Origin of the sequence: Acetobacter sp. P1H12_c, from assembly GCF_018811975.1 — a bacterium.
GTDB lineage: Bacteria > Pseudomonadota > Alphaproteobacteria > Acetobacterales > Acetobacteraceae > Acetobacter > Acetobacter persici.
This window is the reverse complement of sequence record NZ_JACRVR010000028.1, coordinates 1-40463: the sequence shown is the minus strand read 5'-3', so window position 1 is coordinate 40463 and position 40463 is coordinate 1. Positions and strand designations below refer to the sequence as shown.

Here is a 40463-nt window from a genome sequence, read left to right as displayed (position 1 = left end):
TACCGATCCATCAAGTTTCTCAATCGTATTCGTGTTATAATTAAATACGACTTGCGCTTCCTGGTAACTGGTAAAATGCGCGCCGGTTTCTTGGATAATTCCAGGCACACTGCGCAGTGTTGTGCTGGACGTTCCGTCGAAGCTGCTTATTTCCCAAAACGTCAGTCCTCTTGTAGCACCCCAAGGCAGCTGTGGACCGTAGCCTATTGCGCCATGCTCGTATGACGCTCCACCACCGGCGTCTGGACCACGGAACGTAATTGCCGCGTAACCGTTGGGGGCAAGATTTTCAAAAGCCAAAATGTTGCCGCCCGGCGTTGTTACCCGGAACGTCAACTCACGGTAATTGGCATAATAACCAACTTGGAAAGGCCCAATGGCCGGGTCTTCCCGCATCGGGATGGCAAATCCATTCTTCGTAAACTGGCCTACGTTTGATTCGTCTAGGGGCACAAAGCCGCCCGGCTGACCGGCAGAGATTTTTTGCAAGGCACCTGCTGCTGCGACTGCAATATCCCCAATTTTCTGCGCATCCTGCCCGGAACCGACTAGGCTCTCTGGGTGCAAACTGTCAGTCCGCAGTTCCTCAAGATACGGCTTGCCAAACGGGCTTGCAGGCATCTGATTATTTGACATCTCTTTATCCTCTTCAGCCTGCAGCCGTGGTCTGCATAACCACGCCGCCGTTGCTCACATATCCATCGGGTAAGGGGGTGGGGCCTGCCATGATGAGGCCCCCGTTGTTGGTGACGTCCACCGGCAGGCCGCTCTTGCCGAGCGCAGCGAGTGCCACATCAGACATCTTGTATTGACCAATCGTCGCATGGCTCAGGTCGATTTCAGGCAGTCCACCCGACCCAAGTTTTTCCAGCGCGCCTTTGGTCGCGATGTCAGACAGCGCCGTGGCATCCACCGTGCGCGTGGTCCCGTCCGTCATCGTGACAATTGCTTGTCCCGCACTGCCGAGGGCAATAGTGTCAATCCCCAGACCCGTATCGCCCTTGGTTCCCGGCGCGCTGCCCGCAATCAGCACATTAACCGGCCCGTTACTCTGTGCCGGATCAATCCCCACACTCATTGTGTCACCCTATCCACGATCGCAATCGTGACCGTGCCTGTTTGTATGATTGTGCCGTCCAGACGGCTGATACGGACGTCCGTGCGCAGCAGCCCCAGCGGCCAGCCCGACGTGTCACCCGGATAACTCAGCGTGTAGGTGCCAGGCTGATCCGCCACCGGAGCAGGCACCAGCGGGGCAATCAGCGCGTTCTGGCTGTCCCGCAGTTCCGCCGCGATCACAGCCCCGCCGAGATCTTCCGGCGCGCCAGATGCATCCTGATTGATGCAGGTTACGAGGAACGTGGTCCCGCGCTTGAAAACAAAATCAGCCATCAGACTGCAGGCTCCGCAGGCAGTGTAGCGCTGGCCGTGTCTGTCCCATCCGCAATGGCCTTCAGTGCGGTCTGATATGCGATCCATGTCTGCGGCACAGAAACACCCATGGAGCCGTAATGTGCCCAGGTCGCAGAGGCCGCTGCTGTGAGCGCGTTTGCTGCCTGTGTAGCAAGCGGCACGGGGGGTGCGGGCGGCGTGTAATCAATAATCTTGCCATCCTGCACCCCCCGTCCGGTCGGCAGACGGAAGGCTTTTGTATCCGCCCAGTCCTGACTGGAGACAGAAATCAGCGCACTGGTGGCCGGAACGCTGGTAACGCTGGACAGTGTCCATGTGTCATACCATCCCGTCACGCTTGTGGGCTGCGCCGCCGTTGTGTCGTAGGCAGCATAATACCGGGCCGGATAGAGCAGAGCGCCACCCTGCACCCAGATAGCCTGAGCCCCATGCGTCAGTGCCCACTGGTCTTCAGTAAGCGCGATCATCGTTGCCGCTGCAGGAAGATTTTGCACTACAGTCTGGACTGACTGGACGTCATACAGCGCTGTTACCTTTGTGACGCCCGTCGCTGTCATATCATAAGCGGCGTAATATCGCGCAGGCCATGCCGCAGCGATCACCGCTGCACCAGTAAGAGATGCTGTCGTCATTATTTGGGTCCGATCGCAATAACGGTAAGTGTCGCGGCATCAGTGCTGCCAGCGGTTGAATTGCCGTGCACGGAGACAGCAATGTCAAAACCCGTAGCGTCCGGCGTCGTATTGTTGGAAAGTGAGAAAGACCGGCTCTGGCTGTTATCATTGCCATTGAATACCGGCACTGCTGCCCCGGAAAACGCCTCAGGGTAAGTGATCCTGTGTGAATTCGTGCCGTTTGTCGGCACAGACACAACAAAACGCTGGATCTTGTTCCCATACGCCAGATTGATCACCTGACTATCAGATGTGGAAAAATCTGAAGCATAGGTGGACGATGGCACGTAGCTGGACAGGTCGGACTCGAAAGCAACAAGGCCTTTGGAGGTCTTGATGTTGCCGTTCCACGCAAAATTCCAGTCATACCGGGTCCCGGCGTAATCGTACCCGAACATATTGATGCCAGAGTAATTATCACCGGGGCTGCCTAATAAGTCGGTAATTTGGAATGCGCCCATGTATGTGTTTGTCGCACCATCTGGCGCTCCAAACACCAGATGCCCATTTGACCAGCGTCCCTGTCCATTCGACGTTCCTCCAGACCATCCCGTCCCTACACCTACAGAGACGCTTCCTTTGACGACCTGGTCCCCAGAAAGCGTATTGCCTCCTCCCAAATTTGCCTTGGAACTTTGCAGGTTGCTCTCAACGGTCGTGGCGCGGGAGATTTCAGCCTGCAATCCCGAATAGGATGCGACCTGAGTCCATGTCCCGGATCCATCCTGAAAGGACGGTGTTTTTGTGCCACCATCTATTGTCGCACTGACAATCCCGCCGTTCGTTCCACCGCTGTTTGCGATGAACTTTCCATTCGCCCACGTCTGAGTAGCAAGCACCCCATAATAGTTGCCTGCAATATAAGCTGCGAGGCCGTTGGTGCTGTTGCCGATATTCACTTTGTCGGCGGTCAGGCCAGTAATGCCGCCCTGTTCTACAGGCGTGAAGCCAACAGCCGCTTCTGACGCGCCCGCAGCAACCAGTTTCTGCACGGCTGCATAGACCTGCGTCAGATCATCGTTGCTCGGCGTCAGTCCAGACTGGGAAACCAGATAGACCAGCTCATTGCGGACCTCATTATGGTCCGTGGCATCAATCTCGGTGCCCTTAATAAGGGCTGCATCATCCCGGTTGGCATACTGTCTACGCCCTTTCGCATCAGTCACAAAACCGTCTGAATTCGTGTAGTCAACCATCAGCTCGCAGCCTCGGAATATTTAAAAACCAGCGTCGTGTGCGCAGGTGCCAGCCGCTGCATCGGGCATTCCAGTCGGGTGTTTTTGTTGGGAAGGGTCACGATCCAGAGGAAACGCAGATCGGACGTGCCATACCGGGCCGTGCCACAGCGTGTGCGTCCATGCACAGGCGTGTCCGGCTCCTCAATCGTGATGGTAAAACCAGCAGCTTCTGCCATCGCGATGAAGAAAGCAGGCGTCACACCAGCCCCCGCCACCCAGCGCTGGCACGCCAGCGCCTGCCGCTGCGCAAGGGTCAGGTCGCCCTGATCGCGCCCACACGGATCCGGCCCCAGAACCGCTTCATAGTCCGCCAGAAGGCCAACAGCCGTGCCAGGGGAAATCTCCTGGGCCAGCCCGTCAATATCGCTTTCCAGTGTGGCGAACGGTCCGGCAAAGGCCTGCAGAAATTTGGCCAGATTGCCATCCGGGCTGCGCTCAAGCGCACCGGGCGGCATCAGGTCATGCAGCCATTCATTGCGGATCTGTTCTGGCGTGCGGCTCATGACGCACTCCGCCAGTCAATGGTGCCCAGCACAGCCATGGCATTATCGGCCAGCTGGTCGTCCGCCGTAGGGGAAACCAGATCATTGCTGGTGCCGTTGATGGTCGTCAGCACCGCGACGATTTCTGAGACGTAGAGCTTCCCACCAATTCCCTTGGACGGATAGTAGGCCGTCAGCTCCGCCGTAATCTGCTGGCGGGCGGCAACTGTATCCGGGTTCAGCACAATAGCTGGGTTTTTCTGCACCAGCTGTGCCGCCACAACCGTGACTTTTGCCGTTACGGGCCGCCGCGCATCAAGATAAGCCTGCACGGCAGCCACCTGTGCATCTGTCGGCACAGTCGGACCAGGCATGGCAATAACAACACCCACAGTGCCACGCCCGTAAGCTTCCGGCAGCACGTTGACATAAGTGGCCCCGGCGTCCTTGGCCCACCCTTCATAATCCGTGGTTGTGCCACCCGCGACCGGGTTACGGATCTTGGCAATAATCCGCGCACGCCAGCTTTCGACAGATTCAATGTCCGCGCCACCGGCCAGCCCCTGTGAGTCCACCACCAGAGACGTAACGCCCGCCACGGGGGAGACCAGCGTCAGTTCAGTTCCTCCTGCCAGATTGCCAATGGCTCCTGCGACGTTGGCCTGCACAGGCACGGGGGCTGTGGTTCCTGCCGGGATTGTGGTGGCCGTCGTCACCAGCCATTGCACACTGCCGTCAGACACAATCGCCGTGCCAATAGGCAACGTCACGCCCGCACTGACAGAGGTCAGCACGTTGCCAATCGCCCCCGTCGCCGGGTTGCGCGGCACGCCCCACATCTCGGCATGCTGCGGCAACAGGCCGTCCGCCGTGGCGGTGGTCACCATCATCTCAAGCAGCTGATCGCGGATCGCGCTGTAAACTTCGGACAACGCCAGCGTCCACACGACACCCAGCACCTGTTCGAGGGTCTGTGGCGCATTTGGGTCCAAACGCACCACTGTGCCATCTGCCGCCACAAACTGCTGCGCCAGCATAGATGCCGCAAGTCTCTGCGCCAGCGTGCGCGTTGTAGGAATAGGCCAGCTCATGCTGCGGCACTCACTGTGCGGGAGACAGAAACAGCACCAATCTGACAGGCAATTTGCAGGACACTCCGGCCAGACAGCGACGCCATGGCTGTAGCCGTAACACCCCACCAGGCACGGATACTGACCAGACACTCGTCTGCGTAGGCAGCGCCCAGCAGGCGGTCTGTCTCGTCGTATTTCCCGCGCGCCAGCAGCCAGAGCCGGGAGCCGAACCGGGTGTCCAGCAGGATATCGCCAACCCAGCCGCGCCGGGCCAGCAGGCCGCCAGACTGAGCAGGCAGCAGGGCAATCTCATTGGGGAGGGTATCGTCAGGATCGGCACGCCGGTCACACTGCAGCGCCAGCAGGCCAGATGTCGCCAGCGTCGTGTCCACCGCCAGCGTGCCACGCCCACCAGCTCCCGCCTGGACCACAAGGTCCAGCCTTCCGGTTGCGTTTGAGCGCATCATGAGCGTGGTGGGCATATCCATGCCCATCTGATGCGGGATTTAACGGGATGGCAGCAGGGCGGAAAGGTTCGCCCCCGGCAACGCAGGGCCGGTGGGACTACAGCGGGGCGCTGGTCGGAGACCCTTCCTTACCACTGGTATGGGCATGCCCCTTCAGGCTTTTCCCACCCCCAACAACATCCTGCTGGCCAGTCACGGTGCCGGAGGCTGTCATGTCACCCTGAGCAATGATGTCTTTGCTGACCCGCAGCGTGCCCGTCAGACTGGCACCGTCCTTGTCTACCGTCAGGATACTCTGTCCTGCAACACGCACATCCAGCTGCTGCACAACATCCACCCTGATCACTTTGCCGCCAACCAGATAGATTTTCTGGCCCACAGCGTCATAGAGTACCGTCTCGCCTTCCGGGAGATTGCCCATCCTTGCAGCAGAGGGGTTACTAGGTGGGAGCGCAATCGGGTCCGCATGATCGCCCCCGGCAGCCACAACCGCCGTCACCGCCCCATCATGCGGCGCGTGGCTGCTAAACCCAAATGGGAAATGCACCGGCACCTTGCCGCGTGTTCGCCCGTAATGGGTGTCCAGCGTCACCGTCTGGTTGCTCCCGGTATCGTCAATATCCCGCACCACAGCCCGGCTGACCAGCCCGCGCAGCGACATATACAGATCCCGCACAGACCGGCTCATCCGGCTTTCCCGTTAATCAGCCCACTGCGGCGCGTGCCCTTCTTGACGCGGTCATTGTCGCCGGTGAGGTCATAGGTATCCGGGGGCACCACGCTGATGCGGGTCTTATAACCGCCCTCATCGTCCACATAGGTCACGGCCCCAATCAGCATGTCCTGATCCAGCCCGCTGTAGGGGTCATGGACATAGACCAGCGCATTCGGCTTCCACAGGTCTCCATTCCGGGCAGACAGTCCGGCCACCGTGTAGATCCGCATCGTGCCGTGCGCCCGCGTGGTACGCATCCGCCAGTCGGCCTGATCCTGCAGCGTCCACGGGCTGGCATCTGTTCTGGGCTTGCTGGCCTTGCGGGACGCGCGACGTGTGCCCGCGTGATAGGCCATCGGGGCAGGCCCGGCATCCGCACTCAACCCCTGCGCGGTGCTGTCCAGTGGCACATCCGTTGCCGTCTGGGTGGCTTCTGAACCACCAGACTGCGTGGCCGCCAGATACACCGCAGGCCGATACCGCCGCACGGACGGATCAACAGAATGCCCATACCGGACCACGGCCGCACTTTCCGTTTTGCTATGCGAGGGGGCAGCCGGAGCGTTGCCCGGCTTATCCGTAAGGGGTGCTGCAGATGCATCAAGAGCCGCTTTTTTGGGCCTTAAAACGCTCTTAAAAGCCCCTTTGACCCAGATATCCGAGTAATGCTCGCGCACATCAATCTGCGCATCCACCTCAAGGATATTCTCACCCATGCGCAGATCTTCCGGCGCACGGGTTGTCCCGGCTTTGGTCAGGCGCAGGCCACCAATACCGTCCGAGACCACCAGCACACCACGCTGGCGGGACAACTTCTCCACCGTCTGCATGGTGCGCTCCCCCGGATCCACGGCCACCAGGGTAAACGGTGCGCCGGGGTCAATTTCGCTCTGCACAGCAATCCCGTATGGGCTGGCCAGCTTGCCCACTACGGACACCAGATCAATCTGCCGATACTCGCCGGGGCCAGTCGGGTTGGAGCAGCAATCCACCATGTCGCCGGTCATATCCCGCCCGGAAATAATGGCCTCCAGCTGGCTGTCCGCCATGCGGAGCTGGATATTGTCCACGTAGCCCTTCAGGATCACCTCACCACGGAGCTTGATCGTCACCGGGTCATGCTCACGCACCCGCGCAAACTCCGGCGCATCGCCACCCAGAGCCTCAAATGCCCGCGTCGTGTCCAGATAGGTAATCCGGAACGCCCCCGCGATATCCGCCAGATCCCGCCCGACCTCACAGGCACTCCACGTCTTGAGCGTCTGGCCGTTGATCTGCACCGTCATCAGCCGGTCCCGGACGGTTGTGATGCTCTCGCTCATGCTGCATCCTCTGGTTTCAGGACGCGCACTGTGCCGGGTCCGGACACAGCAGGCAGACGCAGCCCGTTGCGCTGCACCATATCCGTCCACACAGCCTCAACATTGGCCGGGACATCACCGGCCACGGCGTAAGCCACCAGCCATGCGCTCATCTGGCGTGGCACTGGCACCGCAATCACCGCAGGCAGACGCCCCAGACGCTCGGAGATATCCGCCGTGATGGCCGCCTTGCTGTCCCGCAACGCCCCCAGCATCCCGCTGATCGGCACAGCAGCTCCATTGGTTCCGGCCAGTGTCTCAATGTCGTCAATCAGATCATCCAGCATGGCCAGCAGGCGGTCACGCCAGCTGAGCGCATCGTCCTGGCTGGCATAGGTCAGAGAGGATGCCGCAGCGACGGCCTGCGCCGCCGTCAACAGCGTGGCCCCCAGCATCAGCCCGCGCACAGATGCCGGATCTGCCGCCTGTTCCGCTGCCGTCTGCCCGGCAGTGCGCAGAGACTGCACCGCGGTAATCAGCAGCGTCGTGGCCACAGCCGGATCAATGTCATCCTCATCCACGCCACTCACGGCATCTGCCGGGGCAATCGCTGCGGATGCGGTAGGAGAGACCGATTGCGCCACAGCAGCAGGCACGCCCGCCAGAAGGGTCGCAACGCTGTCCGCATAGGTCGTGTCGCTATTGGTCGCCGGCACGCTCACCCCGCCAGCAAGAGCCGCCAGCGGAGCAGACGCTGCAGTCCGCACCGGCAGGGCAGCCGTTGACCCTGTCACTGCATCCCATACGCCATGTGCTACGGAGACAACATTGGACACAGCACTGACCAAAGCCAGAGGCAGGGTGAGAACAGACAACACAGACCGCATCGCCATAACGGCAGAATCAACCAGCGCATCAGCCTGCGTCAGCACACTGGTCAGGGTGTCGGCAATCCGTGCAAACAGCCCCTTGCTTGTCGGGTCAGGCGGCACACGCACAAAGGTGGCCTGAAACCGCGCCAGGCGGATCTCGCCATCCGAAAACGAAATACTGCCAGACTGGACCAGCCGGCACTTTATCGCGCCCCACCACGGGTGGACCAGCGTGCCATTGCCAGCCTGCATCAGCGCCGTGCGCATGCGCTTTGCCCGGATCACATAGTCATCGCCAATAATCAGACCGGAGACGCGGATCGGGCCGTCCTGCGCCCCAAAATCCTGCGTCCGGAAATCATCGCGGCCCGGAAACCAGATCTGCAGCATGCGGCGTCCGGCCTCGTCCTGAGACGACGGCATCCAGAAGGTAACGCCCCGCCATGCCGCAACGGACATGGCTCCCCCAACGGCACCTCCCAGCAGGCCACCCAGCGCACCTGTCTGGCTCCCCAGAGACCCGGCGCCAAGGCCGGAAAGAGAGGTCAATCCGGAAAGTGCGCCGCTCATGGCACCGCCACCATGCGCCCACGGTCAGGCGTGATACTGACCAGACCCGGATTTCCGGACGTCCGCCGCACGGTGAGGGCCGGGTCATGCGAGACATGCAGCCCAAACTTCCCGCCATGCGCATCAGCTGCCCCCGGAGCAGCCGGAACCGCCGCAGGCACAGCCGGATGCGCCAGCCATTTGTCCATGGCCTGCCCAATGGATGAATGGTCAATCCACTGATCCAGTGCATGCAGCGGAGCCATGATGTAGCCGCCGATGGTCTTCGCCCATCCGCTGATCCAGCTTCCGAGACTACTCAGCATCGGCTTGATTTTGTCCCAGTTGCGCCACGCCAGATACCCGGCTGTGACTGCTGCTGTGATCCCGATAAGGGCAAGTGAGACTGGGTTCAGCAGCGCGGGAAGAGAGGCCAGAGAACCGAAGGACAGCAAGCTGCGGATCAACACCAGCCCGGCCCGGAGAGGGATCAGAACAGCCCCCAGCGCACCAAGGGCCGCCGTGATCGCCAGCACACTGCCCACGCCTGCTGTCAGGCCAGAGGCAAGACCGAAAGCATTTTTGTCCACCCAGTCAAAAGCGATGGTCAAACCATGGAGCGCCATGGTCGCCACATTCAAAACCGGCACAAACGCCGTCCCAATCCGGCGTTCCGTCTGACTCAGCGCGTCCTCAAACGCATGCAGCCGGATCAGAGTGGATTGCAGCCCTGTTTCAAAATCTTTGTTGATAACTTCCGGCGTTGCGGAAGAGACACGCGCCTTGATCTGCTGATACTGGTCCATGTGCATCAGGATCGCCTGTGTGAAGGCGCGGTCCTGCTCATTGTTGAACAGTTCCCCCAGGGCCTTCCGGTCCTGACCGCCGTGGGTAATGCGATTGACCTGCTGCATCACGGCCTCAATCGGATCCAGACCGCCTTTGCGGGCATTTTCTTCTGTGCCGAACAGATCCACACCGAATTGCGCAAACCGCTTCGCCGTGTGCGGAGAGGTAATCGCCTGAATAAAGGCCCGCGTGTCTGTTGCCGCTTCACCTTCCGTGCCTGTGCTTTTGCGCACCACGGCCATGGCGGCAGCCAGATCATTCACGCCGCTTCGCCCGGTTACCCCCAACTGGCCAGCCGCAGCCGCAACCTGCGGGAAGAGCGGGGCCAGTTTTTCAAATGGCAGGTCAGCGCTTTTCCCGGCCAGCGCAATCGCCGCCAGAGCGCCAGACGTATCGGTGTCTTTGATCCCGAGGTTTTCCTGCAGGGCGAAAGTGGTTTTCGCCACTGCATCAGGGGCCGCATTATAGGCCGTGGCAATACGCGCAACCTGCGGCAGAACGGCATCCAGACGGGTGCTGGAATAGCCCTCACGATTAAAGAAGCCAGCCGCAGCAGCAAGCTCCGGACTGGTCTGCCCGGTATCCCGTGCCAGAGCATCCAGCCTTCGGCCATAAGCGGCCATAAACTGCTGATTTGCCGCCCCGTGCAGATCCAGACCGATACCAATATGCGCCAGATCGTTGTCATATTCAGCTGCCGCATGGATCGGGGCCAGCACACCAAATCCGGCAGCCGCAGCCCCGAAGGCGCTCCCCATGCCACTCTGCACGGCATCATGGAAACCACGCCCGGCAGCCCCAACGCGGGCAAAATATCCTGGACCGCCTGCGCCAGCCCCTCCCTCGGTATTGGATGCAAAACCTGCAGCCCGATAAGCCGCCTGTGCCCGCTCCATGGCGGTTGATACACGGGTGGCTGCTTCTTCCGCCTCAATCCCCATGCGGCCAAGCCCGGTCGCGGCCTGAGTTGCCCCTTCACCGATTTCGTTGAGTGCGCCGCCAAGGGCAGTCACGCCTTCAGCTGCAGCTTCTGTTGCGGTGGTTGTGCGGGTGACGGCTTCATTCAGCCGTGTCGTGGCCTGCGTTGCACGCGCCACCGGTTCAGTCAGCTCTGCAAACGGATTGGTCGCCTGACGCAGCTTTTCCAGACTCTGATCAATGCGTTCCAGAATTTCCCGGACGGCAGTCAGAGGCTCTGACGAACCAACGGCAAAATCCAGTTCAAATTTTGCTCTTAGTTCGTCAGCCATTTTGCGCCTGCTTTATTGCGTCTGCGCGGCGCTCAGCCAGCTTGCCAAGCGCCACAGCCCAGAACGCAACCCGTCTGGGCGTCATGTCCAGAAGCTCCGCCTCTGAAAACCCCATCTCACTGCCAATAGCCGCGAGAGTTACTGGCCAGTCGTCTGGCCACTCGCCAAAAAAGTGCTGGCTACACCGACCAAGAAGAGGAAGTCGGGAGCATCCACATTCTCCATGAACGCATCACCCTTCGGCCCCACGAGATCCACAGACGCCAGAAGCAGCCTTTCCAGACGCGCACCTTCTCCTGCGGCATCAAGCATGGATACCATAGAGCGCCCCTTGAGCCGCCCCAATGTGACGGACGTCAGTGGCGGTTCATCTTTGATCAGCTGCACTGGTTGCATCAGCTGCACAGTGTATGATCCGTCATCATTTTTCGTGACGCGGGGATCAGCCAACGGGTCATTTTTGGTCAGTTTGGAAGTATCGCTCATCAGCTCACAATTTCCTGAAACAGGCCCGCATTCCAGGTCACCGGCGCTTTGCCGCCCTGGTCGGACAGTGTGGGGTTATCGAGAATAAATGCGTCCGGCAGCACAAAGGCCTGCCCGGTATCGCATTTGACCTGCAATTCGCCTTCATCGTCTGCGCTAAAGGCGCTCAGCTTCATGCCGGTTTTGAGAACAGGCGTGGCCTTAACCTCGCCAGCCGCAAAGCTCTGGTAACGCTGCACAGTGCTGCCAGTGACCTGCGTGTTGTTTTTATAACCGGGCAGTTTGATGGTGCTGCCGGTCACGCATTCATACTGAACGCCTTTCCACCAGATCTCTATGATGCCAACCGTCTGGGCCATATTACACCTGCATTTCGAGGGAGTTGGCCACCACCATCAGGCTCCCCATACGTTGGATAATCAGAGTGGAATTCACGCGATTACGGTCGGTGGTATCCCGCTCAAACACGGCCTGCGGGCTCAGCGTGGCTGTGCCGTCAATCCAGCCGGCATTTGCATACAGGGTGGACTGCCCAACCCATGACAACGCCAGAGTATCCGGCGTCACGACGCCAGCAGCACTGACTTTGGCCAGAGGAGACCCATTGTCTGCCAGCTTTGCGCGCGGATACGTGGACCGGATGTATGCGTTGAATTCATACCGCACCCGTGTGGCCACCTTGGGGGACATGATGTCCGTCCAGATGTTATCTGCCACACCGCTGTCATCCACCAGATTGGTGGTCACAACCCGCTCCAGCTCCACGGTTCCGCCCTGCAGCACGTTGAACGTGCTCATGCCGTTGTTGAGCAGCACGTTGCGGCTGGCATCGTCATAATCGTCCGCATCATCCGGGCCACGCCCGGCCAACGCCGTCAGCGCCAGCGTGTGCAACTGGCGGGCCGGGTCGGTGTTAAGCGATGCGGACGCTACGGCACACAGAGACCCGGCAGCTTCCCACGGCGCAAACCGCGCCCGGTTAGCCGGCAGAATGCTCACGAATTTGGAATTCTGGGTTTCAGAAAGCGCCAGTGCCTGACCATAAGTGCCGCGCAGGCCCAGATAAACATGCGTATCCAGCTTGACCATAGCGTTGAACCGGCGTGCCGCTTCCGTGGCAAACACAGCAAGATTGGGCTGGTCAGCCGTAATCCACGCCATATCCGTATACCAGGTGCGGCTCACAGCCGTCAGCGCGGGTGTCACGTCAGGCACACCGGCACCTTGCGTTGTCTGCGCGATCGTCAGAGACGCCCCGGAAACCCCATCGCCGTAACGGGTGCTTTCCCGCACGTCGATATCGTTGGTCCATGCCCCCTTGTCCGTGGCCGTCAGCGTCAGAACACCTGTGGTGGCATCAGCCTTGACCGTGCAACCGGATGAAATTGACAGCGCGGTCGTCCATGCGTCAGCCAGTGCAGCACCAATCTGCGCAGCCGTCATCCCGGTGGTAACCGCCGCAGGCACACGGTAACCATTCACCTCCAGCGCCACGGTGCCTGATGCTGTGGCAGGGGCTGCCGGTGTAATCGTCCAGACGGCAGCCGCTGCATCACTGGCAGCCGCAACCATAATCAGATCCACCTGCGTGTAAGGCGCATCCGTGAGGAATGCCGAAACCATCTGGCTGGTTGCTGTCCCAGCTCCCGCCAGAACGGCAGCGCGGGAGGCGGTGATATTCGGATACACAGTCAGCGCCGTGCCTGTCCCGCTCGCCCCCAGCACACCAACAAGCAGCACCCGCAAGGGCATGCCCGCCAGTGTCGCTGCATTATTGACGCCAACAACCTGCGTATAGCTGCCCGGCACTTTCCAGTTGGCAGGCACCTGATCAACAGTAATGGTCATTTCGTGGCCACCTTATTGCTGGCATCCGGCAGCACTACCGCTGCGCCAGACGTCTTCGGCTTCACCAGTTCCAGATCGCCACTGCGCAAACAGCGCGCCCAGAAAAAGTCCTTTTCATCGACGGAAAATTCCCCGTCCGGGCATTTCCGGCCACGCGGGTCACGCACAACGCGCCCCTCGGCCACCGTCACACGCACGCTCATGCGTCATCCCTCACATTTAGAGTTGCCTGTGGCTGGGCATCCCCATCCACATTCCAGATTTCAGATAGCCGCAGGAAATCAGGCAGCTGGTCGGTAAAGACGTCCGTATCCAGCGCCACGCCCTCAATCTGGATTTCCAGTTCCGCGAGTGCTGATTTCTCGTCCAGCCAGTCAATCCCGGCAGGGCACAACTGGCGCGTCACCCGCATGGTCGCATCCAGACCGGGAACCTTTGCGCCGTGCAGCCTGCCAACAGCCTGGGCAATCAGACCCAGAGTGCCAAAGCCCCAGCGCTCATTCGTGCCCAGCCACAGATCTTCAATCCTGCGATGTTGGATCAGCAGGAAAACCGGAAAAACCAGTGTCCCGCGAAATGTCTGACTAGTCTTCTGCTCTGGCACCCATCCGCCAAACGTCATGGCCACACAGGACTTGCCCTGCTGGATGCGTTTCCATGTCGACGCTGTTGGAGAGGGAGGCAGCACACAATGTTGATATCCCGCCTCAGGATAGGCATCCGTCAGCGCCTGCATGACGCCCAGAAATGCCGCCTTCAGGACATTCCCATCCAGAAAAGACGGGCACTGATCATCAGAAAACTGACGCTCTACCACAGGCCATTCCCCCGGATGGATGTCGGACGCGCCTGAACGCGGGACCATGTCTCGCTGGTATCTGCAACAGCCGTGGCATCCAGCGTGGCAGCACCAGAGCCGATATCAGAAAGCCATTTCAGGGCATCCTTGCGCGCCGTCTGGATCTGCAGGGCCGGTTCACTATCCGCCAGCTGGCATAGCGCATACCGCGCCAGAGCACAGGTCGCATCCACCACCGGCAGCTGGACGGGGCGCACAGGCACCGCATAGCGCCGCTGCAGGTAGCTATCCACCGTGGCAGAGGCGCGTTCCAGCACCTTGTTGATCCGGATCACGTCCATAACGTCCCGGTCCTGATTGAGGTCGCGCGTCGCATCAATCAACGCACGCTCCCCGAACCGGTCAATCATGTCCTGCACGGTGGCATAAGCCATGGCTCAGCCGACCTCGATAATTTCGAGCTTCGGTTCAGTCCGCAGCGTTTCAAGCTGATGTTTTTTCAGCTCACCGGACTTGTAGACCTTCATCGCCTTATGCTCGATCCCGGCACGCCGGAAGCCGGGGTCACGGCAGATCACAATAATCTCGCCGGGACCCACAACGCAGTTATGCCCGTTGGATGTCACGGCAACAGAGCCCTCAAACGCCTTTTTGGCGTCTTCCAGAGCCGGGTCAATCTCAGGCTTCTTCGGGGGAGTGGCCATATCAGCCTCCTACTTTCTGGCTGAGGCGCGGGGCCACCAGCAGATCACATGCGCCTTTCCAGACGTTCGCACCGGGAACCCACGTTTTCCCGTCCGGCGCTAAAACCGGCACCATGTCGCCGTTCAGCAGCTGGCGACCGGCACTCTCAAGGTTTTGCGGCACAACCATCACATCCGGGCGGATGCCATAGGGCGAGCCATCCTTACGACGCTGGGACGCCATTGCCGCCAGGGCATCAGCAAAAGTATCGCCATTCAGCGGACGCGTGCTGCGGTAGGCGAACTGATACATGCCCAGACCAGCATTGCACCGGCCATCCACGCCCCACAGGAACTCGTTGCCCGAGAACACATTCCCAGCAGTAATCTGGGTTTTTGCAGTCACCACAAACGGGCGACGCGGCTGGTAGATCATCGGCTTCAGCGGGCGACGCGTGCAGAACAGATACCAGGCAGGCCCGGCAGCTTCAGTGGCCTGCGGCACACCAAGGTTGGAATAGACGGTCAGATCGCCATTCTCGGTGTAGGTCTGGTGGTCCGTATCAAAATAATACTGGCCATCCATGCAGGCGGTTTTAACGCCCGTCTCAAGCGCATCATAAACCAGCTTGTCCGGCATTTCCGCTGCATCAGCGGCCAGCTGCTCAATCGCAGGCGTCAGAATGCCGAACTGGTCATCCTCAAGATCCTCACGGCGGATCCCCAGCGTTTCTTCAAACGTCTTGTTACGGATAACAAAGCCGCCCGCTTCAAGCCGATGGATAACCCGCTGGCCAACCCATTCGCGCAGCCCCGGCATTTCTGCCAGACGCGGATAGAAGTTCTCCCCGGCGTTGGACGGAATGGTCATGGTGAAGCGGCCATAGGTCGGCGCAGCCGTTTCAATGTATTTGTTGAACGCCTTGTTGATCGTCGTCGTCAGGGCGTTGATGTTGCCAATATTGATGTCCATGGGAGACCTTACGCAAACAGCACGTAGGCTGTGCCATCGGCTTCAAGGCCGGACAGCGTGCCCACCTGAAGACGGGCAGACCCGCTTGCTGGAGTTTCAGTGAGGGAGACGGTTTCATCGTCCACCGCGTAGACCGGCTTGCCGACGTCAGCCCATGTGGGCGCTGTGTCAAAGGGCATGCCAAAGCAGCTTTTTTCACACCACAGCGGCCCCGGACCGACCTGCGCACTCATCACGGTGCTGGTGCCGGTATTGTCCTGCGCATGCCGCGCAACCCCCGCACTGGCGACGGCAGGTGAAGGCGGAGCCGCCGTGCCAGCAGGCACAACAGATCCGTCCTGGCAGACAACGCAGAGGGAGCCACGGAACACGCGGTATCCGGCGGCAACACTCAGCGGGAATTCCGGGGCGTGAGACACTTTCTTCTCAGGCAGGATGCGGTCTTTTGAAAGCGCCATGATCAGCCTCCCGCCTTGTCAGCAGGGATAAGCGCTGACTCCATGGCAGACACCAGCTTGTCCGGCTTGTCGCCAGACCGGCCAGCCCCCTGAGAATGCAGCGAGAGCCGGGCCAGACTATCGTCAGGAACATCCTGCAGACTGTCCGCCAGATCCTCAGCCGATGCCGCGTCCTGCATATGCAGCGTAACCAGACGCGCTTCAGCTTTGTCGCTCACCACCTTGCGGCGCTTCAGGTCTTTGACCCAGCTTTCCGCAGATGTTTTCGCAAGCTGAGCCTGCAGCGTATCAAATGCCTTCTTCTGCGCCGTCAGCTGGCCCTGCAGACTGGCAATCTCCGTCTGCGCATGCGTGCTGACAACAGCCCCGCGTGCTTCCACGGCTGCCAGAACCGCTGCGTCATCCGCATTGGCATCCAGTCCAACAGCTTTCGCCACAGTGGCATGCAGCGTCACCGCTGCCTTACCGCGTGCAATGGCCGCGTTAATGTCATCTTCCGTCGCCGTCTCGGACAGACCGAGCGTGCGCCGTAGCTGTGCGAGGTCCATCCTCGTCTCCTGATTTTGGGAATGTAAATCCGCCACCCCAAGATTGGGGCGGTTGGTAAGGCTGACAGCCTCAATCCACTCGACCGTGCCATCTGGACGGGAGCCAATGGCCGGGGAGATGCCGCGATAGGCATGGTCCGCCATTAACTGGCGTCCGGTGCCGTTCCACTCAACACGTCCCCAGATGCCATCCTTGCGGGCATTCAGTTCCGTGACCCAGCCAACAGCATCAGACCGTTCCCCGCGCGCTGCGGCAACGTGTGTGCTGTGGTTGATGTCCACCACGATTTTGCCCCGTGCCATATCCATGGAGCGTGTGATGACATCCGCAGGATCTTTGAGCGTGAACGGCCCACGACCATCCTTGCCGCCAAACGTCCCGGCAGGTGTCAGGTGTATCCACTCAGGCGGCGTGTTGTCCGCGCTGTCTGGCAACGCCATGTGGATTGAGGTGACAATGTTCATGCCCCCAGTTGTGAGGCATGCAGACCGCGTCCGTCAGGGCGGAAATGTTCGCCCCGACCCTATGAGCGACATCCCCTTATATTTCGACGAGGAGGCGTCCAAAGCCATTTTACGGGTAATCGGGCCGCATGCACACCCAAACCGCACACAGACCCCTTTTAGACCCTTTTAAAAACCTTTTAAAACCGGATGACCTCTCGCAGGCATCATCCGCGCATCGCACGGGCCAGATAATCCTCCAGTTCCTCAATCAGGAATGTGCGGTCCTGGTCAGTAAAACCAAGATACGGGCGCGCTGGAATTTCCACATTATCCAGATGCCAGAGCCTCCCCCCCATCTCAAACGAAAGCCACCGTTTATTCTTTGGCTGGATGATCCCACCCAACTGATGGATGCGGGAGTAGATTTTATTGGAGCCCCAGACCAGGACATTCCCCTGACTTCTCCAGATCAATGATTGCTGGAGCTGTCTGCTCGCAATCAGAATTCTCGGACCTTTTTTGCTGCTGGCATAGTAGGGGTTGAGCGGAGCATAGCTGTCCCAGCGCACTCCGCGCGGGTCAACCCCGGCATTCATGCGCTGCTCCGTATGTCTGACGATACCCGCGCCCAGGGCGTTCAACACACTGGACGGATCACGCCCAATGTCTGCAATACGCCCCAGAGCATCCCGGATCTGCTGCGTTGACCCGAGAACGGAAACACCACCCATTTTCCTCGCCTCTCAATTTCCACTGTGGTAAAAGTGGAAAAGACGCACGGTGACACGGTGATACTCTACCTGCCGTAACACGTCGCAAGGCCCTCCCGAGCAGGGAGGTAACCTATACGATGGAGTGCTATGTGGGGTTGTGGTAGGCCCCACCCGTGCGTCATTTTCCCTCTTCGTTTTTTGGCTTGTCAGCATCCAATGGCGGCAGATCGCCCCATAGTGCGCTCCGGCTCTTGAGCAGCGCTTCCGCCCGTTCACGAGAGAACTTCAGGAAGGACTCAAGGAAGAGCATCGTGCCGTCTTTCGTGCGCTTGATTGCCATTCTGTAGTGCTGACCTCCCCGATAAGAGACCAGAACAAGGCTCGTGGGCTTCGTGTCCGCAACAATAGCGACAGGATCAGCAATCAGCACGGGCAACCGCAAATAATCCACCGCCTCCAGATCACGGTGTCGGGACAGATTTTTGCTTAATGTGTCACCGGATAGCAGCACGCTGTCAGTTTTAACATCCAGCGCCTCCTGCAACGCCTCAGGAGCCGTCCCAGCCTCGACCGATCCGGACTTCACTTTCAGAATTTCCTGTATCTGCCGCTTCTGGGTTTCCTCGCGGCGCGCAGGTTGTGCGTCTTCGCCTGTGGGTATGACCGGTGTCATACGTGTTGCCGCACGCTCTTTCTCACCCATAGCCCAGTCCCGGCCAGGGTTACTCTGAAAGCCGGGATCAATGCCATCCGGCACCATTACGGTCTTGCCAGTTGCCGGATTACGCCATGGCTTCTCATTGAGTGGCGGCGCATCACTGACCGTCCAGTTGTAGCGTTTCAGATCTCTGCGGGAGACAGGTTCAACCGTGCAATGGCAGCGCCATCCATTGGGTGGATAATGGGTATTCCACCACGGGTCGTCTGCAGGCAGGATCAAGCCATCCCAGGCAACATGCTGTGGACGCGGATGCTGGCAGGCATGATGCCGGTAGCGCCAGTAAGGAAAGATATCCAGAGCCTCAGGCGTGGTCATCTGTTTATAACGGCCAGCCGCATAAGCACTGGTCAGATTGGTTTCATAAATGATGGCAGATCGCCATCCAGGCGAACCATTATAAGACCACCCATGACGCTTCACGATGGTATCAAAATCCTTACGGAATTCTGTAAGCGTTGTGCCGTCAACAAGAGCTTTGTTTAGAGCTACCCGGAAGTCATCCAGAAGGGCTTTAGACGTCGCACCAGCTACAGCAAACTGCGTGCCATGAGCATGCGCTTCAAGCTCACCCCACCGCTTTGATGGCATGTTCAGCTTCTGCCGGAAAAAGCTGATCGCGTCAGAAGGTGCCAGACCGACACCCCGGATGACCTCATCCGCCATCGCGCATCTGTTCCAGAACTTCAGCTTCTCCAGCCAACTCCATAACCAGCACCGCCGAGGTCATCGCATTGGCAAAAGCCACATCGTCCAGATCCAGCCCACTCAGACGGCTTTCAAAATCCTTCAAAGATGATGATGCCTCCAGTTCTTCACGCACCTGATCTTGCATGCGGCGCAAAGTGCTGCTGGCACGGCGGGCCGTGCTTTGCGTCATCATGTCAATCAGCAATGGACCATTGTCCTGCACATGCAGGCTCACCAGCCGACCAATCTGCGCATGCAGCGTGGTTTCCGCCAGCGTCTGCTGCGCCTGATCATCGTCCTGCGGGTCATGCACCGTCGGCACCGGGTCACGGCTCGGCAGCTGCTTAGGCGGCTTCACCTGGGCAGGCTGATCACTGGCAGGCTGCGGCACCTGTGGCTGGGCAATCATGCCCACCACCACATCACCCTCTTCAGGGGGCTTCAGGTTCATCCGGCTATACAGGTCATCTGCCCGCACCTTGAACCCCTGCGGGCCAAGGTTCTGCACCGCGGAAATCACCTCAGCCAGAGGAGCCTCGTCCGGACGGCCAATCTTCACAACAGGATAGGTCCCGTCGCCCGGCACGCCAAAACTCATATCAATCATGGGCTGCACAAGCTGCTCATTGACCGTATGGGCCAGCAGCATCGCGTCGGAGCGCTCTATATCGTCCTGCACCTGCCTGTGCACCGCAGCCGCAGCATGCGTGCCCTGGCGTGCATCCGTGGTCCCTGTCTGCCCCAGCACGGCCTTGCTGGTCTGCTCGTCCAGCCATTTGCACCGGCGCTCATGCACATCATTGGATCCCGCGCCATTCTTGGGCTCTATAAACTCCATCATCATGCTTTCAGGGATCATGATACCCAGCTGCCCCGCACTGCTCACAATGGCCTGCCAGAGTGTTGCACGGTCCTCCGGTGTGCTGTCGCGCCCAAATTTACCCAGACGAATAGGGATGCCGAACGCCTGCACAAACACGCCCCAGTCACGGTTTGAAAACATCTTGAAAAGCGAGTTGAAGGCAATCGCGCGCGTCAGCCCCTGATCAATGGTCAGGCCAGACCAGGAGGGATGCCGGTGAATGACAGCGCTACGATCCGGAATGCTGGAAAACCCCATTTCTGGCACAGCCCCGGCCATATCAGGCGTCACGCCTGAGCCAACATCCTGCCGGAGCATGATGGTCTCCCCATCCTGATAGGAGAGGTCGAACCACCTCTGCGGTCGCCAGATCATCTTCTCCGGCCAGTAATTTCCGGCATCCAGATGCCACCGCAATGCCATCACGGAAAACCCCTTGGCAATGGCATCCAGCATATCAAACAGGCCGCGCTGCAAGATGCCTTTGGCAATCCAGTCACGGACAAATTCCCCGTGCTTTTTCTGCTCCGGGGATGGTCCGGCATCCTCCACAGTAATCGGTAGCTGACTGACGGTACGCTTGCGCGTGCTGAGCACGCCCAGATAGTGCAGATCCTTCTGCTCAATCAGCTCGCAAAATTCCTGCCAGGCCTGACTGTTCCCCTGACTGGCAGAGCGCAGCATCTCCCCGACAGATGCCGGGTCCACCCAGTCCATGGACATGGTGGTGATGGCAGACCGCGACCCTGTCAGGTTCGCACCCCCCACAGGCTGCCGCTGCAGCATCCATGCCGGGAAAGGTTTGTCCGTTGTGGGGTCAATCAGAGGCATGGATTATTTTCCCTCAGCCTGACAGGCGCGCACCTGGTCGCGCAGGCCAGCATAATCGCGCACAACCTGATGCAGCATGGGCGCGTCAGGGGCCGCGACCAGCTCTTCCGCAAGCTGCGTCTGCTGCGTCATGGAATAAGGCACCAGAGTGGGGCACACGGTTTTATAGGTAACAGGACTGCACCCACTCAGGAGCGGTGCCACAAGCGCCAGCGCCGCCAGAGCCAGCAATGCATTTACGGAGGCTGAGGTTTTCATCAGAGTGTTCCCGCCTTCAGGCGCGCCTGCAGCGCTGCATCATCAGCAGGTGCAGCAGCCTGTGCCGATGCCATACGCTGGGTCACATCCACAACCAGATCCTCCGCCGTCTTTTCTGCGGTGCTGTCTGCTTCCGTGTCTTTCTCGCGGCTGGCATGCCAGACCGCCCAGATAATCCAGGCAGACCCGGCAAACACAAACGCCACCAGAATGGTCACACAGATCCACTGAACATCGGTCATAGCCGCACCTTCCCACGCATGCCGGATGCATCCCGCATCCCGGCGCGCTCCATCATCAGTTCACGTTCAATTGGCCAGTCACCGGACCCCGCGCCTTCGGCCCTCATGCGCAAAGGGTTGGGCACCGCGGTAAAACCATATTCCATGGTGTCTGCCCGGCTGGCGGCATTAGCCATGGCCAGAGCAACGGCAGCGTCGCCATGCCGCTTACCTGTCTTGTCAGTCGTGCGGGCATCAGGCACGCGGGCCACACCACGCACGATACGCAGGGCGCGCAGATCATCCTGAATGTCCCGATCAACAGGAATATCAAGAGTGCCGTCTTCAAAAGCTGCTTTAAGAGGCGGCATATTGTCTCGATACCAGCCTTCGGAAAGCATGACGGCTTCAACACGGCTTCCGTATCTCTGCACCGCGACCTCAGCCAGATATTGCCCGTTCCCGCGCGCATCCATCTTGGCTGCCCGGAAGCGTGGCAGTCGGTCGATAATGTAAAACAGGATCTGCCGCTGCTGCTCAAACGGAACATTCCGCAACTCCACCACAAAAGGCGTGGTGCGCTTCAGGCTTTGCAGAATGGCCAGTATCCACAGAACGGTCAGATCCCCACTGCGCCCGAAATCTTCTCCAAGCGCATGGGGAACGCGGACATCAAGTCCGTTCAGAAGCGGCCTGAGTTCCTCCTCGCAAAACGCCTCTACTTCCGCCTCGCGCACATATGGCGGGGCAAGCGCAAACTCGCTGGTGCAGGAATATCTGATAACTTTTGCGTCTGGCGTCTGCCGCGCCTCAATCAGAGACAATGGCAGATAAGCGCCGGTTGTCGGTGAGGGAATGCAGAAAAGTTCTTCATCAGCACCGTCACCATACTGGCGGATGATTTTCTCACGCCATTCGGCTTCCGCTGCCTCTGACCACTCTTTTTTCTGGCGTGCGCAGATGGTTTTATACAGACCCTGCGCCAGAGCATCGTCAAAAGTAATGCGCATCAAGCCGTAATCAGGATGTTTCCCGGCACGGATCTCGGTGACCAACTCGTTAAAAGGATTGGCGTCGCCATTATGACTGGAGACAATCACAATGCGTCCGCCCCAGATCAGCAGGGCGAACGCCGCCTTAAGAACAGCAGCCAGATCATCAATAAAGGCTGCCTCGTCGATAATCACGAGCCCCTGCTTTGAGCGGAAGGCACGTGCGACAGAGGGCAGACCCAGAACCTCATAGTCCGACGCAAAATCAAGCCGGAAAATCTTCAGATCCTTGTCCGGGTTTTCCGGATCGATAAACAGGGTTTCACCAAGCTCTGAAACAGGAATTTCCAGAATTTTCGCATGGTCAGCCGTGTCAGACACAAACTGGCGCGTCATGTCCTTTTCAAAGCCCATGTAAAACACATCCATGCCACCCGCATCACGCGCACAGGACGCCACAAAAGCTGCCAGCCAGCTGATCCCCCAGGACAGACCAATACGGCGCGATTTCTCAATGACCGACACGTCATGCCGCATGATCATTTCATTCGCGTCCCGCTGGTATGGCAGCAGCGGCCATTTATCCTGTTCGTCGTTATGCTCGTTCATGATAGCCCCAGCACCTGCTTCCTGATCTGAGCGGCAACATCCTTGCTCAGACCTTGCTTTTTCATGGCGTCTTTGAGTTTTCCGTCAGTTTCCTTACGGACCCGCGCCTCAACCCGCTCTTCAATGGCCTTCTGATTTTCAATATCGGCCTTGGAACTCTTGGTCAGATGGTCAATGGCCTTGGCCAGCAGCATGATGCCTTCCGGATTACCCTTCAGAGCAGCCAGACCATCTGCATCGGCATCTTCTGATGCCAGGTTCAGATCCAGAATGACGGAATGGAGCAGCTCGATATTCAGCTGCGCGGAACGGGACGCCGGAGCATCCCCCAACTGCCGCACCAGAGCTTCGGCAATATTGCGGGAGTGACGTAGCTTCGCGCCAATCTGCTCCATGTTTTTGACATGCCGACCGAGCGCAGAGCGGCTGATGTCCTCCGCACCCAATTCACGCAGCGCGGCCAGTATTTCGTCAATCGTATGACCGCCGCCACGCAGACGCCCGATCTCTTCGCGGATCTCGGGCTCAAGCTGGTCAATGGATGAGGGCCGCGCCATAGTTCAGGCCGTTGTCCGGCGTGCAACACCCGCCACGATCAGCGTACCCTGAGCTGCACGTAAACCATCATCAGTGAGACGCACACACCAAAGTTCACCGCCAACACGGGGCAGCTTCTCGATTGCCACACAATGCCGTTTCTGCAGGAATGCCAGATCATCCCGCATCGTATCCCGATCCGTATCGCGCCCTGTTTCGCAGACAGCGCGCAAAATCACGTCTTCAGACAGCAAGCCATCCTGCATCTGTGCGAGTGCATCGAGAACTTTCCGCCGCCGATCAGCTTCGATTTCACCTGTAAAATTCATACAAAAACACTCCCTAACCCACTAGCAAAGCGACGAGTGAAAAGCTGAACGGACTGATCCATTTCAACCAGAAGTCTATGGAAATCCTCAATCCTGAAGTCACATCGTGCTCCACGGCCTTTCTTGAACGGTCCGTTAGAACGACGCCTAAATGTCGAACGCTTCTTGCGGTTTTTCATGATCTGTCACCCAAATGCCCACGGATGATCGTGTGCAAAAGTTCGTTGTTATTCTTTCCATCCCGCTGAACCAGTTCAAGCGTATGCCGGACCTGTTCAAGTGTGGCGGACTGCGCCCTGACCTCCGATAAGGAAGCCTCAAGAGCCACAACACGAGCCGTCAGCTTGCTATGGTTTCCCAACAAGGCCGGATAACGACCCAGAAGAAACAGTGCTGCTGCGCCGCCTAAAGCACTGATTACGGTCAGCGCATGCAACACGCTCTCCCAGGTCATCCGTTTAGCCTGCCTGCGTGTCGGTAGATGCCGCAGGCACAGCCTGAGTGCTGGTCACCGGCACAAAAATACCTGCCAGATCCGCAATGGCTGCTTTGACGTGCGTCACCACAACGTCTTCCTTGGGCACAGCAATGCCCAGATCACGCAGCAGGCCAACAGTCCCATCAATGGCTTCCTGCGCCACCGGATTACTGGCTTCCCACTTTGTGAAGGCGGTCTGAAGATGATCAACGCCATCATCAACCTTTGTCACAGCGGCCTTGACCGCAGTCTGGGCTGCCGTGTTGTAAGCCGCCATCTTGTCGCCCAGTGCAGCGGAGCCAACATTGCCCAGCAGACCAAACAGAGACGGCAGCAAGCTTGCAAGTTTCATGCTTATGTTTCCATCAGGGTTTGCAACTCTTACAAACCCAGTCAGCGCTGCGTCTGCGCCATTCAAAATACAAACCAGACGCGCCCGCCCGGCCTGTCAGGATCAAGTGGACAAGCTTGTCCGCTTGATTTCAGGCCACGGCGGCAGGCGCGCTTTGCGCGGCCAGAAGCTGGTGAGCAAAAGCCACACGGGCCTCCAGCCTGTTCAGCCATCCATCACCAAAAACCGGGAATTTTTTAAAACTGCGGTATGCCGCCTCCTGCTGGGAGGCCAGCGCATAAACCAGCATGACATCGTGCGCCTGTTGCGCGGCAGCAGCTGCCAGCGTCAATGGTCCAATATGGCCGTCTGGAGAAACCCCAAGCCATGACTGCAACTGCTCAGCATAATCATGCGATATGAAGGGAGCGATCGTGGCGGGCTGGATATGCTCCACCCTGAACAGGGTATCAGGGCCAATCAGCCCATCCGGGTTTTTGAAATCCACAATGGCCTGCAGATGCCGCACAGCCCGTTCCGGCGTGCTGTTAAAACCAAAATCAAACAGCATCACGTCAATGCCAGCAGGCAGATCGTCACACCGCATCACGCGCCAGAACCGCTCCGTGGCAATGTCTCTGGCCTGAGATACCGTGAGTTTACGCATCATGGATGGGGTCACAGCAGCAACAGACCCAACAACCAGAGCCATCAGAGCGGCTGAGATGCCGTATTTCGTGCCAGCCAGATTGCCACGGCCAACACGGCCACCGCTCCAGTTGCCGTCGTCAGCCTTGTTGCACTGATAGCCACCCTCGGCGGCCAACGTGAAATCCAGCGATTTTGAGAGGTTGTTTCGCATGCCCTCACGATAGGGGGCTGCGTTTTTTCAAAGCAGGGCGGAAATGTTCGTCCCCGGCAGTTCAGAGCCCGAAAATATCAAGCTGCCCGTCTGGCTGTCTTTGCCGCAGCGCGCGGTCCACAGGGGCCTTCTTCAGCAGTTTCTGGACGTTGCGCCACGATGTGCCGAGCCGGCTTGCTATCTCATTATTGCAGCAGCCCCGTTTTGCCAACATATGCGCCCGCCATCCACGCAACAGCGGCACCTGATAATCGTTATTCCCGTAATTTCTGTCTACCAGCGCCTGCGCCAGATCCCGCCCATACAGATCGACAAGATAGCTTCCATCCACCCGGCGCGGCATTTTCAAACGCCTACCAGCATTGCCGTCAATAAACTCCAGAGCCGCATCTTCTCCAACAGCATCCACCAGCCACGAGATTGATGAGGGGGCTTGCACCGGATCACGCCTTTCTGTTTTGGGGTGTTTAAATGCCATTCAAGCGGCTCTTAAAAAACATCAGAACCATTCTGCATAATGCACTGTACCGTTTTTCGTCCCCAGTATCCAGCGCATAAAAAAAGCCACCCCGAAGAGTGGCATATCTTGGATAAATAAATCGCATGAACATCACTCTAAATAGAACGAAATAATTTTCTTGGTATTGAGGTCATACTTGCAAAACATTGTTCTTTTTTCCTTCCCGCCAAACGCATTCGGAATCAGCGCACCTTGCTGAACAAGGGTGATTTGTCCGCTTTTCCACGAACTTTCATCATTCAGATGCGCCCCAAATTTTGGGCCATCAAAAACACTTGGCCACTCAGGAGGTCCATATTTGAGATCGTTATCAGCAGCTACCGTGCAGAGTATCCGTCCATCATTAACAGGAGGATAAAAATCAATCAGCTCTTTTAAATTTCGGCACTGTTTATAATCATTGATACAAGGGTGCTCTTTGAGCGTCTGTTTGTTTTCGTCTGAAACCGTCGCATATAGCCAGATACCGGCAATTCCGAAGATTGCTGGGATCAAAAGTAATAACTTACGCATAGAAATTCCTTTCTGCTGTAACTGTCTGATACTACGTCATCACAAGATATGGGAGTCTAGGGTTTGTCTCATTTCATGAGATAATAAGCAAAAAAAAATGCCACCCGTGTGGATGGCATCTCTTTATCCGGATCAGTCAATAGTCACAGACTTGGCTTCTCATGCGTGATCCGATGACTTTTCGGGATAACCTTCGTCTTAGGAGCACTTTCAACCTCGGCCATTTCCATGCTGTCAGCAAACGCCCTGCGGTCTGCACTCTCAGCATAACGATCATACCTACCCGGAACGCGCTCCACTTTCACGGCACGTTCAGAAATTTGCATAATCATCATCGCGTCCTTCATGGACATTGCATAATGGCCAAAGGCAACGGATACGACCGCTTTGCGTGTCATTGTGAATCCTCCAGTCTTTTTTTCCACGCCTTCAGCCCTTCAATCACGTGCCGGGCTTTTGGCTCGTCCAGAAATTCCGGTGCACTGACTTTCGTCATCCGCAGAACATAGGCCCGCAGCGCCTCACGTGTGCCACCCGTGCGCAGCAGCGGCCCCATTTCGTCCCACAGCGCATAGACCTTGCGGACCCACGGCTTCCCACTGGGGCGAGACGTCTTGAAGCCAACCCGCTTCATCTCCTTCAGGATCAGGTCCAATTCACCTTCTGAACACTGGGTAGAGGATGTCTTACCGGTGACCCGCTGCAAGAGGGCGCGGTAATCCGCGTCCTCCAGCCCCAGCTGCTTCCGCCCAACATGCAACTTGCGGACCATCCCCTCCCGGTTGGTATCCTGCCGCACTGGCCTGCGGGATGTGCGTTTCTGTTTCATGACACTCTCCCAAAAAACACCCGGAGACGAAGAACTGGATACATCACTGCCTGAACGCAGCGTTTGACGACATTCTCAACCTGCATGTCATAGACAATCTGGGTGCAGAGCTCGGCGCATTCATCACAGATAAAGACATCCGGCCCTGCAATCAGTTTCTTAACCTGATGCTGACTCTTTCCGCAGAATGAGCAGTAAAGGATTTTCGGGTCGCTCATCTCACACCTCACAGCGCCGAAAACTGGAGCACTACCGGCACCCAGTCATGATCATCAGACTCACGCTCGTAAAAGCGCAGGTAAGAGCGGCTGGATGCAACCTTGATGCTGTTGGCAATTGCTTCGCAGACATCGGGCCAGCGCGGATGGGACAAGCGCAGACGGCGCACTTTCTGCAACCGGTCTGTGTTAATACGTCCCGTGCGGGCGTCAGGCACAAAAGCATCCGTCAGCAGCAGACGGACATCATCGTTCGATCCCTCGGTAAGATCATCCAGAACCTCAGACATGAGTGCCTGCGCGGCCATGATGTCGGCATTAACGCGGCGGAAGTCAGACACTGACAGTTCAACCTTGAAACGCTCGTCCAAACTGCACGCAGTAAAACGTCCGGGCGTCTTGCGCTTTTTGTTGGCGTTGTAAGCAGCCATGACAGCAACCTCGAACGCTTCTGCCTTGGCAAACATTAGCCGCTTTTGCTCAGCAATCAGTTCTGACAGAGCCTTCGCGTCTGCCACCAGATCAATGGCAATATCGTTTTCCAACAACACGGTCGGCGCAAAACGGTCTCGCGGCCACGGGCCACCGCACGTCATCACCGTTCCTTCACGATTGATTTCAAGAGTCATCGGTTTTTCCTTAGTGTTTCGTGGCTGCATCAGCAGCCTGCATTTCGTTTGCCTGGGCATTGACGTACGCACCCAAGATGATCAGCTGCCAGACAGCCAGTGCGGCCACGGCCTCCGCTTTGGTGTGGATGTCCAGCAAGTCCTTCGGAGTCTCAACAGCCGGCCACGCCGCGCGGATGCCCTGCATTCCGCTTGCCACCATCCTCCCCACTTCAGGGGCGCTCATGCCGTTAATCTCCGCGCCTGAGGCAATGACCAGCTCAACAAGCCGGTCCATAATGCGCTGCACACAGATACCGGGCAGATGGAGGCAATCCTTTTGTGCTGCGCTCATACGTCCCTCCCGTTCATCCCGGAAAAATAGGAGACCAGATCACTGGATTGCCCCACAAGATTGACCCGCAGGCGCTCCATGCATTCAAAAGCCCTCTGGTCACTCATGGCCTCACTCATGCCCGGCACCGCGTAATTCCTGCCGTTCCATGCCCGCTTTTTGAGAGCCGACCGGATAGCCTCCTGCGTTCCACAGCAGAGCGGCAGCGCGCCATCGGGAAACCCCACGCCGGGGCGGAATTCAATCCGCCCACAACGCTCAACCCATGCCGTCATGATGGCTCTGGATGGAATACGGCGACTCATGCCCGCACCTCTGTCGCCGCCACGTCGATCACAACCGGCAGTCCAGTCAGGTCGATACCCGCAAAATGCGCGACAGCTTCAAGCTCGGTCGCAAGCGCATCTAGCCACATAGCCGTCTCAAGACGGTCGCCATTGCTCAGCGTGACCGGCCCATTCCGGTCAGAAAAGCCACGCGCTCCATCCCGCAGAGCCTTTAGGACGGGAGCAAGAGATACATTCGGCATCACACAGTCTCCATAAGGCTCAGGATTTCTCCAGCCGTTGCATTTTCCGGGTAGGCTTCAAAAAACTCCCGGATCACCTGCCTGCGCTTGTCACCGGCAATACGCCCTGCGGCATTCAGAATGGCCGCACAGTGGGCCGCCGTGGCTCCAGCCGGAGCTGTGCGCAAAAACTCCCGGATATCGCGCAGCAGGGCTGTAAATCGCTCATGCTGGGCAAAGATCGTGTCTTCCACAATTTCAGTCAGAACATCGCTGGGGACCGGCATTTCAAGAATACTCATTGCGCACCTGCTTTCACCCTGATCGGTGGGAATTCACCCGTCATATGTTCGCCCCACGCTGCCTTCAGGTCTTCAACCTCAATGGCTTCATGCTTATGCACGCGGGAAATCTTGGTGGCGTTACGCAGCACTTTCGTCATGCTCCGCAGCCCACCTTCACGGCGGCCAATCTCTTTCGCCGCCATCTCAACATCACCGGACTGGATGCCCCATGCTTCCAGCAGCGCGCACATGTCCTTAATGCGCGGTTTGTTGATCTTCTTGCGCAGGCCAATGCGACTAAAGAGCTGGGCAAACTCAGCCGTGCGGCCCAGCCCGTCGAATTTCGCATTAAGAGGGGCGTTCCCGATAAACACGACGCCAACCTTGGCCTGATCGTGAATAGACCTGACCTCTTCAACCGCTTTCACAGACAGGTGCTGAGCCTCATCAATGATCAGCAACGCATCCGTCCCACGCAGGCGGCGCACAATGGCGCGGATACGCCGCACCCCTTTATCGTTACAGCCCAACAGATCAGCCAGTTCATGCAACAGCGCCTGCTGGCTGGCCATGGAGGGGTCCGCTGTCAGCATAAAGACATTGTTCGTCTGCCGCTGATAGGCTTCTGCCGCCATCGTCTTGCCTGTCCCGGCATTCCCGGCAATCACAGCCAGATCAACATCAAACTGGGCACTTTCCATAATGCTCATCAGCGTGCGTGCCGTTTCCGTCATCACGAAATCCGGCACAATCGGACGCATGGTGCGCAGGCGCTCCTTGGCCTGCTGCGCATCCAGCCATGCTTGCAGCTTCCCGGCCAGCTTCTCGTTATCACCAGCATAATTCCCGCTCAGGAAGGAGCTGATGGCCGGACTAGACGCCCCGCAGGCCGACGCAATCTGAGTCAGAGAGAGTTTGTCCAGGTCTTTCCGGTCGCGCACGGCGTCACGCAGGCGTGCGTGGTCAGTCATGATCTGTGTCATGCGTAAAAATTTCCTGTTTATGAGAGCGTTATTGGCTCAGTTCAGTCTTCGTCAGTATCCACAAGCCGCAAGGAGCGTTCTGACGGTCGCACCTGCTCGTTATACTTGCTCAGCCAGTCTTCTTCTTCATCATCATGATGCGCCACCGCAGCATTCCCATTGCTGACATACGGCGCGGGCCGCAGAGGGCGTACCACCTTGGTCTCCACAAGATCTTCCACACCGGAAACCTTGGGCATCAGATCAACCATCTGCTCCAGCGTCATGCTGCGTTGCAGATCAAGAATTTCCTTCGTATTCCGCAGGATTTTCTTCTCTTTCCGCCTTGTTTCCCCAGCTGCATGCATGTCGAAGAAGCCAGTCTTCTCGATAACCGGTGCGTTCCCCAGGAACACTCCCTTCGCGTCATACACATGCAGATCAGCATGCAGGTTTTGCGGGTCGTAACGGACCACCACTTTCTGCCCCAAATGCTCATGCAGGAAGTCTGCAAAATAGCGGTTCCGCATAAACTTGATGGAGCCGTTGTTCTTGTTGACGGTCACATTTTCAGCCGCCATCAGCCACAGATGCCGCTGGGCTTCAGTCGCCTTCCGCACCGGACGAATAGCAAGGCTTTCGGAAAACGCCTGAAAGAAGCTTTTCTTGCCGCCGCAGGTCGGTGTGTTCCGTTTAGGCCGGTTATTATGCTCCTGAATACCCTCTTCAACGACCTTTAAAAACTCAGCCAGCGGGATCGCCTTGCTGCCATAGTTCTCTGGCTTGGCAAGCGGGTTATTGCCGACATAGGCCCCGGCAAACCGCAGATCCTTGGCAATGTTTTCCTCCATATCGCCAAAGGCCCGTTCAATGGGTTTTGACTGACCGTGGCGGGGAATAGCCCAGTGGGTTTTTACCCCCAGAATGGTCATAACCCCGTTGACATCGTCCTCCTTTACCTTGAACCGGAAGCGGGTTTTTGCGCCACCGGTCATCCGCTTGGAGGCAAAGGCCCGACCGTTATCCATCAGGGCTTCCTCAGGGATGCCCCATTTTTCGATCATGTCGCCAAAAGCCAGCTGGATGAGGTTGGTGTTTTCGGATTTATCAACCCGCCAAGACAGGATCGTGTTGCTATACAGATCCTGCCATGACGCCATCATAGGACGGCCAATCGTCCCATCCGGCCACAACACGAAAATATCCCACCTGTGACCATCCGCATTCACAGCCTGCATGGCATGCAGATACGTCCGGTCACGCTCCTGCGCAGGGATCATCTGCTTGGCGGCATCTCTGCCACCCCGCGCCAGGGCAATTACCATTTGCGGCAGCTCTTTCACCCGCCGTTTCATGGTGTTTATGCTTGGTATGACCCAGCCCTGTTCTTCAGCTGCCTTCTGCAGATCCCGGTAGCACTTCTCAAATTTCGGCTGTTCGGGCTGCAGCCAGCGGGATTTGAAGAATTCCAGAGCCTCCTCATCGCATCCGGCATATTTCTTCTTGCTCCCACACAAACGATCAGCCAGCGCAGGCAGCCAGTCGCACTTATCAAGGCCGCGCACATCACGATACCAGTTATAGATCGTGGTCTTCCCCACACGCTGCTCCTTGGCGATATGCACTATGGCCAGTTTTTTCTGGCAGCACTTCGCCTCGACCCAGCTTTCGACCATCATCAGGATGCGGTGCGCTTTCTCCGCACGCTCCCGCTTATGCTCAGGCAGTTTCCTGTATCTGGCCCATAGCTCGTTTCTTTCTCCATGCTCCTCTTCGCATTCAGCCTCCACCGGAGCCTGAATGCGTGCCACCAGCGCGGCCTGGGCAATCGTGTCCAGAACATAGGGCGTGAACTCATAGCCACCACCACGCCCATTCCGACGTCGCCAGCTCTTCCCTTCATTTTCCGGGTCAAACCAATTCTCCATCTTGGCTTTCAGCTGATATGCGCGGGCAGTCGTCGGCATGCCAGGAAGCTGCAAAGCCGCCAGTTCAGCAGGAGAAAACCACTGAACATTATTCAGCATTTTTCCCTCCACTGAAGTGCCTCAGCATATCTCTAAAGCTCATTGGCAGTCCGGTGCTCCCGGTCGCGGAAGCGGCCATCATGTCATCCAGAAATAACAGCCGCTCGACCGCCCGTGCCTCATTAAGATGACACTCGACAGCGGCGAGAGCATGCCCCTCAACGCCCTGCGGACGCAGGGACGCATAAATCCCGGACACCAAACCCTTCGGCTTGCTGGAGCGATACAGCGCCCATCCTGTCAGAACCTGCGGCGTGATGCGCTCAAAAGACGTATCGCGTGACTGGCCATAAATCCGCACGAGCAGATTTTCCTCATCACACTGCGCCTCAAACCAGATTTGCAGGATGCCATCATCGGAAGATGCGAACGTCAGGTTCCGGTATTCAACCACGCGCCTCATGCCACACCCCCGATCATACGGGGGAGAGATGCGGTCTGGCCGCATTGCCAGACTCGCATCACCCCATCCACCTTGTGGCTGCACAACCCAAACAAGGAGGAAACTCGGTGACAGAAATAAGCGAAAATTTTTCCAGAAAGATGCTTCAGCTTGCATCCGAAACAACCAATCCAGATTTTGAAGCGCTGGACCCAGGACACCCCGTTGAAGATCTTGACGATTACATCATGACTCATCTCAGGCACCTGATTAGCGCCGGACTTGTGCGTGTTGGCGGCATTCAGCAAACGAACACTCGTAGATGGATTTATCATGGCCCCGTCTCCCTTACGCCTGCGGGCCGTCTGATGCTGGCTTAACCGCAAAAAAAGAGCAGGGAACGGGGTTGGCAATATAAATTTTGGGAAGACCAAAATCTATACGATCAGCCTCGCCCTCTCTCTCAATCCGCGTCGTCCTGAGCTCATAGATTGGATCAAGGAAAGACTTCTCCCGCGTCACTCTCTGAAAAATCAGAATAATATCTGAATTAAGGACGCGCACACCTATCTCACCCGGCATCGGGGCAGTCTTGGAAGAAAAGCGGATGCGGATGCCAACACCGTCTTTCCCCGTGTCGATTTCAACTTCTTTATACAGATCAACACGCATCAGAACCGCCCTCCCATCTGACGCCGCAGACCATTCTCCATGCGCGTCAGCTCTTTCTTGCGTTCCGCTACCGCTGCCAGTTCGATCATCGGCAGGTAGCGGCGTTCAATCACGGTCCAGCCGTGCCCTTCGACCAGAAACTCCGCCAGACGACGGTCTCCGGTCGCTCCGATCAGCGCATCAAAACGCGGAACACTGATCTGGTGATCTTCCCGTTGGCCGGACGCATAAGCGTTCAGCATATTCACGGTCACTGCACGCCCCAGAATGTCGCTCATGCGCTCGGCCACTTCCGGGCGAGACTTCCCGCATTCATCCAGCGTCACGGAAATGGCGCGGGACAGGCGGAAGCCCAGTGAGTTCCCCCGGATCAGACGCGGGTCATACCCGGTGCTGACAATGGGAGGCACCCAGTCCAGCAGTGAGAGCTGCCGTTCATCAGATTTCCGGCTCATGCTGCCTCCTTAACTGCTGCGGCATTACTGAGCAGAGATGCGTCCAGAGACAGGATCTCCAGAAAGACATCCTGACTGCAGTCCAGAGCCCACAGAAGGTCAAAAAGCATGCTGACCTTGATCGCATACCGACCAGTTTCAGCAGCCGAAACGGAGACCTTGCAGCGTCCGCTCTCATGCGCCAGCGCCTCAATGGTCAGACCGCGCGCCTGACGTTCCCGCCGGATGATCTTTCCGATCTCGATAGAGAAAGCATCACTCATGCCGCATCCTCCAGATCAAACTGAGGCTGCAAAAACTCCTGAAAGCGGAGTTTCGTGGCTTCATCCGCCCGGTTCCAAAGCGCTACCAGCTTGTCATAAGTGGTAGGCGGCTTCTTCTTCGGCTGGTTACGGATCTGCCGCAGGATTTCGGAAACATTCTTCACCCCCGGCCACTGCATAACAAAGTCCGCAATCTGCCGCTGGTATTCAGGTGTCTCCCGAGACAGCGCATCCAGCTGCGCACCATTGTTCGCCAGCCATGTGCCTGCAATTTTTTCACGCACATCAGGCACAATGCTGGTATAACGATGCACAGAGCGCCTGACGGAACGGGCATCTAAACCGAGCTTCTGGGCAGTCGCCTCGGTAAAGGACGGTATCAAGTGGACAAGGCTGTCCACTTGATCCGACTTCCGGTCTCCACCGTGTTTCGTTTCAGGGTGCAGGGCCTCGTAAACTTCTTTCCGCTTTGCCAGAAATGTTGCCTTGTCTAGCTCATTCAGTTCGCGGCGGCAGATGTTTTCATCAATTTCCAGCAGCTGCGCGTGAAGGTCATCAGCTTTCACAACAACAGCAAATGCGGTTTCGATACCGGCCAGAGCCAAGGCCCGCATGCGGTGCGCACCGGCAATCAGCCGATACCGTTTGCCAGCCTTACGCACTTCAATAGGGGTGCGCTGACCCTGTTCCTGCATGCTGGCCGCAATAACGGCTGCAGCATCATCATCAATCCCGCGCAGACGGTCGCCAACGTCAATCTCCGTCAGGGGAATGGACACCACTGACAGCAGTGGCTGGGGCACAGTCATGTTCATGCTGCCACCTCATTTTGACGATGTGCCCGGCAGTTCAGGGCGGTAGGAGTTCTGTCAGCACGAAACGAAACAGGGGTTCCGTCCACATGATAACGCTCTGGCCAAACGCTTTCCGGCTGCATGCCCAGTTCACTGGCAATCAGCTTTTCAAGCGGGGTAGAATATCCCGGCTGGGATATCGCATTCGAGACTGTGTTGGGGCTACGCCGATGCAGCTTTGCGAACGCGGCGAGCGTTCCAAATTTCTTTCTCAAACGTGTTTTAATGTCTTCGGGGTGCAACCCGTCTGGCTTTCGTGCCATAAGACTCTCCTTAACTTCAGCCCGGCTGCAACCGGGCTCTCTTTTTCGCCAATCCGCGTGAGAACTAACGGGGAGTGAACACCGTGAGAATACGCAAATGCGCATATAAATCAAGAGGCAAAAAGCACTTCGCAGTTGTTAATGCGTATTTGCGGTTCTGTTTTGAGGGTAAACACCTGATATGATTACGGAAAATAATCCTGACACAGGTTCGAATACGCATTTCGCAGAAGCGGGCACGAACCGCGAAACGCAAACGCGTTTTTTGCGCATGAAGTCAGCCGTAGAAAGGGCTGGGGGGAATCAAGTAGTCTCGGAAAAAGCGGATGTTGGCCTAACGACCCTAAGCACCTACATGAACGGGAAAGAATGGAAGCTAGGTATCGCGGAAAAGATCGCAGCAGCTTGCAACGTAAGTCTCCAATGGCTTCTGTTTGGTGACGATCCGCAGTCAATTTCAGACGGCACTTATGCATTGCCAAAAGATAACGAAAACATATCTTTCCCAAATTATGACATAAAACTGTCTGCTGGGCATGGAATTGACGTTGATGGTAAAATTGCAAAAGCATCTGTGAGTATACCAAAGGGAATTTTGCCCATAGATGTTCTTGACCACAGGAAAAATGTTTGCGCTCTTACTGTAAAAGGCGACAGTATGCAGCCATCTTTAGATGATGGAGACTTGGTTCTTGTCAGAACAGACGTTGAAAGCATCAAGAGCGGTGCAATCTATGCCATCCGCATAGACAACAGTCTCCTGGTCAAACGCCTGCGTCTGAAGGCCAACGGTAATGTGGAAGTGGTAAGCGACAACCCCAGCTACTCCACAGATGAACTGAAAGCAGCAGAAATCCGCCAGATGATCCGCGATGGCGGCACCCCCGCCAAGATCATAGGCCGCGTAGTATGGCGCTCCGGCGCTATGACGGTATAATGAACGCCTCAGCACCCTTTAAAAGGCACCTTGAAGCCTTTTAAAGGGATGGCTCTAAAATAACGGTGGGTTCCAAATCAACTGGCTGAAAATGCCCCTCAAGGCCAATTTCGCAGTTAGTTCCATCCAAAATGCACTGGCAGTTTTGGCCCACATCAGCCCCGGTCAAAATCCAGAAAATCCCGGTCGCTCAACAGGTTTCGTCCCACGAAATCCCCGCTGATCCCACATAATCCCGGTTTCGCAGTAGTTCCATTCTTCATGGTCGGTAACAGCGGAATCACCGCTTTGGTCAGCCAGAACAGCGCGTAGAGATTGGTCTTCATGGTCCAGTCGAACGCCTCGGTCGTGACGTCCAGCAGATCATCATGCGTTTGCTGGCGGCCCGCGCAGTTGACGAAAATGTCCAGACCACCCAGCTCTGCAACAGCTTTTTCAACAAGCTGCCTGCAAAAATCCTCGTCCCGCAGGTCACCCGGCAGAGCGACGAATTTGCGGCCTTCCTTGCGGACCAGATCCCCGACTTCGGCGGCATCCGCCTCTTCCTGCGGCAGGTAATTGATGGCGACGTCCGCCCCTTCCCGCGCATAAGCAATGGCGGCGGCGCGGCCAAGGCCGGAATCTCCCCCGGTAATCAGCGCCTTGCGGCCCTTGAGTTTGCCGCTCCCTACATAGGATTTTTCACCGTGGTCTGGCAGCGGCGTCATTTTGGAGGCAAGGCCCGGCCAGGGCTGCGGCTGCGCCTTGAACGGCGCATGCGGGTAGAGGGAGCGGGGGTCTTTGMGGGGGGAGGAGGTCATGGCGTTCTCTTTCACAGTCTGGGCCGCGGCAAGGTTGATGAACACGGGCGTCCCGGCCGCAGCCGCAAGGCCCGCCATTTTCAGGACGGTCCGGCGGGAGGGGCTGTGTCCGGGGGCTGGTGTCTCATCCGTCATGCGGCTGTCCTTTCGCATCGGGCCACAGCACGGCGCGTCAGGCGGGAGGTCTGGCCTGCCGTCTGCTGTGTTCAGGTGTGCCTGTGTTTCGGTGGGCCTGTGTTTCAGTGCGCCTGTCCGGCCCGTGGCTTTGAAGTTCATAACCCAGACGCCCCGGCGGCAGAGGGGTTCCCTTATGGGGGCTGTGCGGGGTGCATGGCTGATGGCTGGTGGCTGGTGTTAGGTGAGTGGCAGGTGATCAGGCGATAGGTGGCACGGAGCACGGAGCACGGAGCACGGAGCACGGAGCACGGAGCAGGTTGCAGGTTGCGGGCGGCGGTGTGCAGGCCGCGTGGGCTGTCTTTGTCTTGCTGGTGGATTTTGTTAAATAACAGGAATGACTGAGGGCAGGCTCTGTGCTGTGTTTGTGGTGTCGTCATGCGGGGGAGAGGCAGAATGTCCGACGTGCCATGTCTGGAAACCGAGCGTTTGCTGTTTCAGGTGCCGTGCCGGGAGGATTTTGAAGAGTTTGCCGCCATGTGGGCAGACCCGGACGTGGCGCGCTATACGTGCGGCACGCCGGAAACACCGCAGGCCGCGTGGGGCAGGCTGCTGCGCTACAGGGGTGTTTGGGGCGTTATGGGCTTTGGCTTCTGGAGTGTGCGGGACAAGCAGACGGGCCGGTTTGTTGGTACAATTGGCTTCCATGATGCGCATCGGGATGTGACGCCCTCTGTCATGGGGGTGCCGGAAGCAGGGTGGGTTCTGGCTTCATGGTGCCATGGCAAGGGGTTTGCCACAGAAGGGGTCAGCGCAGCCTGCCGGTGGCTGGATACGCACACGCCTTACAGACGCTCGGTGTGTCTGGTGTCTCCCCGCAATACGCCCTCCATCCGCATTGCGGAGAAACATGGATTTGTGCTGTTTGCAAAACCGTTTTTTATGGGGGAGGAAACGCTTCTGTTTGAGCGTTATGCGCCAGAATGAGCGTTTCTCCCGCAAGCGGGCCGGTGGGTTAAACGCGCCCTAATGTCCGCCGCAACGTGCGGTTTAAGGGTTCAGAAAACGTAAGGCTAATTATGCTGGCCAGCAGGCCGGAGCCGATGAGGAAGACGGGCAGAAGCGCCACGCGCTCCAGCCCTGTTCTGGGCACGGTTTCTGGCGGCAGCATGGTGCGCAGCAGGCCGAGAATAATCAGGTGGAACAGGTAGAGTTCGTAACTCAGACGGCCTGTTTTCTCCAGCCCGCGCAGCAGGCGGGAGCGTGTGGCAAGCGGCCCGTTTTCATGGTGCGCGGAGGCGATCAGCAGGATCGCGGCCCCCAGCGCCATGACGGACACCCCCCAGATATTGGTCGACCCGATGGAGCGCCAGAGATAGAGCCAGACCATGCCGAGGATAATGGCAGGCTGGAGCAGCCGCGCCGCCAGACCCTCCAGCCGCCAGCGTGTGGCGATCACAGCGGCCATGCAGCCAATGGCAATGCCGTCAAACGAGGCGAGATAGGCAAACAGAAATCCGGATTCATCATTCTGATGCGCCATGCGGTACAACGGCCCGACGACCGCCACCAGCCCCCAGAACAGCATGATAAACGGGGTGCGGCGCAGGGTGAGGGCCACCAGCGGGAAGGTCAGGTAAAACACTTCCTCCACGGAGAGGGACCACAGCACGCCCAGCGCGTAATTTGCCCAGTCATACCGGGCGATAAACAGGTTCATGCTGAAGGTGAGGGACGCCAGATTGGCCCGCATCATGGCGGCAAGCGGAGACAGGCCGGGAATATGCGTGTTGAACATGGGCAGTCCGGCCAGCGCAAGCGCGTTGACCAGCGCGAGCAGGAGCAGCAGGCACGGCACAATCCGCGCGATGCGGAAGGCGTAAAATGTGCGGGCCTGTAAAGCGGCAAGACTGCCCCAGCGGGAGAGGCTGTTGCTGGTGATCAGAAAGCCGGAGATAACAAAAAACAGCGTGACACCGTAATTGCCATTCCGCGCCACAGCCCGCACCGCCTCTGGCGTGATAAGGGCCGCCAGCGCGGATTGACTGAGCGGATAGGCAATGCAGAAATGGTGGAACAACACCAGCAGAATGGCGATGCCCCGCAGCAGGTCAATCCGCCGGTTGCGGTGGCCGGGGGTGACGGGGGGCGCTTCAGGCGGGAAGGGCATGGGGAACCTGACTGGCAGAAGGAGATTTGAGGCACGCTTCTGGCAGCGGTTCATGGTTAAAATAGGACGATACTGTAATAAAAAACCCCACAGGGACACATCATGGTCCGCTGCGGGGCTCTCAGGTCAGCTTGCCGGGAGGGGCGCTGGATGGGGTCAGGAAACCCCGGCCATGCGGGCAAATTTGCGCTGGCGGCTGAAGAACAGCTTTTCCGTTACAAAAAACGCTAGATCCTGCACCTTGCTGTGCGGGGTGAGGCCGATGGTCTTGAACACCATGCTGGTCACGCGGCGCAGGTGGCGCGGCTGATAGTTCTTCATGGCGCGGGACATATAGGCCGCAATGCAGCGGTTGTGGTCGTAGGGCAGGGAGGGCGGTTCGTTCGTGGTGTAGTAGGCGGAGGCGAGTTCATCATCCTCGCTTTCCGTCACCCGGCCCAGCGCAATCCGGGCGCGCTGCAGGGTGCTGATGCGCTCGCGCTTCAGGTAGCGGTGCATATGGTCATAAAACAGTTTGAAATGCCGGAATTCATCGGCTGCAATCTGTTTGCACAGGGCTTTCAGCACAGGTTCTTCCGTGGCGTCGGCCAGCGCGGAATAGAAGGAGGAGGTCCCGGTTTCCACCATGCAGCGGGCAATCAGTTCCCCCGTGCGGGAGCCACGCACGGACTGATCGACTTCCAGCGGGATATGATAAAAGTCGCGGTAGCGCTGGAAGGCGGCCTGATAATCCCATTCCGGGTCTGCCAGCATGGCCCAGCGGCCCAGCGCGTCCCCGTGCTGGATTTCTTCCACCGCCCAGTGGTCTGCCGCCTGTTTGAAGTCCGGGTCATCATGAAACACGTTGTTCAGATAGGTGGCGTAGTCCACGCTGTTGCGTTCCACCACGGCTGCGGCCTTGATGGCGGGCACAAGCTGGGGGTCCACGCGGGCGGGGTCAAATTCGTCCCAGGGTAGCTGGTCAATCTGCCAATGTTTCATCTGCGCCGGGGCTCCCGTCCTGCTGCTCTTAAACCTGTCTGTAGGCGTCAGGCCGTCCGCACGTTGCCGTGTGCGCAGGATGGCCCGGACTGTTGCTCTAGACCATTCCCGTGCGGGACGGAATGGCATGACAAAAAAAAGACAGTGCGGGCGGCCCGGCGGGTCTGGGCGGGGGTGTCAGACCTGCCGGAG

At 58.0% G+C, this 40463-nt stretch carries 55 protein-coding genes and 2 pseudogenes; 2 read left to right on the top strand and 55 right to left on the bottom strand.

What is annotated here, in order from left to right:
- From KP699_RS12535 to KP699_RS12280, 52 genes and pseudogenes are all read right to left on the bottom strand, one after another.
- Positions 1-636, bottom strand: a 636-nt coding sequence (locus KP699_RS12535) for a hypothetical protein (protein ID WP_215762869.1), incomplete at its 3' end; no start/stop codon positions are given.
- Between the two features lie 13 nt (positions 637-649).
- A complete protein-coding gene (locus KP699_RS12530) occupies positions 650-1078 on the bottom strand; it encodes a hypothetical protein (RefSeq protein ID WP_215762868.1) in 429 nt (142 codons plus the stop codon).
- On the bottom strand, positions 1075-1392 hold the full coding sequence (locus KP699_RS12525; protein ID WP_215762867.1) for a hypothetical protein: 318 nt from the start codon (positions 1390-1392) through the stop codon (positions 1075-1077). Before KP699_RS12525 ends, KP699_RS12530 begins: the two co-directional genes overlap by 4 nt.
- Positions 1392-2045, bottom strand: a complete 654-nt coding sequence (locus KP699_RS16470; RefSeq protein ID WP_252347042.1) for a hypothetical protein — start codon at positions 2043-2045, stop codon at positions 1392-1394. Before KP699_RS16470 ends, KP699_RS12525 begins: the two co-directional genes overlap by 1 nt.
- Complete coding sequence (locus KP699_RS12515; protein WP_215762866.1) at positions 2045-3283, bottom strand: hypothetical protein; 1239 nt, start codon at positions 3281-3283, stop codon at positions 2045-2047. The genes KP699_RS16470 and KP699_RS12515 overlap by 1 nt, the downstream gene beginning before the upstream one ends.
- On the bottom strand, positions 3283-3828 hold the full coding sequence (locus tag KP699_RS12510) for a putative phage tail protein (RefSeq protein ID WP_215762865.1): 546 nt from the start codon (positions 3826-3828) through the stop codon (positions 3283-3285). Before KP699_RS12510 ends, KP699_RS12515 begins: the two co-directional genes overlap by 1 nt.
- Entirely contained in the window at positions 3825-4898 is a 1074-nt protein-coding gene (locus KP699_RS12505; protein WP_215762864.1) for a baseplate J/gp47 family protein, read from the bottom strand. Before KP699_RS12505 ends, KP699_RS12510 begins: the two co-directional genes overlap by 4 nt.
- A complete protein-coding gene (locus tag KP699_RS12500) occupies positions 4895-5362 on the bottom strand; it encodes a phage GP46 family protein (protein WP_215762863.1) in 468 nt (155 codons plus the stop codon). The genes KP699_RS12505 and KP699_RS12500 overlap by 4 nt, the downstream gene beginning before the upstream one ends.
- Before the next feature lie 82 nt (positions 5363-5444).
- A complete protein-coding gene (locus tag KP699_RS12495; RefSeq protein WP_215762862.1) occupies positions 5445-6035 on the bottom strand; it encodes a phage baseplate assembly protein in 591 nt (196 codons plus the stop codon).
- Positions 6032-7384: a phage baseplate assembly protein gene (locus KP699_RS12490; RefSeq protein ID WP_215762861.1), complete on the bottom strand. Its 1353-nt coding sequence runs from the start codon at positions 7382-7384 to the stop codon at positions 6032-6034. The genes KP699_RS12495 and KP699_RS12490 overlap by 4 nt, the downstream gene beginning before the upstream one ends.
- Entirely contained in the window at positions 7381-8805 is a 1425-nt protein-coding gene (locus KP699_RS12485) for a DNA circularization N-terminal domain-containing protein (RefSeq protein WP_215762860.1), read from the bottom strand. The genes KP699_RS12490 and KP699_RS12485 overlap by 4 nt, the downstream gene beginning before the upstream one ends.
- Positions 8802-10883 (bottom strand): phage tail tape measure protein, encoded by a 2082-nt coding sequence (locus KP699_RS12480; protein ID WP_215762859.1) that lies wholly within the window; start codon positions 10881-10883, stop codon positions 8802-8804. The genes KP699_RS12485 and KP699_RS12480 overlap by 4 nt, the downstream gene beginning before the upstream one ends.
- A 138-nt stretch (positions 10884-11021) precedes the next feature.
- Complete coding sequence (locus KP699_RS12475) at positions 11022-11369, bottom strand: hypothetical protein (protein ID WP_215762858.1); 348 nt, start codon at positions 11367-11369, stop codon at positions 11022-11024.
- Entirely contained in the window at positions 11369-11728 is a 360-nt protein-coding gene (locus KP699_RS12470) for a phage tail tube protein (RefSeq protein ID WP_215762857.1), read from the bottom strand. Before KP699_RS12470 ends, KP699_RS12475 begins: the two co-directional genes overlap by 1 nt.
- A gap of 1 nt (position 11729) precedes the next feature.
- Positions 11730-13217, bottom strand: a complete 1488-nt coding sequence (locus KP699_RS12465) for a phage tail protein (protein ID WP_215762856.1) — start codon at positions 13215-13217, stop codon at positions 11730-11732.
- Complete coding sequence (locus tag KP699_RS12460; protein ID WP_215762855.1) at positions 13214-13420, bottom strand: DUF2635 domain-containing protein; 207 nt, start codon at positions 13418-13420, stop codon at positions 13214-13216. Before KP699_RS12460 ends, KP699_RS12465 begins: the two co-directional genes overlap by 4 nt.
- Positions 13417-14082 (bottom strand): hypothetical protein, encoded by a 666-nt coding sequence (locus tag KP699_RS12455; protein WP_215762854.1) that lies wholly within the window; start codon positions 14080-14082, stop codon positions 13417-13419. The genes KP699_RS12460 and KP699_RS12455 overlap by 4 nt, the downstream gene beginning before the upstream one ends.
- The gene (locus tag KP699_RS12450) at positions 14028-14450 is read right to left on the bottom strand and encodes a DUF1320 domain-containing protein (RefSeq protein WP_215762853.1); all 423 of its coding nucleotides are present in this window, start codon (positions 14448-14450) and stop codon (positions 14028-14030) included. The genes KP699_RS12455 and KP699_RS12450 overlap by 55 nt, the downstream gene beginning before the upstream one ends.
- A gap of 3 nt (positions 14451-14453) precedes the next feature.
- On the bottom strand, positions 14454-14720 hold the full coding sequence (locus tag KP699_RS12445) for an HI1506-related protein (protein ID WP_215762852.1): 267 nt from the start codon (positions 14718-14720) through the stop codon (positions 14454-14456).
- A 1-nt stretch (position 14721) separates the two neighbouring features.
- On the bottom strand, positions 14722-15672 hold the full coding sequence (locus KP699_RS12440) for a Mu-like prophage major head subunit gpT family protein (protein ID WP_215762851.1): 951 nt from the start codon (positions 15670-15672) through the stop codon (positions 14722-14724).
- Positions 15673-15680: 8 nt separating this feature from the next.
- Positions 15681-16130, bottom strand: coding sequence for a hypothetical protein (locus tag KP699_RS12435; RefSeq protein WP_215762850.1), 450 nt, complete (start codon positions 16128-16130; stop codon positions 15681-15683).
- A gap of 2 nt (positions 16131-16132) precedes the next feature.
- Positions 16133-17143 (bottom strand): phage protease, encoded by a 1011-nt coding sequence (locus KP699_RS12430; protein WP_215762849.1) that lies wholly within the window; start codon positions 17141-17143, stop codon positions 16133-16135.
- A 206-nt stretch (positions 17144-17349) separates the two neighbouring features.
- Positions 17350-17856: a phage virion morphogenesis protein gene (locus tag KP699_RS12425; RefSeq protein WP_215762848.1), complete on the bottom strand. Its 507-nt coding sequence runs from the start codon at positions 17854-17856 to the stop codon at positions 17350-17352.
- A 160-nt stretch (positions 17857-18016) separates the two neighbouring features.
- Positions 18017-19222: a phage minor head protein gene (locus tag KP699_RS12420; protein ID WP_215762847.1), complete on the bottom strand. Its 1206-nt coding sequence runs from the start codon at positions 19220-19222 to the stop codon at positions 18017-18019.
- A complete protein-coding gene (locus tag KP699_RS12415; RefSeq protein ID WP_215762846.1) occupies positions 19212-20939 on the bottom strand; it encodes a DUF935 domain-containing protein in 1728 nt (575 codons plus the stop codon). Before KP699_RS12415 ends, KP699_RS12420 begins: the two co-directional genes overlap by 11 nt.
- 3 nt (positions 20940-20942) lie before the next feature.
- Complete coding sequence (locus KP699_RS12410; RefSeq protein WP_215762845.1) at positions 20943-21197, bottom strand: hypothetical protein; 255 nt, start codon at positions 21195-21197, stop codon at positions 20943-20945.
- A complete protein-coding gene (locus KP699_RS12405; protein ID WP_215762844.1) occupies positions 21197-21439 on the bottom strand; it encodes a hypothetical protein in 243 nt (80 codons plus the stop codon). The genes KP699_RS12410 and KP699_RS12405 overlap by 1 nt, the downstream gene beginning before the upstream one ends.
- Positions 21436-23019 carry a hypothetical protein gene (locus KP699_RS12400; RefSeq protein ID WP_252347041.1) on the bottom strand — a complete coding sequence of 528 codons (1584 nt, stop codon included), beginning with the start codon at positions 23017-23019 and terminating at the stop codon, positions 21436-21438. The genes KP699_RS12405 and KP699_RS12400 overlap by 4 nt, the downstream gene beginning before the upstream one ends.
- Positions 23016-23576 carry a DUF3486 family protein gene (locus KP699_RS12395; RefSeq protein WP_215762843.1) on the bottom strand — a complete coding sequence of 187 codons (561 nt, stop codon included), beginning with the start codon at positions 23574-23576 and terminating at the stop codon, positions 23016-23018. Before KP699_RS12395 ends, KP699_RS12400 begins: the two co-directional genes overlap by 4 nt.
- Before the next feature lie 3 nt (positions 23577-23579).
- Positions 23580-23885, bottom strand: a complete 306-nt coding sequence (locus KP699_RS12390) for a hypothetical protein (protein ID WP_215762842.1) — start codon at positions 23883-23885, stop codon at positions 23580-23582.
- A 175-nt stretch (positions 23886-24060) separates the two neighbouring features.
- The gene (locus KP699_RS12385) at positions 24061-24339 is read right to left on the bottom strand and encodes a hypothetical protein (RefSeq protein ID WP_215762841.1); all 279 of its coding nucleotides are present in this window, start codon (positions 24337-24339) and stop codon (positions 24061-24063) included.
- A 4-nt stretch (positions 24340-24343) separates the two neighbouring features.
- The gene (locus tag KP699_RS12380) at positions 24344-24715 is read right to left on the bottom strand and encodes a hypothetical protein (protein ID WP_215762840.1); all 372 of its coding nucleotides are present in this window, start codon (positions 24713-24715) and stop codon (positions 24344-24346) included.
- 130 nt (positions 24716-24845) lie between these two features.
- Complete coding sequence (locus KP699_RS12375; RefSeq protein WP_215762839.1) at positions 24846-25556, bottom strand: glycosyl hydrolase 108 family protein; 711 nt, start codon at positions 25554-25556, stop codon at positions 24846-24848.
- Between the two features lie 61 nt (positions 25557-25617).
- Entirely contained in the window at positions 25618-26034 is a 417-nt protein-coding gene (locus KP699_RS12370) for a hypothetical protein (protein ID WP_215762838.1), read from the bottom strand.
- A 132-nt stretch (positions 26035-26166) separates the two neighbouring features.
- Entirely contained in the window at positions 26167-26589 is a 423-nt protein-coding gene (locus KP699_RS12365; protein WP_215762837.1) for a hypothetical protein, read from the bottom strand.
- 143 nt (positions 26590-26732) lie between these two features.
- Entirely contained in the window at positions 26733-26987 is a 255-nt protein-coding gene (locus KP699_RS12360) for a hypothetical protein (protein WP_215762836.1), read from the bottom strand.
- The gene (locus tag KP699_RS12355; protein ID WP_215762835.1) at positions 26984-27418 is read right to left on the bottom strand and encodes a regulatory protein GemA; all 435 of its coding nucleotides are present in this window, start codon (positions 27416-27418) and stop codon (positions 26984-26986) included. Before KP699_RS12355 ends, KP699_RS12360 begins: the two co-directional genes overlap by 4 nt.
- Positions 27419-27504: 86 nt before the next feature.
- Positions 27505-27636: pseudogene (locus KP699_RS12350) on the bottom strand (ClpX C4-type zinc finger protein); the annotation flags it as partial.
- An 8-nt stretch (positions 27637-27644) separates the two neighbouring features.
- Positions 27645-28265 carry a DUF3164 family protein gene (locus tag KP699_RS12345; protein WP_215762834.1) on the bottom strand — a complete coding sequence of 207 codons (621 nt, stop codon included), beginning with the start codon at positions 28263-28265 and terminating at the stop codon, positions 27645-27647.
- 10 nt (positions 28266-28275) lie between these two features.
- On the bottom strand, positions 28276-28599 hold the full coding sequence (locus KP699_RS12340) for a hypothetical protein (protein WP_215762833.1): 324 nt from the start codon (positions 28597-28599) through the stop codon (positions 28276-28278).
- Positions 28596-28904: a hypothetical protein gene (locus KP699_RS12335; protein WP_215762832.1), complete on the bottom strand. Its 309-nt coding sequence runs from the start codon at positions 28902-28904 to the stop codon at positions 28596-28598. Before KP699_RS12335 ends, KP699_RS12340 begins: the two co-directional genes overlap by 4 nt.
- Positions 28901-29128 (bottom strand): hypothetical protein, encoded by a 228-nt coding sequence (locus tag KP699_RS12330; protein ID WP_202205866.1) that lies wholly within the window; start codon positions 29126-29128, stop codon positions 28901-28903. Before KP699_RS12330 ends, KP699_RS12335 begins: the two co-directional genes overlap by 4 nt.
- Positions 29128-29409, bottom strand: coding sequence for a hypothetical protein (locus tag KP699_RS12325; protein WP_215762831.1), 282 nt, complete (start codon positions 29407-29409; stop codon positions 29128-29130). The genes KP699_RS12330 and KP699_RS12325 overlap by 1 nt, the downstream gene beginning before the upstream one ends.
- Positions 29406-30374: an AAA family ATPase gene (locus tag KP699_RS12320; RefSeq protein WP_215762830.1), complete on the bottom strand. Its 969-nt coding sequence runs from the start codon at positions 30372-30374 to the stop codon at positions 29406-29408. The genes KP699_RS12325 and KP699_RS12320 overlap by 4 nt, the downstream gene beginning before the upstream one ends.
- 41 nt (positions 30375-30415) lie before the next feature.
- The gene (locus tag KP699_RS12315) at positions 30416-32380 is read right to left on the bottom strand and encodes a transposase domain-containing protein (RefSeq protein ID WP_215762829.1); all 1965 of its coding nucleotides are present in this window, start codon (positions 32378-32380) and stop codon (positions 30416-30418) included.
- Positions 32370-32783 carry a hypothetical protein gene (locus tag KP699_RS12310; RefSeq protein ID WP_215762828.1) on the bottom strand — a complete coding sequence of 138 codons (414 nt, stop codon included), beginning with the start codon at positions 32781-32783 and terminating at the stop codon, positions 32370-32372. The genes KP699_RS12315 and KP699_RS12310 overlap by 11 nt, the downstream gene beginning before the upstream one ends.
- Positions 32780-33097, bottom strand: a complete 318-nt coding sequence (locus KP699_RS12305; protein ID WP_215762827.1) for a hypothetical protein — start codon at positions 33095-33097, stop codon at positions 32780-32782. The genes KP699_RS12310 and KP699_RS12305 overlap by 4 nt, the downstream gene beginning before the upstream one ends.
- A gap of 13 nt (positions 33098-33110) precedes the next feature.
- Complete coding sequence (locus KP699_RS12300) at positions 33111-33434, bottom strand: hypothetical protein (protein WP_215762826.1); 324 nt, start codon at positions 33432-33434, stop codon at positions 33111-33113.
- Entirely contained in the window at positions 33434-33889 is a 456-nt protein-coding gene (locus KP699_RS12295) for a hypothetical protein (RefSeq protein WP_215762825.1), read from the bottom strand. The genes KP699_RS12300 and KP699_RS12295 overlap by 1 nt, the downstream gene beginning before the upstream one ends.
- Entirely contained in the window at positions 33886-34152 is a 267-nt protein-coding gene (locus tag KP699_RS12290; RefSeq protein WP_215762824.1) for a helix-turn-helix domain-containing protein, read from the bottom strand. The genes KP699_RS12295 and KP699_RS12290 overlap by 4 nt, the downstream gene beginning before the upstream one ends.
- On the bottom strand, positions 34149-34967 hold the full coding sequence (locus KP699_RS12285; RefSeq protein WP_215762823.1) for a ParB/RepB/Spo0J family partition protein: 819 nt from the start codon (positions 34965-34967) through the stop codon (positions 34149-34151). Before KP699_RS12285 ends, KP699_RS12290 begins: the two co-directional genes overlap by 4 nt.
- Positions 34964-35269 (bottom strand): helix-turn-helix domain-containing protein, encoded by a 306-nt coding sequence (locus KP699_RS12280; protein ID WP_252347040.1) that lies wholly within the window; start codon positions 35267-35269, stop codon positions 34964-34966. Before KP699_RS12280 ends, KP699_RS12285 begins: the two co-directional genes overlap by 4 nt.
- 181 nt (positions 35270-35450) lie before the next feature.
- On the opposite strand from KP699_RS12280, the gene KP699_RS12275 reads away from it, so the two are divergent.
- A complete protein-coding gene (locus KP699_RS12275; protein WP_215762822.1) occupies positions 35451-36206 on the top strand; it encodes an XRE family transcriptional regulator in 756 nt (251 codons plus the stop codon).
- A 245-nt stretch (positions 36207-36451) separates the two neighbouring features.
- On the opposite strand, the pseudogene KP699_RS12270 reads toward KP699_RS12275, so the two are convergent.
- Positions 36452-37006: pseudogene (locus KP699_RS12270) on the bottom strand (SDR family NAD(P)-dependent oxidoreductase); the annotation flags it as partial.
- A 570-nt stretch (positions 37007-37576) separates the two neighbouring features.
- Between KP699_RS12270 and KP699_RS12265 the strand changes: the two are divergent.
- The gene (locus KP699_RS12265) at positions 37577-38107 is read left to right on the top strand and encodes a GNAT family N-acetyltransferase (RefSeq protein ID WP_215762820.1); all 531 of its coding nucleotides are present in this window, start codon (positions 37577-37579) and stop codon (positions 38105-38107) included.
- Positions 38108-38135: 28 nt separating this feature from the next.
- On the opposite strand, the gene KP699_RS12260 is transcribed toward KP699_RS12265, so the two are convergent.
- Positions 38136-39290 carry an acyltransferase gene (locus tag KP699_RS12260; RefSeq protein ID WP_215762819.1) on the bottom strand — a complete coding sequence of 385 codons (1155 nt, stop codon included), beginning with the start codon at positions 39288-39290 and terminating at the stop codon, positions 38136-38138.
- 156 nt (positions 39291-39446) lie between these two features.
- Positions 39447-40271, bottom strand: coding sequence for a ferritin-like domain-containing protein (locus tag KP699_RS12255; protein WP_215762818.1), 825 nt, complete (start codon positions 40269-40271; stop codon positions 39447-39449).
- Between the last annotated feature and the right edge of the window lie 192 nt (positions 40272-40463).

Bases quoted from the DNA above. Each gene is read 5' to 3' on its own strand.
- KP699_RS12505 (WP_215762864.1), bottom strand. From the start codon at position 4,898: ATGAGCTGGCCTATTCCTACAACGCGCACGCTGGCGCAGAGACTTGCG.
- KP699_RS12415 (WP_215762846.1), bottom strand. From the start codon at position 20,939: ATGCCTCTGATTGACCCCACAACGGACAAACCTTTCCCGGCATGGATG.
- KP699_RS12290 (WP_215762824.1), bottom strand. From the start codon at position 34,152: ATGAGTGATGCTTTCTCTATCGAGATCGGAAAGATCATCCGGCGGGAA.
- KP699_RS12300 (WP_215762826.1), bottom strand. From the start codon at position 33,434: ATGCGTGTTGATCTGTATAAAGAAGTTGAAATCGACACGGGGAAAGAC.
- KP699_RS12390 (WP_215762842.1), bottom strand. From the start codon at position 23,885: ATGAATTTTACAGGTGAAATCGAAGCTGATCGGCGGCGGAAAGTTCTC.
- KP699_RS12305 (WP_215762827.1), bottom strand. From the start codon at position 33,097: ATGATAAATCCATCTACGAGTGTTCGTTTGCTGAATGCCGCCAACACG.
- KP699_RS12460 (WP_215762855.1), bottom strand. From the start codon at position 13,420: ATGAGCGTGCGTGTGACGGTGGCCGAGGGGCGCGTTGTGCGTGACCCG.
- KP699_RS12380 (WP_215762840.1), bottom strand. From the start codon at position 24,715: ATGAAACTTGCAAGCTTGCTGCCGTCTCTGTTTGGTCTGCTGGGCAAT.
- KP699_RS12405 (WP_215762844.1), bottom strand. From the start codon at position 21,439: ATGACCGATGTTCAGTGGATCTGTGTGACCATTCTGGTGGCGTTTGTG.
- KP699_RS12280 (WP_252347040.1), bottom strand. From the start codon at position 35,269: ATGGCACGAAAGCCAGACGGGTTGCACCCCGAAGACATTAAAACACGT.
- KP699_RS12420 (WP_215762847.1), bottom strand. From the start codon at position 19,222: ATGGCGGATGAGGTCATCCGGGGTGTCGGTCTGGCACCTTCTGACGCG.
- KP699_RS12470 (WP_215762857.1), bottom strand. From the start codon at position 11,728: ATGGCCCAGACGGTTGGCATCATAGAGATCTGGTGGAAAGGCGTTCAG.
- KP699_RS12440 (WP_215762851.1), bottom strand. From the start codon at position 15,672: ATGGACATCAATATTGGCAACATCAACGCCCTGACGACGACGATCAAC.
- KP699_RS12500 (WP_215762863.1), bottom strand. From the start codon at position 5,362: ATGCCCACCACGCTCATGATGCGCTCAAACGCAACCGGAAGGCTGGAC.
- KP699_RS12310 (WP_215762828.1), bottom strand. From the start codon at position 32,783: ATGAGGCGCGTGGTTGAATACCGGAACCTGACGTTCGCATCTTCCGAT.
- KP699_RS12260 (WP_215762819.1), bottom strand. From the start codon at position 39,290: ATGCCCTTCCCGCCTGAAGCGCCCCCCGTCACCCCCGGCCACCGCAAC.
- KP699_RS12285 (WP_215762823.1), bottom strand. From the start codon at position 34,967: ATGAACATGACTGTGCCCCAGCCACTGCTGTCAGTGGTGTCCATTCCC.
- KP699_RS12395 (WP_215762843.1), bottom strand. From the start codon at position 23,576: ATGGCGCGGCCCTCATCCATTGACCAGCTTGAGCCCGAGATCCGCGAA.
- KP699_RS12320 (WP_215762830.1), bottom strand. From the start codon at position 30,374: ATGACACAGATCATGACTGACCACGCACGCCTGCGTGACGCCGTGCGC.
- KP699_RS12360 (WP_215762836.1), bottom strand. From the start codon at position 26,987: ATGACACGCAAAGCGGTCGTATCCGTTGCCTTTGGCCATTATGCAATG.
- KP699_RS12385 (WP_215762841.1), bottom strand. From the start codon at position 24,339: ATGACCTGGGAGAGCGTGTTGCATGCGCTGACCGTAATCAGTGCTTTA.
- KP699_RS12255 (WP_215762818.1), bottom strand. From the start codon at position 40,271: ATGAAACATTGGCAGATTGACCAGCTACCCTGGGACGAATTTGACCCC.
- KP699_RS12330 (WP_202205866.1), bottom strand. From the start codon at position 29,128: ATGCCGAATGTATCTCTTGCTCCCGTCCTAAAGGCTCTGCGGGATGGA.
- KP699_RS12425 (WP_215762848.1), bottom strand. From the start codon at position 17,856: ATGGGTGGTGTTTCCGTTCTCGGGTCAACGCAGCAGATCCGGGATGCT.
- KP699_RS12510 (WP_215762865.1), bottom strand. From the start codon at position 3,828: ATGAGCCGCACGCCAGAACAGATCCGCAATGAATGGCTGCATGACCTG.
- KP699_RS12430 (WP_215762849.1), bottom strand. From the start codon at position 17,143: ATGAACATTGTCACCTCAATCCACATGGCGTTGCCAGACAGCGCGGAC.
- KP699_RS12410 (WP_215762845.1), bottom strand. From the start codon at position 21,197: ATGAAAACCTCAGCCTCCGTAAATGCATTGCTGGCTCTGGCGGCGCTG.
- KP699_RS12475 (WP_215762858.1), bottom strand. From the start codon at position 11,369: ATGAGCGATACTTCCAAACTGACCAAAAATGACCCGTTGGCTGATCCC.
- KP699_RS12335 (WP_215762832.1), bottom strand. From the start codon at position 28,904: ATGAGTCGCCGTATTCCATCCAGAGCCATCATGACGGCATGGGTTGAG.
- KP699_RS12465 (WP_215762856.1), bottom strand. From the start codon at position 13,217: ATGACCATTACTGTTGATCAGGTGCCTGCCAACTGGAAAGTGCCGGGC.
- KP699_RS12275 (WP_215762822.1), top strand. From the start codon at position 35,451: ATGATTACGGAAAATAATCCTGACACAGGTTCGAATACGCATTTCGCA.
- KP699_RS12375 (WP_215762839.1), bottom strand. From the start codon at position 25,556: ATGCGAAACAACCTCTCAAAATCGCTGGATTTCACGTTGGCCGCCGAG.
- KP699_RS12325 (WP_215762831.1), bottom strand. From the start codon at position 29,409: ATGAGTATTCTTGAAATGCCGGTCCCCAGCGATGTTCTGACTGAAATT.
- KP699_RS12365 (WP_215762837.1), bottom strand. From the start codon at position 26,589: ATGCGTAAGTTATTACTTTTGATCCCAGCAATCTTCGGAATTGCCGGT.
- KP699_RS12495 (WP_215762862.1), bottom strand. From the start codon at position 6,035: ATGAGCCGGTCTGTGCGGGATCTGTATATGTCGCTGCGCGGGCTGGTC.
- KP699_RS12370 (WP_215762838.1), bottom strand. From the start codon at position 26,034: ATGGCATTTAAACACCCCAAAACAGAAAGGCGTGATCCGGTGCAAGCC.
- KP699_RS12315 (WP_215762829.1), bottom strand. From the start codon at position 32,380: ATGCTGAATAATGTTCAGTGGTTTTCTCCTGCTGAACTGGCGGCTTTG.
- KP699_RS12345 (WP_215762834.1), bottom strand. From the start codon at position 28,265: ATGACTCTTGAAATCAATCGTGAAGGAACGGTGATGACGTGCGGTGGC.
- KP699_RS12455 (WP_215762854.1), bottom strand. From the start codon at position 14,082: ATGGTCCCGCGTTCAGGCGCGTCCGACATCCATCCGGGGGAATGGCCT.
- KP699_RS12515 (WP_215762866.1), bottom strand. From the start codon at position 3,283: ATGGTTGACTACACGAATTCAGACGGTTTTGTGACTGATGCGAAAGGG.
- KP699_RS12490 (WP_215762861.1), bottom strand. From the start codon at position 7,384: ATGAGCGAGAGCATCACAACCGTCCGGGACCGGCTGATGACGGTGCAG.
- KP699_RS12265 (WP_215762820.1), top strand. From the start codon at position 37,577: ATGTCCGACGTGCCATGTCTGGAAACCGAGCGTTTGCTGTTTCAGGTG.
- KP699_RS12295 (WP_215762825.1), bottom strand. From the start codon at position 33,889: ATGAGCCGGAAATCTGATGAACGGCAGCTCTCACTGCTGGACTGGGTG.
- KP699_RS12445 (WP_215762852.1), bottom strand. From the start codon at position 14,720: ATGGCCACTCCCCCGAAGAAGCCTGAGATTGACCCGGCTCTGGAAGAC.
- KP699_RS12485 (WP_215762860.1), bottom strand. From the start codon at position 8,805: ATGAGCGGCGCACTTTCCGGATTGACCTCTCTTTCCGGCCTTGGCGCC.
- KP699_RS12530 (WP_215762868.1), bottom strand. From the start codon at position 1,078: ATGAGTGTGGGGATTGATCCGGCACAGAGTAACGGGCCGGTTAATGTG.
- KP699_RS16470 (WP_252347042.1), bottom strand. From the start codon at position 2,045: ATGACGACAGCATCTCTTACTGGTGCAGCGGTGATCGCTGCGGCATGG.
- KP699_RS12400 (WP_252347041.1), bottom strand. From the start codon at position 23,019: ATGAACGAGCATAACGACGAACAGGATAAATGGCCGCTGCTGCCATAC.
- KP699_RS12480 (WP_215762859.1), bottom strand. From the start codon at position 10,883: ATGGCTGACGAACTAAGAGCAAAATTTGAACTGGATTTTGCCGTTGGT.
- KP699_RS12450 (WP_215762853.1), bottom strand. From the start codon at position 14,450: ATGGCTTATGCCACCGTGCAGGACATGATTGACCGGTTCGGGGAGCGT.
- KP699_RS12435 (WP_215762850.1), bottom strand. From the start codon at position 16,130: ATGGCGCTTTCAAAAGACCGCATCCTGCCTGAGAAGAAAGTGTCTCAC.
- KP699_RS12355 (WP_215762835.1), bottom strand. From the start codon at position 27,418: ATGAAACAGAAACGCACATCCCGCAGGCCAGTGCGGCAGGATACCAAC.
- KP699_RS12525 (WP_215762867.1), bottom strand. From the start codon at position 1,392: ATGGCTGATTTTGTTTTCAAGCGCGGGACCACGTTCCTCGTAACCTGC.
- KP699_RS12340 (WP_215762833.1), bottom strand. From the start codon at position 28,599: ATGAGCGCAGCACAAAAGGATTGCCTCCATCTGCCCGGTATCTGTGTG.